This is a genomic window from bacterium, assembly GCA_026708055.1.
Taxonomy (GTDB): Bacteria; Actinomycetota; Acidimicrobiia; order Acidimicrobiales; family CATQHL01; genus VXNF01.
On sequence record JAPOVS010000059.1, the window covers coordinates 1 to 57,671 of the forward strand.

Consider the following 57,671-nt stretch of genomic DNA (forward strand, 5'->3'; position numbering starts at 1 on the left):
GGAGGGCGGCGTGCGCACGCCGCCGAATCCCGCCGCGCCGCCGTCCTCGACGACCTCGCCGCCGCTTCAATGGAGGGCGGCGTGCGCACGCCGCCGAATCGCGCGGCGGGGACCATCTGGGCGGCGTCGCGGGGGTCGCTTCAATGGAGGGCGGCGTGCGCACGCCGCCGAATCGCTCTGTCAGCATAGGGGGTTTGACCAGGGAATACGCGCTGCGATGCGAGCGGTCCCCGAACTTGGTGCCACTGGACGCTGTGTTCTCAAGGATCTGGCACTCAAAACCCCAGGTCGGTGCCTGTTTCGAGGGCTTGTCACGAGACTAGCAGCCACTGGACCTCTCGCATCGCTCAGACGATTACCGCCTCACCGCTGGGGAGCACAGGCTTGACTCCCATGAACGTGAAGCATTCTTCCCCCCGCGTCCGGGCGGGTCCGAGGTCAACGATCAGCACCCGATCCTCACCGTGATGGATTATATCAGCAAGATCCTGCTGCATATAAAGTCTCTCAACTCCGTCCAGATCACACACGAACACCGAGTACTGGAGCGGGTCTCCATAGCCGCACATGACCTTGTGGACATTGCGGAGACGTTTCGGTTCGCTGATGTCGTATCCGACCAAGTACCGCTGCCGCGCCATCACCCTCCCTTCTGCAATTTGCCTTCTATCGCGTTTCAAAAGGCTTGTATTCAGGTATCTCCCCCAACAATTTGGCAGCCAACAACCTGGCTTGGACCTCGATCACACGGCGATAGGTGATCCGGTATCCGAACTCGGGATGCCCCACCTCCACATCGAGTCGGCGCTCGTATGCCCTGAACACCTTCTTGCGGCCTTCGGCGGTCAGACTGACACCTCCAGCCCGCACAGTGAAGTGACTTGGTTTGATCTCTCCATTGTTGATCAACGTGAGCACTGTCGAATCCGCGACCAGCGGCCTGAACTCCTCCGCAAGGTCAAGCGCGAGTGCTGGACGACCGAATCTGGGTCTGTGGAAAAAGCCCAAGTACGGATCGAATCCAATTGCAAAGGTGGTCGCCGTCACCTCCTTGGTCAAGAGTGAGTAGAGAAACGAAAGCAAACAGTTCACCGCATCTCGCGGTGGCCTGCGATTTCTCCCTTGGAAGCTGAACTCTCGACCTGGCATTGCTTCCGGAGCGTTCAACATGCTCGGCAGATTCATGAAATAGTCTCTCGCGGCTGCACCCTCTATTCCTAGAAGTTCTGGTATCGACTGGGATTCCGCGGCCTTAGATGCCAGCGACTTGAGAGAATCCATGACTCTCTTGTCGACAGGCTGTTTCGCATTTCGACGCAATATGGTTCGGGAGTTGGCGATCTTCGCGCCAACGATCGCAGCAGCGATTCTCACGTTTCCCTGATACGCGTTCACCACCTGACGACGCCGCAACTCGACGTGTTTCGACGATAGGCCAGTGGCCATACCGATGAACATGCCCCCATAGTTGAACCAGCACACGGGAATGTCTCGCGACAGGAACTCTCGTACGGCCTGCGAGGAGATCTGGACGTTCCCGAATAGGCAGACCTGTGACACATCGATCAGGCGCAATGACTTAGCGATCTCGTCGCCTACCTTGATTTCGATACGACCTCCTTTCTTCTTGATCCAGGCACCCTGTTCGGCCACATAGAGCGGGCGAGACTGGAGATCACGCGGCACGAGCCGTCGAGGCGTGTGGCTCGAACGCCCGGACAGCAGATTCACCTCGTCAGGAAGGCATATGCCCACGAGCGAACACCTGGGACACTTCGGGCTGTCCACGAGAGGAGGTGGAGCCTCGCTCCTCGCGGCCACCTCTCGCAGTTCCTCTAGAGCAGCGAGTGTGTCAGAGATCAACTCTTCGTCGAATTCAACATAGATCCGTCGACGGCTCTTGGCATAGTAGATGATCCCTTCGTCGCAGTCGTAACCCTCCTCCCGCAGCAACAGTCCGGCGACACACAGTTGAGCGCGATCGGTGTCCCATGCCTGGAAGGCGATATCAGGCACGCTCCCGCGCTTGTAGTCCAACGGACGAACCTTGCCGTCGTCCCCCTCGATTAAGTCGATGACGGCGGTAAGGCCCAGTCGTTCCGACGACACTGCCACCGATCGAGCCTCAACGAGCACATCCTCCTCTGGACCGGGTGCTGCGCCGCCTCCCTGATCCACGACGCGATGAGTGAAGCGTCCCGCAGCCGTATCTGGATTGTCGGCCCAGAGAACGCTCACCCACTCTAGATAGAACAGACGCGGACAATAGACGAACTCGTTGAGCATCCGGGCCGGGATCAACTCCGGCACTTCCAAGGACTCGGCCGGTTCGCTTCGCCCATCCTTCTCGGCCGCGAGCAAGGCGCCATCTGCGACATCGGCCTCGACAATCGTTGGGATCACCCTCAGACTGTCGCGTACCTGACGCCCGGACTCAAATCCGCGGCACGAACCCGGCTGCGATCCAAGACGGGATTGGACCTGAGTTCAGCCCATCGGTGGTGGAGTTCGGCGCCTCATCCAGGATCTGCAGCGGACCAGATGATCCTGGGCGGCCCGAACGTGCCGTACCCGCCCTGGTCAGAGCGGCGGATCGTGGCTGTCATGATCTGGGTGATCCCCCACGACCCGTACCACTTGCGCTGGGTCTCGAACCTTCTCGTCCCGGCATCGGCGGTTGCGTGCGCTAGAAGCGAGTCGGTCGCCCCGCAGCCTGCCGGGCGTGACCAGAGAGGCCATGTGAAGCTGCCGCCTCGCCGCCACTCACCAGCACACCCGCGTGTCAAAGTACGGTCCCTGCCTGCAAATACGGGATACCTGCTCAGGCCCAAGATGGCTAGCGCTTCGGCGCCCGGGTTCGTGAGCTTTGGATTCAACGTATTGTTCGTTGGGTCGGCGGCGGTGAGCGCGTAGGTCCGATCATCCGCCACGTCCCACATGAGCGAACTCAGCTGGCTGGAGTACTGCCACGGGCCGACGAGACCATTGACGACATCGTCTCGCGCAACGCCCTCCAGGATGTCCCGGGCAATCGAGAGGAACCGCTGTTGACCGGCCGTGAAGTAGAGATCGGACGGCTTGGCCACCGCTCCCTTGCTGCTGTCGAGGCTCCCCTCGGCGACCAGCGCAGCCGGTAGGGAGCAGCCTGGGCCTCCCGATAGTGAGTAATCCAAGTATCGCCTGATGTCCTCGGGCTTGAACTTGGCGTCGCCCGCCGCCTTGTCACCGAAACCTGGTGACAAGGCGGGGCTGTTCGCCCACTTCGGGAAAGTGCGGAGAGCCTGCTCGACGATTCGATCTTCCGTGAATTCGATGTCCACGACAGCGCGGGGCATCACATCGTCGGTCCACCAGAGCCGCGGTTGCTCCGGCTCGTCGAGGAACAGAACCTGCACGCCGAGGGCTGCGAGGAAACCGAGGGGGTTCGCGCCTTCGAGGCCGGTGAGATGTGTTCCGTCCATCATCCCGCCTCCCGCTCGCTCTGCCGATGATCGGCGAGCCGGAAGGTCGCCTCGAGCCAGGCCAAGCCGTGAGACCCGTATCGGTCGGAGAGGCGCCAGAAGCGATCCGCCGCCTCGAGCGCCAAGGGCGTGTCCGCGAGGTCGGTAGAAGCGTGCATCTCGTGACCATCATGGGTGTACCGCAATCCCTGTGGATCGTCGTCAGGGATGATCGGCGGAAGCGGTCGCGCCCAACCGTGGTGGGTGGCGATCAGGTGCAGGACCAGGTCCGGATCGTGCGCCTCCTCGAGGATTGCGGGATTCGATTGCACAAGGGCGACACTCGCCATCTCGTGGCGCATTCCCTTGGGGTAACGCCGCACCCGCGGAGCATCCGGGAGGGACTTGGCGAGCGGCTCGTCGAGCATTGCCTCGCGGACCGGATCCCCGCCGACGAGTTGCAACTGAAACCGTGGGTCCACCTTGCCGAGATCGTGGAGCCGCCCCGCCAGCCGTAGGTCGTCGCGGAGGTCCGGAGCCAGGCCCAGCGCCTCGGCAAAGGAGGCGGCCATCTCGCCGAGACCGTTCATGTGGTCGCGCAGCGTCGTGCCGGTGCCGGTGCCGGAGACCGACTCGTCGGAACCGTCGAGAGTGGCTGCGTCGACGGCGGACCGCTCACCGCGCTCAACGAGAACCAGGTAGTCCTCTCCGCCGCCGTTGGCACCGACGAGGTGCATCCGGAAGCCGGAACTCAGTCTGCGAAGCACGCGGATCTGCCAACCGGGGAGATCGTCCTCCTGATCGAGTCGCCCCTCGATCCATGCACTGATCCGATCCCGCGGTATGTCGATCTCGGTCTCGCTGTCAGGAGTTGGGGCGTCATCCAGCAGTCGGGGGTCGAGGCGCAGCGTCGCCCTCTTCCCGTACTCGACCTGGGCGGCGTCTCCAAGGTCGGCGACCTCGTCAACGTCGCCAGGGTCCCAGTTGAGACCGCTCAATCCGCCCCAGGTCGGATCCACGACGAGCACGTCCCCAGGTCGAATCTCGTTGAGAGAGATGGATTCCGGACCGGTCCCGAACCCTCCCCACCGCACCCAGCCGTCTGCTTGCGTGACGACAGATCCGTCTTCTTCGAACTCCTCGAGGGTGCCGGCGTCGGCGACGGGAACCTCTTTCGGATGCCGCGCCAGCCATGCCTTGACGGCTCCGACCGGCACCTGAAGGAACTCCGCCGGCCGCGGCGGAACGAGTCGCAGCACCTCCGGCGAACGGTCCCAGCGCCAAACGACCGACACATCAGCGCTGACGGAAGCACCGAGCCCATGAAGGAAGGGCGCAACGTCGGACTGGACGATCGGCTCCGGGTTGGTCTGCGCCCAAGCCTCGATGTGTGTGTCCAAGAGCAAAGGAGCCCGTTCCGGGGACGCCGACGCTTCGTCGGGGAAGTCGTCGAGGTCAGCAGATCGGGGGCCGACGTCCAATGATGAGTTGAAGCCGACACGTCTCTTGAGTTCCTCCCAGGTCGCACGGACCGACTTCCCGTAGACCAGATCGACGTGCTTCGGCTCAAGAGTCGAGCGGACGCCGAGGATCCACGCCTGCGCGCGAGAACCGCTCCGCTCTTCAAATGTGCCCCGCCGGTCGAGGCGGCCGAAACGCTGCCTGAGACTGCCGATCGGCGCGCACTCGGTGATGAGCGCGTCGAAGCTGAAATCGGCGCCAACCTCGACGGCCTGGGTGGCGACGACGAACGTAGGGTCGTCCGACAAGTGGTGGGAATCAGGATTGACTAGCTGGCTGATGTCGGCAATGACCTCGGCGCGGTCCAGGGGCCGCATCCGTCCGGTGATCAGCCACGACTCGTAGCCGGCCTCGCGTAGGGCGCGGTGGACCTCGCGGGCGCTGCGAACCCGGTTCACGATGACACCGACACTGCTTGCCTCCGGGGGGATCGCCTTCTTCGCAAGCTTGGTGACCTCGACAGGCAGTGCTTCCTCCGCGGGCTGGCGAGCGCCGCCCACCGGCGACAGCACGGCGCTCTTCGAAGCCTCGACGCGTTTCCGAAGTGTCTCCGAGGCTGCAAGATCGGCCTCGATGAGGTTGAACCGGGTTGCCGTCGAGGCGGTGGGCGTGGCTGACATCTCCACGACTTGGAAGCGATGCGGCAACGACGACGCACTCCTGCGCCGGTTGACTGCGGAAACGGTCTCGGCGAAGGGGCGGCTGAGGTGCACCTCGTCGAGGATCACCAGGCAATCGTTACCGGCGAGACCGGCGTGGATCGGTCTCATTCCTGCACTGACCCCGTATCCGCGGAACAGCAGACGCGATCCATATTGATCGACCGTCGAGACCACCACCCACGGGAGGTCCGGGCGCAGCGCCCACGCGCCGTCGATGGGGATGCCGCCGCGCAGACACGCCACCCCGAGGAGTCCATCGACCGCGCCGCCAACAGCGCCACCGACGGAGGCCAGACGATCCTTCATCCACCGCAAGGCCGGCGTCCTCGCTTCGGCAAGTGCTCTCTGGATGGTCTCGGCCCGCTCGTATGTCTGATCCACGATGATGCGACGGTCCACGACGAACACGACGCGCCGGGGGAACCGCTGCGGATCGACCGCGAGCGAGAACACAGCAGTATCAAGAGCGGCGGTCTTGCCGACGCCCGTCGGCAGATCGATCACCTCCGGCCATGATCCGGTTTCGAGCACCTGGCGGGTGAGTCGGACCTGCCAGGGGAACGGCTCGACACCGTGGACCTCCCGGAACCAGGTCGAGAAGTCGAACTCACTCATCGCCGCCGTCCTCGATGTGTGAGGGTCGCATGAGCCCGAGACCGACGTACCGACCGCCGCCGAGTGCCAACGGACCTTCCAGCGGCCGATCGAAGGTGACCGCGACGTGAACGAGCCGTCGAGCGACCGGCTCACCATTGGAGCCACGCTGGTGGAACGCCGGGAACATGAATGCCGGCAGCGCGCCAGCAACGAACGGATCGAGCGAGACCACGACGTCAGCCGGCTCCGGAAGCCCGACGTGGCGGCAGGAATCGATCACCGCTTGCTCGGCGCGACGCCAAGCGGCCCCTCGAGCCGACGCCGTACCGCCGGTCAGCCGGCCGGGATGCGTGGGCAACGCGACCGGTATGACCGAGACCCAGCGTTGGGAAGGGCGACGCCAAGGCTGCGGTCGCAACGTGACAAGGGCGCTGGAACCGATCAGGCGTTCCATCTCAAGCACTCCGTTAGGCCCGAACGTGAGAGACAGGGGACACGCGGCCTGCTCCCAGACGCCCATCGCCCGCAGCAGCGCACGCTTCGACTCGCCGTCCACGCTGTCGGGCACGCCGATTGCCACCCCCATCAGACGTCCGTCCGCATGGGTGTGGCCCACCCACGGCAGGGCGAGGAAGCCAACGTGCGCTCTGGTCGACGGCCCACCGCCGGGTTGGTGTCCGCTCAAACCCTCCGGCAACGGATCCGCGGCATAGCGGAAGATCGCCTTGCGGAGGGTCGTCGCGATCTCCACCGCCCTCGTCGCCGGGAAGTTCCGAGAGCCGGGCCGGAACTCGAAGACCAGCCACTCGCCAGCGGTATCGGCGCGGAGACACTGCACGCCGTCCGTCGCGGCGGAGACGGCTCGATAGCGAACCGGAGCGAAGGGCAGCGCTCTGGGTTTGACGGCCTTGTGCTGCTCGTGGGCACGCTCGAGGGCGACCAGCTGGCCTCGCCGCACCGAGCGCATGACCTTCAGCCCGTCGCCAGGGACGTACGTCGGTGCCGGGGGATCCTCCGTCAGCCGGCACGACACGAGTGATGAGGAGTGCCCCAGCCGCGCCACTCGACTGAGCAGCCGGTCAAGTGCCGACGCGAGATCCTGAGTCGGATCCGCCGACCAGACGTAGGTGACACGAGGTTCAGCCGGGGTCACCGAGGGGAACCAACGCTCCTGCTTGCCGCGCCCTCCGGGCAGTAGCTCAAGAGCCGACTTCACATTCGTGCTGCCGGCACCAGCCACCAACGCCGAGACATCCCGCTGGCGGCGAATCTTCGTCTGGATTCCTCGGACCGCCCGGGTGATCTCGCCCTCGGACTCGAACAGAGCATCGGTCAGGGCGTCGCTGAGCTCCTCAATGCTCTCGGCGCGCTTCCGATATGAGGACGGGGCGACGACAGATGCGTCGTTGACCGGCACGAAGTAGCTCACGACTTTGCGATTCACAGCGTCGGAGGCAACGATCGCCGGCGGTGGTTGGGCCTCCAACCATTCGAGTGCTGCACGCTCGCCCGGATCGGGGGCGTCCGCGTCCGCCCATGTGGCAACGAGCGCCGAGAACACGCGCGCCGGATCGGGCGGCCATTCGTGCCGACGCCGGTCGTGGTGCGCGGTCGCCACGTACCGACGGGTCAGAAAGTTGACCTCAATGGCGAGCATAGCTCACGCCCCAGGCTGCTCAGCGTGGCTCACCTTGCGGCTCCTGCGGATCAACTCGACCAACTTCGGGGCTGGCTCGAGGCGGATCTCTTCGGTCTCCCAGCCGAGGCCCAAGCTCGCGGCTCGTTCCGCGGCCGTGCGGAGAATGAACGCGGCCGTGCTCCGATCGATGTCGATGACTTCGGGCGCCGAGCCGTCCCGGCCCACCAACTCGATCCGCGGAGGGTGCTCGGGAACCAGCAGGCAACGGGACCGTAGGTCGTAGTCCATCTCGTGTTGGAGGACGATCGCCGCCACGCCCAGTGCCGCGATGGCCGTACGCGCCGCTGCCTGCGCCTCGCGGCTGCGCCCAGCGAAACGCAGTCGCCGGAGAGCCGCCAGTGAGATCACCGTCGTCTGCACCGCTGCCGAGATGGTCACACCACCCGCCAGAGCATCGATGGTGGGAGTAACGTTCCCGTGGTTGATCTTCGAGGGAAGGCCCGCCGTACCCTCTCCGCTGCCACGATCCGCCAACTTCGGTTTCTCCTTCGAGTCTTTCTCGGCCTCGTCCGGGTCGAACGTCCACACCTGATCTGCGTCCGCGTGGTTGAACGCCCTGTCTGCCTCCTCGAGCCGCTCGATCTGCAGCGGATCGATTCTGCTCCCGACCTTCTTGCCGATCTGCGCATCGAGCCCGACGATCTCGGACACGTACGCCCGCTGGAACTTCGAACCCAGCCCACCCTTCGGCCCGGTGGAGTCCCACATGCCGAACAGGAGAGCCGACGGACAGTAGCGGAACAGTGCCTTGGCATCGCGGGGACTGGCGTCCGTGACGGCGCGCCCGAGGTCGGACAGGCGGAACAGGGTGCCCCCCAGCAGTGAGTCCCTGAAGATCGCATCGGCGAAGCGGTGAGGGGCCTCCAAGGCGGTCAGCCGGCCGACATCCGCTACGTCCTCAGCGGCGCTGAAGTCGACGTAGGGCACGGGAAAGCCCAGTTCGCCCGACTCCCACCCGTCGAGCAGCGCCAACTCGGCCCGGTTCGCCTGCGACGCCACCGAGTCGAGCAGCACCGTGGTAACGACTCGGTCGTCCAGCTGCCGTTCCTCGATCACGTACTTGTGCTCGGCGCGTCCCTCTACCGCATACGACGGAGGGAACACCTTGTCGCCCGGCCCCCCGGCAGGTTGCAGGCGCGTCACCGACCGCAGCGCTACAGAGCCCCCTGCCGTCGCATCTGCGAGTTTTTCCAAGGTCAAGTCAGCCATGTCTTCTCCTCCATCGAGTCCGTCGCTGACAGTGATCAACTCAGTGACCACGATCGAATCGACACTCTACGACGGGGGTGTGACAGTCTCGGTTCGGCGGGCGATTGCGAGTGGCCGTTCGCGCACGGTCCAGTGGGGCGGCCGTCCCGACTCGTCGTGCCGAACGCCGGGTCGAAGGCCTCGGCGATCACGCGCGGCGCCGGGCGGCTCCGGCTCGCTAGCTGTCGCCAGCGGTGGTACCATATGTGGTATGAACAAGACGACGGTGTACTTGCCCGACACCTTGAAGCAGGGCGTGGAGCGGTTGGCGCGGCAGCGGTCCTGCTCGGAGGCGGAAGTCATACGCCAGGCCATACAGGACGCGATCACGCGGCCCAAGCCCCGCAGCGGGATCATCCCCGGTGACAGCGCCTGGGCCGAGCGGGCGGATGACTACCTGGACGGATTCGGCGAGCGATGATCGTCGCCGACACCAGCGGGCTCATCGCCTTCTTCAGCGAGTCCGGTTCACAGCACGAGGCGGTGACGGCTTGGATCGGCGCCCACGAACCCGTGATGGTGGTCTCTCCCTACGTCCTGGCCGAGGTGGACTATCTGGTCGCGACCCGCAAGGGTGTGGAGGCCGAGTTGGCCGTGCTGGCGGAGCTGTCGGGGGGCGCCTACGAACTGGCGGGGATGGACGCGCCCGACGTGGTGGCGGCCCAACGGGTGATCGAGCGCTACCGGGACCTCGGCATTGGTCTCGCCGACGCCTCTATCGCCGTGCTCGCTCAGCGCTACCGGACTCGCACCGTCCTGACGCTGGATCGGAGGCACTTCGGTGTCATGCGCCCGCTGGACGGAGGCACCTTCACGATCGTCCCCTGATCAGACCTCGAGCATGAGGGTGACGGGGCCGTCGTTGGTGAGTTCCACCTTCATCTCGGCGCCGAAGGAGCCGGTCGCCACCGTTGCACCCAGGCGCCGCAACTCGGCGACCAGTTCGTCGATCAGCCGTGCCGCCTCGTCGGGGGCGGCGGCGTCGATGAACGACGGGCGGCGGCCCTTGCGCGTGTCGCCGTAGAGGGTGAACTGGCTGACCACCAGCACTTCACCGCCCACCTCGGCGACCGACCGGTTCATGTGACCGTTCTCGTCGGCGAGGATCCGCAGGTGCCAGAGCTTGGCGGCCAGCTTGACGGCGCTGTCGTGGTCGTCGCCGTGGGTCGCCCCCACCAGGCAGCACAGCCCCGGACCGATCTCGCCGACCACGCCGTCGTCCACACACACGCGAGCCTCCGTGACCCGCTGCACCAGCGCTCGCACAGGCCCAGCCTAGACGTGCGTTCCGGGGGGTTGCCCTCGATGGTGAAGGCTGAGGGCTCCAGCCGAGCGCGCCGCGCGCAGATCGCGCCCGCGTCGGGGGGATCGATGTTCCAGCCGGGCGCGCCGGGCGCGCCGTCGGAGGTCAGGTCATGGGCGGTTCGGGCAAGGGTTCCAGCCGGGTGCGCCGGGCGCGCCGTCTCAGGGATTCATCAGCTCCATGGAGGTAACCGCCCGCCGGTGGGCGCGAACCGGCTGACCACCAGTACCTCGCCCGTGTCGATTGGGGGTACCCTCACGACCCGGCGCGTTCGACGGACCGGTGCCAAGCGTTGTGCTCCTGTGTCGCATCAATGCTTACAACTCGCTTCTCGCGGTATGTGTTTTCTGATTTTGCGGCACATATATGCAATATTTTGCGGTAGATATCTATTGTTTTTTGGGGTATAGATGTGTTATCTTTTGCGGTATGTCTTTGACGCACCTCACGCCGACCGGATATCTGCCCCGCGTGGTCGATGCGCAGCTGGACCACATGCTCCGCACGGCACCCGCCGTCGTCGTGGAAGGCCCCCGGGCGTGCGGCAAGACGTGGACGGGCAGGCGCTTCGCCACCAGCGAGGTTCGCTTCGACGAACTCGAGACCACACGGTTGCGGCTGGAGATCGAACCGGCGTCGTTCCTTGCGGGCACGACGCCGCGGCTGCTCGACGAGTGGCACCTGGCCGGCGGACTGTGGAATGCAATGCGCCACGCCTGTGACGACAGGGCCCTCAACGGCCAATTCATCCTGACCGGCTCGGTGAGGCCCACCCGCAACCCTGTCGACCACAGCGGAGCGGGGCGCGTCGCCCGGCTCCGGATGCGCCCCATGTCGCTGTTCGAATCGGGCGATTCCACCGGCGCCATCTCGCTGGGCGGGCTGCTGGACGGCGACCCGTGCGCCGCCGACGCCGCCGACCATGGCATGGCGAACGTCGGTGGTGAGAGCCGCACCGGCGGGCGCGGGTCCGGCGTCGGCAGGATCGCCGAATTGGTGTGCCGCGGCGGACTGCCCGGATTCATCGCGTTGGATCCGCTCGATGCCCGGGACCGGGCGCACGACTACCTCCGCGACATCGCACGGATCGACCTCAGCACCAACGAACCGGCGACGCACGATCCCGCGAAGATGCTCGCGCTGATGACCTCGCTTGCCCGCAACGAGGCAACGTCGGCGTCGGCCAGGACGCTCGTCGCCGACACCGCCAACGCCGGAGGCCCCGCCGATCGGGACACGGTCGGCCGCTACATCGACCGGCTCGTCGAGGCGTTCATCATCGAGCCTCTTCCCGCCTGGTCAACGCACCTGCGCAGCAAGGCGAGCTTGCGGGTCAAGCCCAAGCGGTTCTATGTCGATCCCTCCATGCCCGCCGCCGCGATCAGGGCCACGCCCCGAGGCCTGCTGGACGATCCGGCGACGTTCGGCCTGCTCTTCGAATCGCTGGTGCTACGCGACCTGCGGGTGTACGCGCAATCCTTCGGCGCAGAGGTGCGGCACTACAAGGACAGCGCCAACCACGAGGTCGACGCGGTCATCACCCGCGGTCACCGCGACTGGGCCGCTGTCGAGGTCAAGCTCGGCGGTCCCGTCCTGATCGACAAGGGCGTCGGAACTCTGCGCAAGCTGCGCAAGAACGTCGACACCGCGCGGGCCGGCGAACCGCGCCGCCTCATGGTGATCACGGCCGGCGGCCGGGCATTCGAGACCAGAGACGGCATAGCCATCGTGCCCATAACCCACCTCCGGCCCTGAGATCGCCCCGACGCCGGACCGGAGGCGCTTCGGCGTCATGCGCCCGCTGGACGGAGGCACCTTCGCTATCGTCCCCTGAGCGGACGGGGCTGCGGGGATGGGTCCGTGGCCGTCGCCTCCTCGGAGTGGCTCAGCCAGTGCGCCCAGCGCCTGTGGGGATGTGGCGTACGATTGATGCCATGCCGCTCGCTGCGTTTCCTGCTGCGCCGACCCTGGACGACGCCCGGCGGGCCGCGGAGGCTGTCGCCGGCGCGGGAGCGTCGCAGGTGCTGCTCGAAGATCTGTCGACGAGATGAAGCGACTCTTCGAACGTTACGAGTCGCTCCCGACCCGGTTCGCGCTGATGGCCGGCACTCCCCGGCGTGCCTGCCGACGTACGGCGAGCCCGGTGTCACACGGCAGCGTTACGGTGGGGTGATGTCAAGCTCACTCGATCTCAACGGCTTGAAGGCCGCGGCTGCCGAGTTCGCCGAGTCGCTTCTCGGCGCGCCGATCCCCGAGTTGTTCGGCATAACAGACGGCAAGGCGCTGGGCACTTGGGTCGAGACGAGCTTCAACGAGTTCCTCGCAGCGCAGTACGCGTATGGGCCTGGAAACCCAGCTCGCGGCATCGACTTCCCGGAACTGGAGGTTGATCTGAAGGCGACATTCGTCAAGCAACCGCAGTCATCGTGCCCGTTCCGTTACGCGTCGCAGAAGATCTTCGGGCTGGGTTACGACCTGCTCGTGTTCGTGTACGAGAAGACCGACACCCACGAGACCCAGTCTGCGGCGATCGATGTTCACCACGCGCTGTTCATCGACCGGTCAAGGACCGGCGACTACCAGACGACGAGGGGAATCCGCGAGATCCTCGACCGCGGCGGGAATATCGACGACCTCGTGGCCTTGATGGAGGACCGAAATCTGCCGCTGGACGAGGTCGGTCGCATGGCTTTGGCCGAGCGAGTTCTCAGCGACCCCCCGACACAGGGCTACGTCACGATCAGCAATGCCCTTCAGTGGCGACTTCAGTATGGCCACGCCATCACGAACGCAGGAGGGGTCGACGGTGTCCAAGACCTCGTCTCGTAAGGAGCTCGGCGACTTCCAGACGCCTCGGGAACTCGCGGTCGAGTGCGCTCAAGTCCTAGCGACGATCCAGCATGGAACGCGCCGGGTACTGGAACCGACATGCGGCGAGGGGAGCTTCATGCTCGCTGCGGCCTCGGTCCTCGATCCGTCCATCGAAATGCTAGGAGTTGAGATACAAGCCGCCCATGCCGACGTCGCGCGCCGTCTCCTCAACTGCTCGGCCACCGAAGACGTTACGTGGCGAGTTGAGGTGGGCGACATGTTCCGGCACGACTTGGGCAAGCTTCAGTGGGAGATGGATGGGCCACTGCTGGTCCTCGGGAATCCGCCATGGGTCACGCTGTCCGACCTCGGCGCGATGGACTCAATCCAGATCCCCGACCGCACGAACCTGCGTTCCGTGCGGGGGATCGATGCGCTTACGGGTGAGTCAAACTTTGACGTCGCTGAGTACGTCTGGATGCGGCTGCTCACCGAGTTGCGTCGAGAGGAGCCGACGGTCGCGCTCCTTTGCAAGACTTCCGTCGCACGCCGCGTTCTCACGCTGGCAGCCCACCTGGATCTACATGTGGCTGATTCGTTCCTGTGGCGCATCGACGCGAAGAGGTCGTTCGGGGTCGCAGTCGACGCCTGCCTCTTCGCCGTGCGGCTCGATGGGGCGAGCCACAACTACCGATGCCAGGTCTTTGAGTCACTCGATGCACGCTGTCCGACGAGCACGATGGGATTGGTGGAGGGTGCTCTTGTTGCCGATGTGGACGCTCACGCGGCGTCGCGGCAATATGACGGGTCGTCGCCAGTCGAGTGGCGGCAAGGCGTCAAGCACGACTTGGCATCTGTCATGGAGCTTCGAACTGACGAGGGCGGCAAGCTCCACAACGCGCTCGGCGAGGCCGTCGAGGTCGAACACGACTGGGTGTATCCACTCCTCAAGGGCTCAGATGTGAACGCGGGTCGGGCCCCGGAACGCTACGTGATCGTGTCTCAGCGGGCGCTGGCAGATGAGACGAGGAGCCTCCGACACACATCGCCCAGGCTCTGGAGCTACTTGCAGACCCACGCGGAACGGTTCGCTGCCCGCAAGTCGTCGATCTACCGAAACCGAGGGACCTTCTCAATGTTCGGCATCGGGCCCTACACATTCACACCATGGAAGGTCGCAGTGTCGGGCCTGCACAAGGCCCCGAGGTTCCAGCTCGTAGGTCCAAGCGAGGGCCGGCCCGTCCTATTCGACGACACGTCGTACTTCCTGCCGTGCGAATCAGCGGCCGAGGCAGCCATCCTTCTCAGCGCGCTGACGAGTGAAGCCGCAACCCTCCTCCTCGAGTCGTTGCTGTTCACTGACGCCAAGCGACCCGTGACGAAGAAGCTGTTGCAGCGCATCGACCTCGCTGTCATTCTTCGCCACGACCGTGGCGGAGTCGAGAAGGAGGCGCAGGCCGCTCTCCAAAAGGTCGGTCTGCACCTGGATGCGACGGCGATCTCCCGAGTAGCCGACCGACTCTTGCAGCAGTGGGGCGGGGCTCAGGATGCGCCGTCGCTCTTCGATGCCGGTGACCTCGTGACGCACGAGCCCGCCGGCGTCCACTGACCACAGCCAGGGGCGTGCTCCGGCGCTCCCCGGTGGCCCACCGGTCTCGGCGGTGACTTCGGCCTGACGGTCGGGCAGTACGATTGGCGCCGTGCCGCTCGCGACGTCTCCTGCTGCGCCGACCCTGGACGACGCCCGGCGGGCTGCGGAGGCTGTCGCCGGCGCGGGAGCGTCGCAGGTGCTGCTCTTCGGGTCATTGGCGCGGGGCCGGCAAGCGCCGGAAAGCGACATAGACCTCGTGGCCATCTTCGACGACCTCGACTACCCGACCCGGTGGGCGAGGAAGTCCGAACTGCAACGACTCGCCGGCGAGGCCGCCGGGTGCGACGTGGACGTGCGCGTGACCGACTGGCCCGAATGGGCAGTCCGCAGCGAGGTCGTGACGACGTCGTTCGAGAGTCGAATCGCCCGGGATGCCGTCGTCCTGTGGTCCGGCGAGCCGCGGGGAGTCAACTGGAACAAGGAGATCGGCTTGCCGACAACGAACGAGGAAGAAGCGGCGGCGTCGCTCACGAACGCCTGCGAGGCGCTGGCCATCATCAGCGGCCAACTGCATCCACATCCAGACGAACAGTCTGCGCTCGACGAACGGGACCCCGAGGAGTACGTCGCCCTGCTCGCCACGCGGATGCGGAGCGTGTGCAGCCACGCCCAGGCAGCGATGGAGAACTCGCTCAAGGCGATGATCCATCGACGCGGCGCCGAGCCTCCCCCGCGCACTCACCAGCTGGCGATCCTCATCGACGGGCTGTCACCCGGAGACCGCGCCGCCGCAGAGGCCTGCCTCGGGGATCTCGCGCTGCCGGACGTTTCGCTCTGGCGGCAGCAGGGCACCTATCCCGGCGACTTCCCGGAGACGCCCGTCGAGGGTCTCGTCCCCCTCGCCTACCGGATGGCCACCGCAGGCGCCCGCCTCGGCCAGCACACCGCCGACAGCATCGCCCCCGCCGGCGAACCGGCCACCTCCGACGGATCTCCCGCGGCCGGAGGCATCGCTCGCTCACCGACCGCCGCAGCCGCGGCGGACCGGGCGAGGCGGTACGCCGGGAGGATCCTCGACATTCTGGATCGCTGGGATCCGGCCGCGCCGACCCCGACCGCCATCATGGGCCGACCGCCTCCCCCCGAACCCCCCGCATCGCCCCCAGGGCTACCCTGACCCCTCAACCCCTTCCGCCCAGGGACGACCTCCCCGGTCGTCACGGCTGGACGGTGCCGCCCGGCGTCGGCTCCGGGGATGGCGCGTCGAGGGCGGCCAGGAACTCGGCGAACTGCCCGAGCGGTACGACGTGGCCGGCTGTGCGGTGCTGGCGCTCGGCGCCGCCGTACACGACGGCCTGCGCGGTGACCTCCGGCAGGGTGCCCGCGAGCCGGGCGGGAGCGGCGAACCAGTCCGAGGCGACGGTGCGCCCGGACTTGATCTCGATGGCGGCCAGACCGTCGCCGGCGGGGTAGAGCAGGTCGATCTCGAACCCCTTGTGGTCACGGTAGAAGGCGAAGTCCGGAAGGTACGCGGTGGGGCCCCTGTTGCAGCGATGCTTGACGGCCTCGACGACAGCGGCGTTCTCGAACAGGGCGCCTCGTAGGGGGTGGCGGACGAGCTGGTCCGCAGCGCTGATCCCCAGCAGGTAGGCGGCCAGGCCGACGTCGTGGAAGTAGAGCTTCGGCGAGCGCGTCAGACGTTTGCGGATGTTGGTGTGGAGAGGCCGGAGCCGGAAGACGATGTCGCTGGCCTCGAGGACGGCGATCCATTCGGCCGCCGTCGGGTGCGACACGCCGGCATCGGCACCGAGACTCGTCAGATTCAGCAACTGGCCGACGCGGCCCGCGCACAGCCCGGCGAAATCCCGGAACCCGCTGAGGTTGCGGATCCGCCCGATGCGGCGCGCGTCGCGCTCCACGTAGGTCTCCCAGTAGGCGCCGAGGGCCTCGGTGGGGTTGAGGCCCTGATCGTGGATGCGCGGGTAGCAGCCGGCGTAGAGGATCTCCTCAATCCCTTCAGAGGTGCCGGCCCGCCGGCACTCGGCCAGCGAGAACGGCAACAGCCGCAGCAGCGCCGTGCGGCCCGCCAGCGACTGGCTCACCGCCCCGGTGAGGCCGAACTGCTCGCTGCCGGTCAGCACGAACAGGCCCGGCCGGGCGGCCTCGTCGCCCAGCACCATCAGGTACGACAGCAGGTCGGGCACACGGTGGACCTCATCGAGGACCGCGCCGTCGGGGAACTCCGCCAAGAACCCCCGCGGGTCACGCTCCGCATAGGCGCGCACCTGGGGATCCTCGAGGTTCGCGTAGGCCAACTGGCCGAACGCCGACCGGCACAGCGTGGTCTTGCCGGACTGGCGCGGTCCGGTCACCGTCACGAACGGGTACTGGCCGAACAGTCGCACCAAATGCGGCGCGATCTCGCGCTCGATCATCGCCTCAGCCTACCCTGTTGGGCGCAATCTGTAAGTACTACTTACGATTTGCACCCGTCGAAGGTGCTGAGGGGTGGTCACTGAGCGGGCCCCGATCGGGCCCCGCGGCGTTCGAGACTGTCTGAAATACTATATTATTTTACGTCTTTAGTTGTTATTCTAATTAGTTTTCAGTATAGTGAGTCCGCCCGGTCGAGGCCAGGCGGTGAGGGTCTGGTAGTGTCCGGCGTATGCGTGGAGGAGTGCACCAATGAGCGCGGTGACCGCCGGGCGTCTCGGGTTGGACGTGGACTATCCGGAAGGGGAACTGGTGCCCGAGGGGGACCTGCAGCTGCGCCGGCGCATCGAGGTGGTCGTGGCGCTGCGCCACTGGCTCGCCGAACAGCGCCCCGACGCCGCCGGGTGGGTACTCAGCGACATCAACGTGTACTACCGCGAGGGCGAACCGAAGGCGGTCGTGGCTCCTGATGTGGCGGTCGCCTTCGGCGTGAACACCGAGGCCGTCGCCGGGGCGTCCACCTACAAGGTCTGGGAGGCGGGCGCCGCGCCGTGTTTCGTGCTGGAGATCGCCTCGCCGGGCACCTACCGGACCGACGAGCGGGACAAGCCCGCCACCTACGCGGCGCTCGGGGTACAGGAGTACTGGCGCCTGGACCCCACCGGCGGGGAAATGCTCACGCCGCCGCTGCTGGGCAAGCGTCGTGCCGCGGGGCGCTGGGAACCGATCCCCACCAGCATCGCGGCGGGAGGCGCAATCCGCGGAACGAGCGACGTTCTGGGACTCGAACTGCGCTGGCAACACCCCAAACTGCGCCTCCTGGACGCCGCCACCGGGCAGTGGCTCCTCGACCCCGACGACCTCGCCGCGGCCCACCGCGCCACCCGGACTCGCGCTCAACGCGAAGCCGACCGCGCTCAACGCGAAACCACGCGAGCCGACCGGGAAGCAGCCCGAGCCGACCGGGAAGCAGCCGCGCGGCGGAGCGCGGAGGCCGAACTGGCCGCCCTGCGGCAGCGCCTCCAACCGCCCGACGCGACACCCCACGGGACCGGCCGGTAGCAGGGGCGGCCGAAGACCTCAACCGGGTCACCGTCGGCTGCGGAGCCGTGGAGGCACCGGAGCCGGAACCCGGACTCGAACCCGGACCGATGCCCGCACCCGTCGCGATGAATGCGCCATCGGGGGACGTTGGACCCATTCACGGCGGTCGCGGGCGCACGATCCACTCCGCACGCTGTGTGCACCGTGCCCTCGCCCAGTGGGCGCGCTCGGACTCACTCCCCCTCGCACGGCCGGTACCGTGAATCGATGGCCGTTCGCCAGTTGCTGACCGACGTCGTGATCGTGAACGGCGACGGGGTGACCGAGCCCTACGAGGGCGACGCGCTGATCGACGGCGACCGCATCCTGCAGTTGGGCGATGTGGCACCGAGCGCGGCCGGCGGGGCGGAGCGGACCATCGACGGAAAGGGCCGGGTGCTGGCGCCCGGGTTCGTGGACACGCACAACCACGGGGCCCTCGGCGGCACCCGCATCGGCGAGCACGGCATCCCGATCACCTGCGAGATGGCCCTGCGGGGCGGCGCCACCAAGCGGATCTGCGGATCCGACGGGCTGTCACCGGCACCGATACCGTCGGCCCAGCGCGACGAGTACGCCGCCCAGCTCGTCCCCCTCGACGGGTCGATCGGCGAACCGTGGTCCTGGTCGACGGTGGCCGAATTCCTGGCCTGGCACCGCGGGCGCTCGGTCACCGACATGGGCATTCACCTCGGTCACAGCGCCGTGCGCCGCGTGGTCATGGGGAACCTCGACCGCGTGGCCGACGACCAGCAACTGCGGGACATGTGCGAGGTCGTGCGCCGCGAGGCCCCGCTCACGCTGGGGCTGTCCACCGGGCTGGTCTACAACCCGGCCGTGTATTGCGACCGCCGCGAGTTGACGCTGCTCGTCTCGGCCTTCAACGACGTCAAGCCGGGGGCCCTGTTCCCGCACCTGCGCTCGGAGAGCGACGAGATCGTGGCCGCCCTGAACGAGGTGCTGATCCCCGCATTCGAGGGCGGCGGCGGCTACTGCAACGAGCACAGCAAGATCGCCGGCCGCCGCAACTGGGACAAGTACAACAACCTCATCGACCTGATCGAAGAGGCCGCCGACTTCATCCCGACGATGGAGAACATGTACCCGTACCCCGCCGGCAGCACCACCGGTGACGCCATCTTCCCCCCGGAAGTGCGCGCCGGGCTCCGGGAGGAGTTCCTGGCCCGCCTCGGCGACCCGGCGGCGCGCCGCAGCGCCTACGAGCGCATCCGGGGCGACACCACCACCTGGGACAACTTCGTGGACTTCTGCGGGGGCCTCGACGGCGTGCAGATCGCCGGCGTCCGCGCCGGGGTCGGCGACGAGTTCCTCGGGCAGCGGCTCGGCGATGTGGCGAGGGCGGCGGGCCGGCTCGACCTCGACTCCTTCGCCGCGCACGAGGCGGTCATCGACTTCTTCGTGGCCAACCGGGGCGAGATCACGATCATCACCCACTACGGCAACGACGCCACCGTCGAGCGGTTCTTCCGCCGGCCCAGCATGGCCATCTGCACCGACGGCCTGATGCCCGGGCCGGGCCAGAAGCCACATCCCCGCTCCGTCGGATCCTTCCCGAAGGCGCTGCGCATGGCCCGGGAGATGGGGATCCCGCTGCAGGAGATCGTCCACCGGATGAGCACGCTGCCCTGCCGGTTCCTGGGGCTGGACGACCCGGTGCTCCGACCCGGCGCCGACGCCTCGATGGTGCTCTTCGACTGGGAGAACGTGCGGGAGCGCAACAGCTTCGAGGAGCCGATGATCCCGCCCGAGGGAATCGACGCCGTGTGGCTACACGGCGAACTCGTCTACGCCGACGGCCGCTTCCATCCTCCGAGCCCGTTCGGCGGCCGGATCCTGACCTCGCCGGGCCACCCGTCCTGAGCGGATCGACCCGACGCCACCCCGGCTCGGGTGAACGGGCCGAACAACCCGCCGTGGGCGGAGACCGGACCGCCCGCCGGTGGGTTCCGCCCCTTGCCCGACCGGCGGGGATTCGCAGAATCGCTCGGCAGTCCCCTACCGGCGTGCGGTGAGCAACGACCTCCAGCGGGACCAGTCGAGCGGCTGGAGCCGCCCGGCGAGCCGGTACGCCACGGCGGCCGCGCCGAGCAGGATGATGCAGATCAGCCACACCCACCGGTAGGAGACGCCGATGTCGAGCAGGGCGCCGAAGGCCACCGGCGACAACATGGTTCCGAGGTAGTAGCCGCCCATGGCCAGTGCGGAGCCGCGGGCCGCCGCCGCTCCCGCCCGCTCCACGACGGCCGCGTTCATGGCACCGAGGCGGGCGGACTGCAGAGACATCGTCCCGACCATCCCCACGATGGCGGCCACCACCCCGAAGGATCCTCCCGCCAGGATCAGCGCGATGAAGCCGCCCATGGCCAGGCACAGCACCATCACCAGGCGGAGCCGGTAGAGCACCAGGCCGAAGATCGCCCACATGACCCGCGACCGCGCGGAGAGGATCACGACGAGCCGGGCCCGGAACTCCGGCGACACCCGGCCCGAGAGCAACACGATGAGGAGTGTGACCGCCACGCCGATCGCCGCGCTCACCCCCACCAGTACGCCGGAGACCGCCGACGCGAACCCCAGCGACTCGTCGAGGTACGGCACCGACAGCAGGTAGACCGGCACGGTGGCGAAGACCATGAGCGCGGCCGCCACGGGGAACCAGCCGAAGTAGCGCGGCAGGTCGCGGGAGGCGGTGCTGCGGCCGGCGGGACGGTCGTCGGGCAGCATGCGCCACACGGCCAGCGCCGCCAGAGCCCCTCCCACCGCCAGAGCTCCGTAGAGCCAGCGCCAGTGCCAGCGATCGGCGACCCACGGCCCGAAGGCGGCCAGCAGCGCCAGGAACCCGGGGACGGCGGCGGACTTGGCGACCATCGCCGCGGTGCGCCATTGCGCCTCGATCGAACGCTTCACGACGATGTTCGTGCCCACATTGGTCAGCGCGTACCCCAGACCATTGAGCACGCCGGCCACCAGCAGGACCGCATACGAACCGGCCGCGGCCGCGATGGCAGCGGCGACCGCCACGAGCGCCATGTCTGCCAACACGACCCGGCGGGCACCCCAGCGATCGGTCAGCCGCGCCGCAGGACCCATCGCCAGCCAGGTGCAGCCGTAGTTCACGCTGGACAGCAGGCCGACCTGCCAGTAGTCGAGGCCCAGATCGGCCCGCAGGGCGACGATGATGAAACCCGGCAGGAAGCCCACCGCCGAGCCCAGTGCCATCGCCACGACGCTGCCCGACGCCGCCGCCAGCGGCCGCCGGTGGTTCTGCTCGCTCACCGGAGCGCACCGTAACCAGTCGTGGGCACTGCGGTCCACCGTCCTCGCCTACGTGTTCGTCGCGGACACGGCGGCCGGCCTGCTCACCGATCCGGCCCTGTGAGCACCCAGCGGATCCCAACAGGCCGAACCCCAGCCGCTAAGACCACTAGCGGATAGGCTCTGACCAGGCGCTTTGCAGTCGACTGCAGCGGCGCGAATCGCGTCGCCGGAGCCTGGATTCCGGCCCCGGATCGAGTCCGGGGCAGGCTCTTCGCCGGAATGACGGGAGTTCGCGGATTGGAATCCTCAGTCGGTGATGGCCGCCTATCCGCTAACGCGCTAAACCAGCACGCCCAGAGGGACGGCGGCGATCCGGTCGCCGACGCGGAAGGCGGTGGTGCCGGGATGGACCACCAGCCCGGCTCGGAAGGCGTCGCCGAGCCTGTCCCGCAGAGCCGACAACTGCCGGGTGTCAGCACCGTCCACGGACTCAGCCAGTTTGGCCTCGAAAGCGAGGACGCCGCCGTCGGGGAGGTCGGCGACCAGATCGATCTCGTGGTCGCCGCCGGCCGAGCGCAGGTGACCGAAGCGCCACGACAGGCCGAGCGCCTCGGCCGCGGCCCTGATCTGGCCCACCACGACGCTCTCGAACAGTTCCCCGAGGCGGGCCCGGCGGCCGCGCAGGACCTCCGCCGTCTCGTGGTGGTCGGCGGCCGCCAGCGCCGGATCAACCAGGTGCCGCTTGGGCCGCCTCGTGAGCCGCTTGAGCCGGTTGTGGGACCATCCCGGGAGTTCCTCGATCAGTCCGAGGCGGCTCAGCAGGTCGTGGTAGGCCTCGCCGGTGGCCTTGGCCACTCCCGCGGCGTGGTGGATGGTGGCGTGGTCCGCGGTCGTGCCGACCACGGCGCCGTAGGCCCGCAGGTAGTTGCGAAGCTTGCCGGTGTTGCGCACAGTCGAGGTGATCTCGGACAGGTCCCGGGCCACCGCCAAGTCCAAGTAGGCCCTGAGCGCCTCGTGGTGATCGGACCGGCCCATTCCGAGGTAGCCGGGCAGCCCCGACTCCACCGTCGGGGCAACCTGCTCGGCCGGCGACAGCGGCGACCGGGCGCCGCGCGCCGCCTCGATGCCGTGCTCGGCGAGACTCGCCAGCGCCACCGCAGGAACCTCGCCCCGCCTCTCCGACAGCGTCATCGGCCGCAGCCGCAGCGGAAATATCCGGCCCGCGCCGGTATGGATCTCGGCGGTGACGGCGGCACGGGACGAACCGCTGAGGATGAACCGCCCCGGCGACCGGTCGTCGTCGATCATCCGCCGCACTGCGTCCCACACCTCCCGAACCCGTTGCCACTCGTCGATGAGCACCGGGCTCGGCAGCGACGCGCACACCGCCTCGGGATCGTTGGCCATCTGATCGGCCGTGGGCGGATGATCCAGCCGCAGCGTCGCCGCGGCGAGCCGCTGGGCGGTGCTGGTCTTGCCTGCACCGCGCACGCCCTCGACCAGGCAGGCCGGATGGACCTCGAGCAGGCGGGCCAAGTGCCCGTCGATGTGGCGTCGTAGATAGTCCATGCATAAAAGGCTAGTAGACAATCCATAATATGGGTAGAGCGTTCCTCCGACACTCATAGCCGCCGATCAGGGGGCTCGGGCGACGGCCGGGCCGGTCCGCGAAGTCGGCCTGCATGGCACCGATGCAGGCGAGCTGCCTGTGGTGCGGGGAGGGATGGAGGTTACCGGGCGCCGGGGAAGCGGATGGCGGCGGACGGGACGGGCGGGGACGTTCTCGGTGTGGGGGTTCCCGGACTCCGGGAAGCGGCTCAGCTGCCGTCGTCCAGGTAGCCGATGACCTCCCCGACCGGGATCATGTCCTCGCCGGCCGGATGCACGATCTCGGTCAGCGTGCCGGCGGCGAGCGCCTCCATCTCGATGACGATCTTGTCGGTCTCGATCTCGGCGAGGGGCTCGCCGCGCCGCACCGCACCGCCCACCTCCACCAGCCAGGACTCGATCCGCCCCTCGACCATGTCGTAGCCCAGCTTGGGCATGTGAACCGGAACGCGCATCAGGCGCGGACCGAGCGGACCGCGTCGGCGATCCTCGCCGCGCTGGGAATCATGGCGTCCTCCAGCGGCGGGCTGTGCGAGATGAGGATCTCGGGCATGCTGACCGCCACCGGCGGCGCCGCCAGGTCCGAACCGTCCGTGGCGAGACGGGAGATGATGGCGGATCCCCAGCCGCCGTCGTGGTATTGCTCTTCCGCCACGACGAGGCGTCCCGTGCGCGCCACGCTCTCGGCAACGGTTGCCATGTCGAGAGGGCGCAACCAGGAGATGTCGATCACCTCGACGTCGATGCCCTCGGTGGCCAGGGCCTCGGCCGCCTCGAGGGATCGATGCACCATCAGCAACGACGCGACGACCGTGACGTCGCTGCCGGGGCGTACCACGACCGCCTTGCCGACCTCGGCCAGTCGGTCGTCGCCGCGCACCAGCGGGCCCTTCCGCAGGTGCATGGCCTTGTGGTCGAACACGACGACGGGGTTGTTGTGGGCGATGGCGGCGCGCAGCAGTCCGTAGGCGCCCTGCGGGGAGCCGGCCACGGCGATCTTCAGGCCGTAGAACTGCAGGAACCAGGACTCGCCGGTGCTGGAGGTCTGGGCGCCGAACCGGCCTCCCCCGCCGCCGCTGGCGCGCACGGTGACCGGTGCCGAGGTCTGCCCGCCGGACATGAACCGCCAGCGCGGCAACTCCATGGCGATGGCGTCGTAGGCCGTGGGCAGGAAGTCGCTGAACATGATCTCGACCACCGGCCGCAGTCCGGTGAGCGCCATGCCCAGGGCGATGCCGCAGAAGCCGTTCTCGGCGATGGGCGTGTCGAAGACCCGATCGGCGCCGTACTTCTCGTAGAGCCCGACGGTGGTCTTGAACGGCCCGCCGGCCTTGGCGATGTCCTCGCCCAGCAGCAGGACCGTCTCGTCGGCCGCCATGGCGTCGTCGAGCGCCAACCGGATGGCCTCCCGGTACGTGACCACCTCGGCGCCGCCGGGCGCCGCCGCGGCCTGCACGCCGGCAGACGGGGCGTCAACAGCCGGGGCGTCAGCAGGCGGGGACACGGCTATCGGCCCGTGGGAAGGCCCGGGGCCTCGAGCGCCCGCAGGGCCGGGGAGTCAGTCGGCGAAGACATAGCTCACGGCCTGATCGAGCGTCGGCCACGGTCCCTCCGCGGCGCGGTCGGCCGCCTCGTCCACCTCGCGCTGGAGCCGCGCGAGGATCTCGTCGACCTCGCCGGAGGCGCCGATGCGCTCGGCCAGGATGGCGATGGGGTCGCGTTCCTTCCAGGCGTCCAGTTCGCCCGGCGGCCGGTAGGCGCCGGGATCGGTGCGCGAGTGGCCGCGGTACCGGTAGGTCTGCGCCTCGATGAGCGTCGGCCCGTCGCCGGCGACCGCCTGCGCCCGGGCCTGCGCCACCACATCGTGGACGGCGATCGCGTCCTGGCCGTCCACGACCGTGTGCGCCATGCCGTACGCCGTGGCCCGGTGGGCGATGGGGGCCGCCGGCGGCAGCGCGGTGGAATCCCGGAAGGGCGTGTACTCGCCGTACTGGTTGTTCTCGATGCAGAACACCACCTGGGAACGCCAGAGCTGCGCCATGTTGAGGGCCTCGTGGAAGGCGCCGATGTTGCACGCCCCGTCTCCGAAGAAGCACATGGCGATGCGATCCTCGTTGCGCAGGCGGGCGGTCATGCCCGCGCCGGTCGCCACCGGGATGCCGGCGCCGATGATGGCCGGCGAGCCGATCATCCCGAGGGAGGCGTCGATCACGTAGCTGGAGCCGCCCATGCCCCGGCAGGCACCCGAGTCCCGCCCCATGATCTCCGCGAAGAACGCCTCGAGATCCATGCCGCGGGCCAGGGCGTGGTGATGGCCGCGGTAGGTGCACAGCAGCCAGTCGTCGGCCGTGAGCGCGCCGATGGCGCCCACGGAGGCGGCCTCCTGACCCTGGCAGAGGTGCACGGTCCCCGGCACGAGGCCCTGCATGTAGATCTCCATGACCTTGTCCTCGGCCAGGCGGATGAGGACCATCTGCTCCAGCCAGGAGCGCAGGACCGCCCGGGACGGCGCTGTCACGTCACGCCGCCTCGGCGACGGTGCCGGCCGACGGCGGGCTAGTGCTCGTACTCCTCCATGAGCTCGACGTAGTTGCCGTCGGGGTCCGTGCAGAAGCAGACGCTGACCGAGCCCTCGGTCAACTCGAAGTTGACCGGCCCGGAGATGAACGGCACACCCTTCGCCTTCAGCTCCTCCACCGCGCCCGGCAGGTCGTCCACGACGAGGGCGAAGTGGCAGGACCCCACCGAGCCCATGGGGGTGATGTGCGTCCGCCCCTCGGGCTCGTAGTACTCCAGCAGATCGATCAGGACATCGGGGCTCTCCGGCGCCAGCAGCCGGGTGGACTGCGCACGGGCGCCCTTCAGCCCGTTGGCCTCGTCCACCTTGTCGCCCTCGAGCTGGTGGTTCTCCGCCAGGCGCAGTCCCAGCTTGCCCACGTAGAACTCCAGCGCCCGCTCGGTGTCGCTGACCGTCACCGCCATGTGGTCGAACGTCTTGACCTTCATGCGCACACACTCCTTGTGATCGTGCCGGCGGCAACGTCGCGCCCGGCGGCCCGAGGCGCTGCCCCCCTCCCTGGCGCGAGCATAATGCCCGCATCCGAGGGGCTGCTGAACGATCGGCGGCACAAGCCGCTGGTTCCGTCGGCCCTGGATTCCGGCCTGCGCCGGAATGACACTCGGCGGCAGCGGCGCGGTGGCCTACATCGCCGTGAGACCGCCGTCCACGAGGAACACGGAACCAGTAGTGAACGAGGACTCGTCGGCGGCGAGGCGCAGCACCGCCCCGGCGACCTCCGCCGGAATGACACTCGGCGGCAGCGGCGCGGTGGCCTACATCGCCGTGAGACCGCCGTCCACGAGGAACACACTGCCGGTGGTGAACGAAGACTCGTCGGCGGCGAGGTGCAACACCGCCCCGGCGACCTCCGCCGGGTCGCCGATGCGGCCCAGCGGGTGCATCGCCTCCAGGTCCGCCAACTGCTCGGCGCTGAGGGCGTCCAGCATGGGTGTGCGCATCGTGCCGGGACAGACGGCGTTCACGCGGATTCCCTCGGCGGCATGGTCGAGCGCCATGCAGCGCACCAGACCGATCACGGCGTGCTTGGAGACGTTGTAGGCCACCTGTCCCTGCTGGCCGATGACGCCCGAGGCCGAGGCGACGCAGACGATGGATCCGCCTCCCGAGCGGGCCATGGCGGCCACGGCGTAGCGCGAGCACAGGTACGTGCCCTTGAGGTTGACCGCCATGACCCTGTCCCACTCCTCCTCGGTCACCTCGCAGACGGTGCCGGCGCTGGCAATCCCGGCGTTGTTCACGAGCACGTCCAGGCCGCCGAACCGCTCCACGGCGGCCTCCGTCAGGCGCTCGGCGTCAGGGGCGGAGGTGACGTCGGCCTGCAGCCCCAGCCCCTCGCCGCCCGCCTCGACGATGCGCCGCGCCGTTGCGTCGGCGGATGCGCCGTCCACGTCGGACGCGACCACCCGGGCGCCTTGGCGGGCGAACAGTGCGGCGATCTCGGCCCCGAAGCCCCGGCCTGCGCCGGTCACGATGGCTCGCTTGCCCTCCAGTCGTCTCAACGTGGCCTCCCCTCCCGGCGACGCGACCGGGCGTCGGCCAGGTAGTCGTCGAGCGGGTAGCTGCAGCAGATCGGCGAGTAGTCGCCGAGCATCGTGCCGAGGGCCGGCTCGGCCTGCGGCCAGTCGTAGCGATGCGCGTCGAGAGCCCGCAGACGGTGGGGGCAGACGACGACCGGGGGAAGGCTCATCGAGCCCGATCCGGGCGGGACATGAAGCGCTCGGCACCCTCGGCGAGTTGGCGGGCCGAGGGCTGCATGGCGTGCACCCCGCCGTCGACCATCAGCACGGTTCCCGTGATGAACGACGCCTCGTCGCTCGCCAGGAAGAGGACCGCGCTCGCCACCTCCTCGGTGGTGGCCAGGCGGGCGAAGGCGGTCTGCGCCGCGTAGGGGGCCACGTTCGCCGGCGGGGTGTGGGCCATCATGTCGGTGCCGCTCATCCCCGTGGGAGCGACCACGTTCGACCGGACACCCCAGTCCCGGCAGTCCTGGGCGATGCAGCGGGCCAGGCCGATCACCCCGTGCTTGGAGGCGTTGTAGTCGGCCTGATTCTCGTTGGCCACCACGCCCGAGAGCGACGACACGAACACGATGCTCCCGCCGCCGGTCTGCTCCCGCATCCGCCGGATCGCCGCCTGCGAGCACAGCAGGGGACCCTTCAGGTTCACGCTCATGGTGCGGTCCCAGCCCTCGGGCGAGATGTCGAGCACGTGGCTGCCGGCGCCGAATACGGCGGCGTTGTTGACCAGGACGTCGAGCGAGCCGAAGGCAGCGACGGCCGCTCCCGCCATCGCCTCGGCGTCCGCGGCGACGGTGACGTCCATCTCGTGGGGGACGGCTCGGCCCCCGCCCGCCACGATCCCCGAGGCCACAGCCGCCGCGCCGGCGCCGTCGATGTCGGCGATGACGACCCCGGCCCCCTCGCCGGCGAGTCGCCGGGCGACAGTTGCACCGAGACCGCGGGCGGCTCCGGTGACCACGGCCGCTTTGCCCGCAAATCTCATGGGTCAACCTCCCGCTTCGGCGACGTGCGGCTCCCAGTCCCACGTCTCGATGTTCTGGCGGATGCGGCCGAGGAACAGGGCCGCGGTGGAGCCGTCGAATGCCCGGTGGTCCCACGAGAGCCCCAGATGGCCGATGTGGTGCACGGCCACGCTGTCGCCGCCGTCGGGGCCGGCGACGACCGTGGGGCGCTTCGCCACGCCGTCGGTGGCCAGGATCGCCACGTTGGGCAGGTTGATGATGGGCGCCGACATGAACGAGCCGAACGAGCCGGGGTTGGTGATGGTGAAGGTGGACCCCGTCACGTCCTCGGGGCGGAGACCCCCCGAGCGGGCCCTGCCGGCCGGCTCGTGGATCCGGCGCGCCAGTTCCACCAGCCGCAGGCTCCCGGCGTCGGGCACGACCACGACGATGAGACCGGCCCGGTCGAGATCCACGGCGATGCCGAGGTTCACCTGCTCGTGCAGCGTCTGGGTGCCCTCATCGAAATCCACCCGGCTGTTCACCTCTGCGAAGGCCGCCAGCGCGTCGATGGTCGCCAGCGCCACGAACGGCAGGTAGGTGAGCGAGAAGCCCTCCCGCTCCCGGAAGCCCGCCCGGTGCCGGCGGCGCACCTGCTCCAGCGCCTCGTAGTCCACCTCCACCGACGTCCAGACGTGCGCCGCGGTGCGGCGGGACTCGGTGACGTTCTGCGCGATGCGCCTGCGCAGCCGGCTCAGGCGAGCCGTCTTGGGGGCATCGGGCCCGTCGGGACCTCGCGACGCGCTCACGGGTCGGCCTCGAAGCCAGCAGCGGTGATGGGTCGGGGCGGCGCCGCGTCCGTGTCGCCGGGAGAAGGCGTGACCGGCCGGCGACTGGATTCCGGCCTACGCCGGAATGACGAGGAGGGACGCCGGAGTGACGAGGAGGGCAGTGGGAATTTCGCCGCCATTGTCATACCGCCAGGGGCAGGCGGGCCAGGCCCCGCTCGGTGGAGATGTGGAGCCGCTCCGGTTCGCCGGCCAGGCGGAAGTGGGGCACCCGCTCGAAGATCACCTCCAGAGCGACACGCCCCTCGAGGCGGGCCAGCGGCGCCCCCACGCAGCGGTGCACGCCGTCGCCGAAGCCCAGGTGGCGGCGGGGACGGCGGAACACGTCGAATCTGTCCGGATCGTCGAACACCCGCGGGTCGCGGTGCGCCGCGGCCAGCAGCATCATCACCCGGCTGCCCGCCGGCACGACGCGGCCGTGCATCTCGACGTCGCGGGTGGTGATGCGGGACGTCCACTGCACGGGCGACTCGTAGCGCAGCAGCTCCTCCACGGCGTCGGGGACGGCCTCGGGCACAACCGCCAGCCGGGCCTGCTGATCGGGGTGCTGCGCCAGCAGGTACAGGCCGTTGGACACGAGCGCGCTGGTCGTCGTATTGCCCGCCAGGTAGATGATCAGGCACATGGCGAACATCTCCTCGGCGCCGATGGGCTCGCCGTCGATCTCGCCGGTGGCGAGGCTCGAGATCACGTCGTCGCGCGGCGAGCGCCGGCGGTCGGCCACGAGCTCACCCATGTAGCGCCGCAGTTCGTCGGCCGCGGCAGTGGAGACGTCGTTGAACTCCTCTGTGCCCGAGAGCGCCAGGAGCATGTCGTGGGCCAGTTGCCGCACCGTCGCCTCGTCGGACAGCGGGATGCCCATGAGTTGGCAGATCACCAACACCGGCAGGCGTTGGGAGAAGTCGCCGGCGAAGTCGCCGCCGCCGTCGGCGCACAGCCCGTCGATCAGTTCGTGCGCGAACGCCCGCACCAGCGGCTCGTAGGCGCCGACGGCAGTGTTGGAGAAGTGGTGGCTCACGAGCCGTCGCAGCTGGTCGTGGCGGGGCGGGTCCATGTTCAGGATCTCCGGGCCGATGGTCTCGGAGAACCCTGGCTCGATGTTGACGCCCGCGGCGCTGGAGAACGTCGGCCAGTCCTTCAGCGCCGGCCGCAGATCGCCGTAGCGGCACAGGGCCCAGACGTCCCGCGCCGGGCTGTAGTAGAGAGGATGGTCGGCCAGCAGTTGGCGGTAGTAGGGGTACGGATCCTCCTGCACATGCGGCGCCAGCGGGTCATAGCCAACGGGATCGGGCGCCAGCGGGTCACAGCCAACAGGGCCGGGCGCCGGCGGGTCACAGCCGACAGGGCCGGGCACCGGCGGGTCACAGCCAACAGGGCCGGGCGCCAGCGGGTCACAGCCAACAGGGCCGGGCACCGGCGGGTCACAGCCAACAGGGCCGGGCACCGGCGGGTCACAGCCAACAGGGCCGGGCACCGGCGGGTCACAGCCAACAGGGCCGGGCACCGGCGGGTCACAGCCAACAGGGCCGGGCACCGGCGGGTCACAGCCAACAGGGCCGGGCACCGGCGGCGGCCGATTGACAACCATGGGGCGCAAATTAGACTGCGCAGCCGCGGGCAGCACAACGATGCCCAGGGGGAGATCCGTTATTCCGCACTGCGGGTCGGCGCGCTGTCGGCGTCCACACCACTTGGCGACACTACGGCATCACCGGATGACCGTTCGGAGCCATCAACAGGAGGGGAGCGACCTGATGGGTCACACAACCAGACGTACTTCGCGGTTCGGGAGGGGATTCAGTCTCCTGGCCGCCCTGATCGCCGTACTGGCGCTGCTCGCAGTGTCGTGCGGCGACGGCGACGACGGCGATGCCGCACCGGCTGCGCCGCCCGAGCCCGCACCCGCCGCACCCGAGGCGGCACCGGCGGCACCGGAAGCCGCAGACGAGGCGCCCGCGGCGGCGCCCGAGCCTGCACCCGCCGCCGCCGATGAGCCCGAGGAGGAGGTCGCCCTCACGCAGGCCGACGGCGACGCCATCGAGATCTGGGTCGTGGGATCGGTGCTGAACAACCCGTTCTGGGACCTCATCCAGAACGGCTCGCTGGCCGCCGGGGAAGCCCTCGCCGACGCCAACGTCACCTACATCGCTCCGGAGGACTTCAGCCTGGCCAACGTCAACGAGTTCATCGTGACCGCGGTCGCGGCGGAGCCGGACGCCATCCTGGTGGACTACCGCACCGCCGAGTACGAGGAAGCGGTCATCGACGCCCTCGACAAGGGCATCGAGGTGCAGTTCTACAACAACTACGTGGGCAAGGACTCCGACGATCCTCGCGTCCGGCGGCTCTCCGGCACGCCCGTCGGGCTCGACAAGGCCGCCGCGGCCCGCCGCAGCGCCGAGCTGTACCTCGAGCACGTGAGCCCCGGCGACCAGCTCGCGTTGTTCAACTCGCTGCCGGACTCGCCGGAGCACCTCGAGATCCAGAACGCCTACGTGCAGGTCTTCACCGACGCCGGCTGGAGCGAGGGCGACCTCGACATCGTGGCGCTGCCGGGCCTGGATCCGGCCCCGAACTTCGAGGTCATCAAGACCTACCTGGCCGCCAACCCCGGCACCCAGGGCATCGTCACGTGGGACACCACCTCGGGCACGCCCGCCGCGCAGGCCAAGGCCGACGCCGGCTCGGACGTGCCGCTGGTCATGTGGAACCTCGACCAGACGGTCATCGAGGGCGTCAAGGACGGCAACGTCCAGCTGAGCCTCACGCAGCAGCCGTTCCTGCAGACGTTCTACGGCGTGATCTCGGCCTACATCAAGGTGAAGTTCGGCTTCATCGACCCGCCGGTCATCGACCCGGGCACGCTGATGGTCACCGCGGACAACGTCGACGAGGTCGAGGCGCTGTTCGAGGCCGGCTACGCCGGCTAGGACGGCCGCACGGTCCATCCTGTGGGGGTGCGCGCCCGGCGTGCGCCCCCACACGCCCTTTTCGCCACAGGCTCGTCGAGCACCCAGGAGACATCGGCGTGACGCTCCGCTCCCGCCATCGGTCATTCCGGCGAAGGCACGTCCCGGACCTCGATCCGGGCGCCTGCGCCGGACTCGATCCGGGGCCGGAATCGGTGGGTCGGTGGATCCGGCCGGGGCTCCGGCACACCGGCCGGCAGACTCATAGGCCGACGCCTTGAGCGGCTCCCGACCGTCCACGCTCCTGCGCGCCGGTCAGCGCGTTCTGGGCCGCCAGGAGTTCGCGCCGCTGCTGGCCGTCGTCATCCTGTTCTTGGTCTTCGAGTTCCGTTCGGGCGAGGTCGGCTTCTTCAGCAACCCCGACCTGATGAGCTCGGTGGCGGCGCTCACATCCTCGGTCGGGATGGTGTCCCTGGGGGTCACCGCGCTGATGATCTCCGGCGAGTTCGACCTGTCCGTCTCGGCCACGTTCGCCCTGGGGCCCGCCATCATGGGCTGGCTGATGCGGGAGTGGGGCTGGCACATCCTCGCCGGGCTCTTCGTGGGCCTCGCCATCGTGGCGTGCATCGGCCTCATCAACGGCCTCATCACCACCTACATCGGCGTCCCGTCCTTCATCGTCACGCTCGGCATGCTCTTCGCCGTGACGAGCTGGAACCGCATCATCCTGGGCGGCTTCCCGGTCGACCTCATCGAGGAGGAGGGAAACGTCAAGAAGATCCTGGGCGCCGACATTCCCGGCTCGCCCATCGCCGCGCCCTTCGCCTGGATGGTGGGCGTCGGGATCATCCTGGCCGTCGTCATGTGGCGCACCCAGTACGGCAACTGGACGTACGCGGCCGGGAAGTACGGCGGGGGCGTCGCCCGGGCCATGGGCGTTCCGGTGATCCGGGTGAAGCTCACCAACTTCGTGCTGGCCGCGCTGCTGGCCGGGTTGGCGGGCATCCTGCAGTTCGCCGACTTCGGGTCCTCCAGCGTCGCCTCGGGAATCGACATCAACCTGCTGGCCATCGTGGCCGTGGTCGTCGGCGGCACGTCGCTGTTCGGCGCCAAGGGAACCGTCATCGGCTCGATGCTGGGGGCGATCATCCTCGGCTCGCTGAAGGTGGGGCTGATCGTGATCAAGGTGCCGTCGGAGTACTACCTCGGCCTCGTGGGCGTGCTGCTGGTGGTCTCGGCGGGCCTGAACGCCCGCGTCGAGGCGCTGCGGCGCGGCGGCACGCGGAGCACCCTGTTCGGATGAGCACCGCAACCGCCACCCCCGTCGTCGAGTTGGTGAACGTCACCCGCCGCTACGGCAAGAACTACGCCGTGCGCGACGCCAGCCTGGCCATCCATCCCGGCGAGGTCGTGGGGCTGGTGGGCGACAACGGCGCCGGCAAGTCCACGATCGTCAAGATGATCAGCGGCTACATCGAGCCGACCGCAGGCACCATCAAGGTCCGGGGCGCCCCGGTGCGGTTCGGGTCGCCGCGCCAGGCCCGGGCGGCGGGGATCGAGACCGTCTACCAGGACCTCGCCATCGTGGACGAGATGGCGCTCTGGCGGAACTTCTTCCTGGGCCAGGAACTCCACCGCAGGATCCTGGGCGTCCGCTACCTGCGGGTCGCCGAGATGGCGCGGATCTGCGACGAGCACCTGGCCGACGTCGGGCTCACCTCCGTGGAGTCCTCGCACCAGACGGCGGCGACCCTCTCCGGCGGCGAGCGCCAGTCGCTGGCCATCAGCCGGGCGATCCACTTCGACTCACAGCTCCTGGTGCTGGACGAGCCGGTGGCGGCGCTGTCGGTGCGCGAGACCCGGCGCGTCCTGGACGCCATCGGCGCGGCCAAGGAGAACAACCTCGGCGTCCTCTACATCGACCACAACATGGACCACGTGCTCCCCGCCGCCGACCGCATCGCCATCATGCACCGCGGCACGATCAGCCGGGTGGTCAACAGGGGCGACCTCACCGTCGACGAGCTGGCCGACGCAGTGGCCGAGTCCGGCACGGCGGACGCCGAGTCCGGCGACTGACCGGCCGCCGGGGGCGTCTCCACGGGCGGGCGCGTTCATCGCCGTCCCCACCACGCAGGCCGGCCGTACGACGACGCCAGAGCCCGAGCAAGCTCGGCCATTCCCGAAACATAAGGCCATCTTTCGGGATAATGGCGGAATATCAGTCGATTGAGGAAAGATTGCATTATCGCGGTGCCGCTGCCCCATGAGCCGCACCGGCCGACACGGCGTGGGGCTCTCGGCACGTCCGCCGCAACCCCATTCGCCCCGACAAAGATAATCATATCTTTACCGAAAATGAGCTTGGTGGCCGTTATTCGGAAAAGATAGTGTTATCTTTGACGCATGGTCAGAGGAACCCGAGGCCACGAGATCCCTGACGAGATCCCTGAGGAGTCGACCGCGAGCGAGTTCTGGGGCCGGTTCGGCCGACTCGAGCACTCCGGCCTGGACTTCAAACGCGGAGTCTCCGCGGGAATGCTCGACGCGATCCCCGCAATGGCCATGACCTCCGGCGGGCTGATCATCCACGGCGTAAGCGATGACCGCACGATCGTCGGATGCCCACTCAGTCAGAACACTCTCGACCGGATCTCGCAATATGCGCACCAGTGCGACGTACCGGTGGATGTGCGTCCCATCCTCGTCGACGGCGTGGAACTCACCATCACCGTTGTCCCCGAAGTGCCCGGACGGATCGTAACCACACCGGGCGGCCGGCTCCTGCGGCGCGTCGGGGGCGACTCGCAGCCCATACGAGGCGACGCGCTCGGACGTTTCGTGCGAGCGCGGCTGGAGCACTCCGGCGAGGACGAGGTCCTCCGAGGAATCGCCACGGAGGACTTCGACCTGGAAGCGGTCAACCGAGCGCTGGCGGCTGACGGTCGCCACCGTGTTCGCCTGTCCGAGTTGACGAGAGCCTTCGCCGATCTCAAGGTCGCTCTCCCCACCGAGCAGACGGCGGGCACTCAGGTGCTGGCGGCGGCGGCGGTCCTGTTCTCTGTCGACCCCAGGACACACATCTCCCGGGCAGCGGTGCAGCTCGCCCGCCGGACCGGCGTCGGTCCGGGGCCGGGCCCGACCCGAGCACGCGCCGAAGTTGCCGGGCCGCTCGACACCGTCGCCGAACAGTGCCTTGCTTTCATCGCCGAACACACTGGGCAACACGAGGTCGTCACCGGCCTGAGGCGGGAATCCATCCCGGAGTACCCCGAGGAGGTACTGCGCGAGGCCGTCGTCAACGCGCTCGCCCACCGCGACTACGGCCTCGTCGGGAGCACCATCGACATCACCATCTGGGACGACCGCCTCGAGGTCATCAGCCCGGGGCCGCTTCCCGGCCACATCACCGTGGACAACATGCGAGCCGAGCACTACAGCCGCAATCCCCGGATCATGCGGGTACTCAAGACACTCGGGCTGGTCGAGGAGTACGGCGACGGGGTGGATCGAATGTTCCGCGAGATGGAGTCCCGGTTGCTGGAACCGCCGTCGTTCAGCGCGACCGCCGACTCGGTGACTGTCACGCTGCGGAATCGGATGCTCGTCAACGTCGACGATCAGGTTTGGCTCCAGTCGCTGTCGGGTATCCAGATGACGACCGAGGAGCGCCGCGCCCTGGTTGCCGCAAACCGCGACGGCTCGGTCACACCCCGACGCCTGCGAGAACTGATACCGGACGCTGACGTCGGCGCGGTTCTTGCGGCGGCGACCGCGAAGGGCCTGCTCGTCAGAACTGGGGCTCGCGGCGGTTCTCGCTACGTACTGTCCGACGAGGTCGTCAGACGCGTCGGGAGCACCTCGATCGCAGCACGAGACCGGCAGCAACAGTCGCTGCTCGACAGGATTCGCCAACGCGGCAGCATCTCCGTGGTCGAAGGGGCGCAGCTACTCGATGCGAGAATGCAGGTCGTCCGGGACCTCCTCAACGGACTCGTCCAAGCCGGCGTCCTCCGCGCAGAAGGGCGGACTCGGGCAAGGCGCTATTACGCAGCCGATGACGCTATTGTTCCGAAAGATAAGGTTATCTTTCGGGATAAAGGCGGAATATCAGTCGATTGAGGAAAGATTGCATTATCGCGGTGCCGTCACCCCATGAGCCACGCCTGAACGCAGTGACTCACGGGGTCTCGCCGCGCGGGTGGTCGGACTGTGGACTCCGGTCCACAATGGTACGATGCGGAGGCGGCATCGACGGACGCTCGAACGAATGCGGTCGACACCCACGCCAGCAGACCTCAAATGGCAGGAGATCGAGTCACTGTTGACCGCCATGGGAGTCAGGCTGGTCGAGAGAGCGGGTTCCAGGGTGCAGTTGGTGAAGGGAACCGACTCGATCGTCGTGCACCGGCCCCATCCGCGGCCCGAGACGCGGCGAGATACGGTCCGCGACATCGCCAGGTTCATCGAACGCGTCGGAGAAGGCTGATGCTGGAGTACAAGGGTTACGTCGGCGAGGTGGTCTACGACGATGAGGCCGAGGTGCTGCATGCGAGAGTGATCAACAGCGGCCCCTATCCCGTCGCGAACGCCGAAGCGGCCGACGTGGAGGGCATCAAGCGAGAATTCCGGAGATCGATCGACGTCTATCTCGAGGGATGCTCCGAACTCGGCATCGATCCCGTGCGGCCGTCGGCGGTACCACTGCAGACCCGCGCGAGTTGACGGCTTGCAGAGACCGTCGCAGAACACGGCAGGCGGCACCGTCGAGCCCGTACACACCCACGACCGCTATCGAGTGTCCGATCGAGAAATCGCGGTTGGCGCGTGTGAACGGGCGGGGTGCCACATCCCTCTTCCGCGTGAACGCCTGCACGCATCCTCGTGCGAGCGTCGTCCTAGGACTGGGAGCGGGCGAAGTCCAGTGCCTCTTCCCAGGTGGCGCCTCTGGCGATGAGGCGGCGGTACTGCATGACGTGGCGGGGGCGGTTGAAGCCGAGGACGGCGACGATGCGCCCGGCGCGGCCGTAGACGGCGGCGAAGCGGCGCTCGTCGGGCGAGCCGGCGACGACGACCACCTCGTCGTCGGGGCCGGAGCGGCCGGCGAGTTGGATCTTGCGGTCGTACTGGTCGCTCCAGAACCACGGCACCGGGGCGAACGGCGCCGCGGCGTCGCCGGCCAGCAGGCGGCGGGCGGCCGCCGCGCCCTGCTCGACGGCGTTGTCCCAGTGCTCGACGCGCATCGACTGCCCGAACAGCCGGTTGGGCCAGCGGGCCACGTCGCCGGCGGCCACCACGCCCGGCGCCGCCAGGCAGGTCTCGTCGCACACCACGCCGTCGTCGATCGCCAGCCCCGAGCCCGCCAGCCACTCGGTGTTGGGCGTCACGCCGACGCCGACCACCACCACGTCGGCGTCGAGGCGGGCGCCGTCGCTGAGGACCACCTGCTCCACCCGGCCGGCGCCGGTGATCGACGCGACGCCGACCCCGGTCCGCAGGTCGACGCCGTGATCGGCGTGCACATCGGCGCAGACCCGGCCCATCCCGGCCCCCAGCACCCGCTCCAGCGGCGTCCCGGCCGTCTCGACCATCGTCACGTCCAGGCCCCGGCCGCGTGCGGTGGCCGCCACCTCCGCGCCGATGAAGCCAGCGCCCACGACGACGACCCGACCCGGGGCGGCGTCGAACTCCGACCGGACGGCGAGGCTGTCGGCGAGGGTGCGCAGCGTGTACACGCCGGCGAGGTTCTCGGCGCCTCCCAGGGTGCGCGGGCGCGCCCCGGTGGCGATCACCACGCCGTCGGCCGCCAGGCGCTCGCCGCCGGCGAGGGTCACGGTGCGGGAGGCGGCCTCGAAGTCCACCGCCCGGGCGCCGAGCCGCCACGTCAACCGCAGGTCCCCCAGCGCCCCGGCGTCGTAGAGGGCCACCCGCTCGGGCGCCCACTCCCCCGCCAGCACCTGCTTGGACAGCGGCGGCCGGTCGTAGGGGGCACCGGTCTCGTCGCCGACGAGGGTGATCTCGCCGTCGAAGCCCTCCCGGCGCAGCGCCTCGGCGGCCCGCATCCCCGCCAGCGAGGCGCCGACGACCGTCACCGACTTCACGTCTTCGTCACAGGATGCCAGCGTAATCCTCGCCGGCGCCGGCCGGGCCATCGCTGTGGCGAGCGGACGCGGCGGGTGCGCGGGCGGGGAGGGAGCCGTGACACCGATGCCGTCCGCGGGCCCCCACCCCTTTTCAGCACCCTGCTCGAGCCATCACACTTGTGTACTTTCAATCATGGCATTACATTGTCTCAATCAAAATCGCGCTGTAGTATGCACTCACGCGCTAGTTCGTTGTCGTCGACTGAGGAACCCACCATGAACCTGTCAGCACGGAGACTCCGCGCTCGCAGCGCTCGGCGGTCGTCGCCTAGAACGCCGCCCCCCCATGTGGTCGAGGAGTTCGAGCGGGCACAGGAGATGATCAGCCAACAGATCGCGGATGGCACACTTGGCGACGACGCGCTGGATAGGGAAGAACTCGCCGAGAAGTTCAACACGTCGTTGGGGTACGACAAGTTCACCGCGTGACCCGATGGGGTATTGGCGGTGGACGAACACGGGCGTTCTTGATGGGTGGGCAAACCGCAAGAGCCTGAGAGAATGCGACGTCCTCTACGACGCGATGTGGAACGCTCAGGACACGCCGAAGACGATGCGCCAGGCGAACCTGTGTCTTTGGATTGGCCAGGGAATCATCGCGTGATCAGCACGCCGGTCGCTGATATTTACTTCACGATCATTGAGGGCGAAGAGACTCCAGGGCGCGGGTTCTTGTTTCTCGTGGCTATTGACGACCTTGACTGACGGTACCGACGATGATCGGGCATTGAGCGTGATGGTTGTGGCGGCCAAAACTCCAAATCTCAGCATCCTGCTAGTGTCCTGAGCCGGAAGTTCGCCGGAGGTGTCCGGCGAGGTCAGCAAGCCTCTCAACAGCGGTTTCGCGCCAAGGCGAACGGTTGACGCCACACCATATCCTCATGAACTTGGAACTCAGGACACTAGACGATGCCTCCACGATCTCGGGGGGACCCTAGCCAGCACGACGCGGCGGCGCGGGGCGGCGTGAGTGCAGGTTCGACGTGGAGGTGAAGACGCGGCGGTGGGCGCGGGGGCGCGGGGCTACCGGTTGGAGGTGCGCGACCCGACCCGGATCTCGTGCACCTCGATACCGATCGGCGGGGAGTGGGAGTCGGCGCGCACGGTTCGCCGCACGCCGCAATTGGCGATGCGCAGATCGGTGGCCGGGCACCTGTACTGCTGGCCCGCATCCTTGGTGTACAGCCACTCGTCGTCACGGTCGGTATACGCCTGGGTCCAGATGTACGGATTGTTCTGTCCTTGTTGCAGGCCCAGATCCGCCCAATCCAGCCCTTTCTTCTGCAACTCGGCCACGTTGTCGGGATCGGGCGACTGGAGATACGTGAGCAATTCTCCACCGAGCGTATCCGGAACAACCCCAACCGGCGGCGGCCATGCCCTGAAGAAGGACATCTCCGCCATCCTCCAAGTCCCGTCGGCTACCGCCGCGAAATAGCCGGGCCGCGGCGGCTCCCAACGGCACCAGTAGATGTCCTCGCTGTGACAGTCGACTTCCTCGCTCAGAGCGGCGGAGGGGCTCACCGACTCGTAGTGCTGCTGCTCGGCGGGAGACAGGTCGGCCCACCACTCGTCCCACCGGTCCGCCGGCCCGTCTCCGAACAGATTCCGCATCGTCGTGCGGTCCGCAGCCACGTCGGCTCGCAGCTCCCGGATCGTCAGCTTGAACCGAGGCCGCCCCTCGATCAGGCACTCCCTCCCACGGGCCGACTCCACGAATTCGCTCACACTGCCGTATTCGCTGTTGAGATCCATCTCGGGCCAGACCCGGATGAACAAGTCGTCGCCGTGCGGGTCGTCGTCGGGGTCGTCGTCGCCGTCGCCGTACCTCAGGTACTGCTTCGTCTCTATCTCGACCCTGTATATGACGTACCGGCGGCCGTAAATGTCGGGCTTCTTACGGACTATTGCACGGTGCCGTGGGGCGAGCTGGCTCGGCACGTCCTCGACCCGCAGCACCACCGGGGCGCCGACGATGGCCAGCCCGGACTCGTGGCCGGACGTCCAAGTCAGCCTGCCCGTCGGGGTGCCGGCGCTGCAGTCCCCCAGCCGCGGCAGGTTGTCGAACAAATGATCCGTGCTCGTGTCGGGCTCGTCGTGGAAACCGAGGCACTCCGACGAGCCCGACCCCGACGCGAACGGCAGGACCACGCATTCAGCCACCGGCTCGCATCCCTCCTCCCGGGCCTTGTCGGCTTTCTTCTTTTGGTCAGTTCTGGCCGCCTTTTTGGCCGCATCGGCGGCCGCGGGGTCTTTCTCGACGCGGTCGGCGCGGTCGCGCGCGCGGGCGTAGTCGGCCTGGAGTTTCTCGCAGCGGATCGTCGCCGCGACGGTGTGGCAGCCGCCCGCCGCGGTGGCCCGCTTGAGGCATCGGGCCACCGTCGGGGCGCATTCGCCGGGCGGAGGGTTGCCGGGGCCCTGGCAGACCGCCTTGAGGTGGCTGAGGCGGAACTCGCACCAGTAGGCGGCGGACGGCCCGGAGAGCGTGTTGTCTTTCAGTCCCGTCTTGCTTTGTTTCCCGGTCTTGTATTTGTCGCACGGCTGCTGCGCCGGGTCGAGGGCGTAGTCGTCGCCCACGTACTCCTCGCAGTCGGCGGCGACGAGGTCGGGCGCGCCGGGCCCGCAGGCGGGGTGCGACGCGCCTGCGGGGCGCGTCGGCGGCGGCTGGTAGCACCGGTTGAACTCGTTGCGCGGCAGGTACCCCGTGGGGCACGTCCAGGTGCGGCGCGTCACCACCTTGCAGCTCGCCGAGTCGACCCGGTTCAGCCCAGCCGGGCAGCGCGGCGTGGTGAGCAGCCGGCACATCTGCCAGTAGACGGAGGGGCCGTTGTGAATGACGGCGTCGCCGTTGCCGTCGAGGACGGGGTTGCCGTCGCCGTCGAGGACGGGATCGCCGCCGCCGTAGCGCAGCTCCATGTCGTGTTCCATCACCACGTAGCCGGTTTGCGCGGCACAATCGTCGTACGCGGTCGCGGTCGGGGGCGACTCCTCGAGGATCCGCTCCTCGCAGAAATGCGGATACCTGCGAATCGGGGCGCCGTGGTGGTCCTGCTGCAGTAAGGGATATTGCTGTGGGGAATATCCGGTGACCGACGCCACCATGAAGTCTCCGGTCACCGGGCTCCGCGGACAGGCATCGACCACCTGTTGGCACTCGCGATCCTTGTCGTCGGTGTCGTCGTCGCCGTCGGAGTCGTGCACCGTATAGCCCGAGGGGCACGGGTCGAGGTGGCCGGAGGTGATCGTGGCGCCCTGCGCCAGCACGGCGGCGTCGCCCGGGCCGCCCAGGGACTCCGGCCCGACGCCCACCGGGGCCAGCACGCCGGCGAGAACCAGGGCCGCGCCGGCGAGCGCCCGCGCCGTACCCCGGGCGCCCCGCCCGGCTCGCCCCGGCGACAGGGCGCGGCTCGGCGCGGCTCGGCGCGTTCGGGCGGCGGTCACGAGCGCCAGTCCCGCAGGCACACGTCGGAGCCGCCGGACGGCGGCCACGAGCGCCAGTCCCGCAGGCACACGTCGGAGCCGCCGGGCGGCGGTCACGAGCGCCAGTCCCGGGGGCACTCGTCGGGGCCGCCGGGCGGCGGGTCGTCGCACAGTTCGGCGGCGGTGACGGTGCGATCGACGGGGCTCCACAGCAGGCCCTCCGCCGCCCACTGCTGCGCCCGCCGGCGCCACCCGGCCGCCCAGGCGTCCAACTCGTCGCACGCCCCCGCGGACCGGTGCGCCACCTCGCCCACCCGGTAGGAGACGTCGGCGGCGGCGTCCTCGAGGCCGCGGGACAGTTCCAGGAGGTACGCCGCCAGCGTGACCGGGGCCGGCTCGCCGCCCGAGCGATCGTCGCCCGGGGCGTCGGGGGCGTCATCGGGGCCATCGGGGGCGCCAGCCCGGGCGTCGGGGGCGTCGGTCGGGCCGTCGGGGGTGCCAGAGCGGGCGTCGAGGGAACCACCGGGCGCGGCGCACGCCACGGCCACGACGGCGCCGGGGCTCGCCGCCACGACCCGCACCTCAGCGGGCACGGCGGCCGCCGGCGCGGCGCGGCCTCCGGTGCGCAGCAGGCCGGCCAGCGACTCCAGCGCGGCGCGGCGCCGAGGGTCGACGGTGGCGACGGCGACGCAGAGCTGCGCCGCCGGGGTGGGGGCGGCGAAGGCCCGCCCCAGCAGGTGCTCGTAGCGCATCACCGACAGGGCGGCCGCGGCGAGGGGATCGCCGAGGACCGCCGGGGCGGCGTCGGCGGCCGGGCTCGCCACGGCGTCGAGGGCCCAGTCGCTGCCGCAGACCTCCGGCGGGAAGGCCCAGTCGAGGTCCGGCGACCACACCGGCAGGTAGCGGGCGCGCAGCTCGCCCAGCGGCGTGGCGGGGTCGGCGTCCGGGTCCAACGGTGGCAGGGTCGCGACCGGCGCCTGCTCCACGACCGGGCCGGCCGGTGCCGCGGCGCGGGCCGCCACCGGCGCAGGCTCGACGGTCGCGGCCGGCGAACCGCCGCCGCACGCCCAGCCCAGCGCGGCCAGGACGGACACCGCGGCACCGAAGCGGACCACTGGGGCGCGGCGGCCCGGGCGGCCTAGGTGTGCGCTGCGCAATCAACGCCGAGCGCCGTCGGATCCGCCGCCCTTGGATTCCGGCCTACGCCGGAATGACGAGGGGGAAAGCCGGAACGACGAGGGGGAGAGCCGGAACGACGGATCGTGTGGCCCGCCGCCCCTGGATTCCGGCCTACGCCGGAATGACGAGGGGGAGAGCCGGAAGGACGGATCGTGTGGCCCGCCGCCGCTGCGGGGCGCCCAGGAGCCGCCGCCCCTGGATTCCGGCCTACGCCGGAACGACGAGGGGGAGAGCCGGAACGACGGATCGCGGGCCGGCGGCATCGCCCAGCAGTCCTAGCGGCCGTCGGCGCCGAAGCGGACCGCCGCGCCCATGGCGTCGAAGCGGCGCAGCACCTCGTCCTGCATGTCGCGCACGGCGGGGTCGCCGTGGCGGCGCGGGCGGGGCAGGCCGACGGGGATGTCGTCGTAGGCCACGCCGCCGGGCCGCAGCATGACGATGCGGTCGGCCAGCTCCACCGCCTCGGTCACGTCGTGGGTGACGAACAGGGCGGTCTTGCGGGCCTGCAGCCAGATGCGCGCCAGGTAGTCCCGCAGCGTCCGGCCGGTGAGGGCGTCGAGGTGGCTGAACGGCTCGTCCAGCAGCAGCACGTCGGGGTTCACGAGGAACGCCCGGGCGATGCCGACGCGCTGCTGCATGCCCCCCGAGAGCTGGCTGGGGTACAGGTCGGCCACGTCGCTGAGGCCCACCATCTGCAGGTAGAACTCGGCCTCGCGCCGCGAGCGGTCCGACTTGCGGTCCTGCACGTACAGCATGTTGTCCACGACGGTGCGCCACGGCAGCAGGCGGGGCTCCTGGAACACGTAGCCCACCCGGGCGGGCACACCCTCCTGCAGGGCGCGCACCGAGCCCGAGGTGGGCCGCTCGACGCCGGCGACGATGTTCAGCAGCGTGGTCTTGCCGCTGCCGGAGGGTCCGAGGACGGCCACGAAGACGTTGCCGCTGACCGACATGCTGAGCCCGCCGAGTGCCTGCACCTGCCTGGGGTTGTTGAGCGTCGGCGGGTAGACCTTGGTGAGGCCCTCTATGAGTACGGTCGCCATGTCATCCCTCCGGGGCTAGGGAACTGCTGAGTGATCCACCGGCAGCGCCGGTCGGGCGGCAAGTCCTGGATTCCGGCCTGCGCCGGAACGACGGGTCGGGGCGTCGAGGGAACTGCTGAGTGATCCACCGGCAGCGCCGGTCGGGCGGCAAGTCCTGGATTCCGGCCTGCGCCGGAACGACGGGTCGGGGCGTCTCGGTGGTCGAGGGGACTGGATTCCGGCCTTCGCCGGCATGACGGAGCGGCGGGCAGCCAGCCGGGCGGTCACTGCTCCTCCGCGAAGGTGAACGTGGGCTGCCGGTTCCACTGGAAGGCGCGCCGCTCCAGCGGAGCGGCGGCCGTGCGGGCGGTCACTGCTCCTCCGCGAAGGTGAGCGTGGGCTGCCGGTTCCACTGGAAGGCGCGCCGCTCCAGCGGGCTCAACGCCAGCCGGTCGAGCAGCGTGATGAGGATCACGAACAGGAAGATCCAGCCCACGAAGCCGGGATAGCGCAGCGCGTCGTACCAGAAGCGGGCGCGCCAGCCCACCCCGGAGGCAGCGCCGAACCATTCGGCGATCAGCAGGCTGTTCCACCCGGTCATGAAGGCGAGCCGGAGCCCGGTGAAGGCGCTCGGGAGGCTCCCGCCGAACAGCAGGTGGTGCAGCCGCCGCCCGAACGGCACGCCGAACGACCGGGACATCAGGACGAGGCCCGGGTCGACGTTGCGCACACCGGCGCTGACGCTCACCGCCATGAACGGCACGACGGTGAGGATCACCGCCAGGATGGGGCCCCACGCCGAGAACCCGAACCACAGCGCGGCCAGGAACGCCCAGACGACCGCCGGCAGGGCCAGCAGCACCAGCACTGTGTCGTTGAACAGCCCCCGGGCCCATCGGACCGAGCCTATGAGCAGCCCCAGCACCGTGCCGACGGGAACGCCGACGACGAGACCGACGGCGTAGCGCTGCAGGCTGTCCGCCAGGGGCACCCAGAACTCGCCGGCGAGCACGCCGCCGTGCGAACCGCCGGACATCTCGGTGATCATGAACCGCGCGATCTCGTCGATGCCGGGCACCCGCGCGTTGGCCCACGCGATCCACTGCCAGATCAGCAGCAGCGCGCCGAGGGCCAGCAGACCGATGAGCCAGGGCCGTCGCAGCAGGCCCCGCACCTTCAGCGGAACCTCGCCAGCGGGCCGGGCGTCGAGCCGCCCGAACGCGCCGAGACCCTGCGGGGCGCCCATGTCGCTCACAGCGCCGCCCCCATGCCCGGTGAGCGCCAGCGCGAGAGCCGGCGCTCGATCTGGCGGAAGAACACGCTCTCGATCAGCAGCATGATCACGATGAACAGCAACGCCCAGGCGAGCATGCCGCGGACGTCGTACCTCTCGAAGCTGCGCCGGATCTGGAGGCCGATGCCCTCGACGGAGGCGAAGATCTCCGTCAGGAGTGCCATGCGCCAGGCCACGGCGAACGCCAGGCGGACGCCGCCGAACACCGAGAGCAGCGACGAGGGGATGAGAACGCCGCCGATGATCTGGGCGCGGGTGCGGCCGAAGGACTCGCTCATCACGATCAGGCGACGGTCCACGCCGGTGAGCCCGTGGGCGAGGTTCATCGTGATGTACGGCGTCGCCACGATCATGGCGTTGACGACGGGGCCCATCGGTGAGATGCCGAGCACGATCAGCGACAGGATGGCGAAGCTCACGGTGGGCACGCCCACGACGAGCCGCAGGACGCTGCCGAGGAGCTGCCGCCACCACCGGCTGTAGGCGATCAGCAGGCCCAGGCCGACGCTCAGCAGCAACGCCAGCAGGAAGCCCGCCACGGCCCGCAGGATGCTGGCCCGGAAGTTGCCGCCGAACTCCTGCCGGGTGAGCACCTCCCACGCCTCGACGGCCACGACGTGGGGCTCCGGCAGCTGCCGGGGCGTCAGGACGTACCGGGACACGAGGTACCACACGCCGACGAACGCCGCCCATCCGACCACGACGCTGAGGCGGAAGCCCCAGCGAGCCAGGACGGCCCGCCGCAGTTCCCTGACCGAGTGATCGGAGACAGCCTCGGGTGTGAACGGCGCGGCGGCGGACACGGCTAACCCTCCGCCTCGTGCTCGTGCATCGACTCGTCCTCGTCCTCCTCGTGGTCGTCCGCCTCGTCCTCGTCCGCCTCGTGCTCGTCCGCCTCGTGCTCGTGCGCCTCGTGGTCGTGCTCGTCCGCCTCGTGGTCGTCCGCCTCGTGGTCGTGCATCGATCCGTCGGGGCCGTGGAAGTCGTGGAGGTGGGGACGGGCGGCGTCGGCGGGCAGGAGGCCGAGATCCTGCAGGCGGTCGAGCGCGTAGTAATGCATCTCGGCCTCCTGCGGTGTGATGTGGACGAACGGCACGATCCAGTCGTTCGTCGCGATGTAGTCGGCCAGCCAGGCGACCTCGGCCTCGGTCTCGGCGGCGAAGAGATGCGGGTAGTCGGCCACGATACGCGCACTGTCGCGCTTCCAGGCAGCCACACCCTCGTCCCAGAGGCCGAGGATGACCTCGACCGCCTGCAGGTTGGCGTCGTGCCACACGGCGTCCACCACGAAGGCGTCGGCGATGATCCCCATCTCCTGCTCGAATTGCTCGCCACCGAAGATAGTGCCCGTGTAGACCTCCGCGGCCGACCGGCCGTCGTAGAGCGCGCGCAACCGCCGGTCGGCGAGGAGCGGCGCAGCGGAGTCGGGCGTGCAGATGCAGGCATCGACATCGCCGCGCATCACGAGGTCGGCGAGGCCTGCAGGGTCGACGGTCACGAGATCGAAGTCGGCGCCGTCGAGGGCGAAGTCGAGGCCGTAGCGGACATCGGCGATGAGCCCCCACAGCAGCGTCGAGCTGAGCGAACTCTCCACGGCGATGCGCCGCTCCAGGAGATCCTCGAGGTTCTCGGCCCGCGAGGTGCGCCGCACGGCCAGGATCGTGCGGTCGGTGGTGTACTTGCCGATGACGACCGGCGCCCGCTCGGGCTGCTCCACGAACTTCGGCACGTCGAGGGCATTGATCAGCACCACGTCGGCGTGGCCGCCGGCGAAGGCGGCGAACTGGTCGAACGGATGGCTGACCTCGAAGCGCACGTTGTGGTCCCGCTCCCAGGCGGCGCGGGTGCCGGAGTCCTCCAGCCACTGCCAGATGGGGTCGGGCGACAGGGCCATGCGTATGACCGTCGGCGCCGCCCGTGCGGGCTCGTCGCCCACCCCGGCGACAGTGGCGCCGGCGGACAGGCTGGAGACGCCCCCTTCCCCGCTGCCGGCGCAGGCCGAGGCCGCACCCAGCACCGCCACGACGGCGAGCGCCACCCGCCGGCGCAGGTGTCCTCCGGCCTTCACACGGGGCTCCGATCAGCCCTCGCCGGCGGCCGTCGCCGGCTCGAACCAGCCAGTCAGGGGGCGCATGCATCCCCACTCGTTCAGCACGCAGTCCGGGTCGGCGCCGAGCACCCGGAAGCCGTCGGAGCCGTACGAGTCGCCGGCGCCGAACCGCACTCTCTGGCCGTGCGCGGCCCGGTAGTCGGTCCGGCGCAGCTCGGCCAGGAACGCCTCGCGGGTCAGCGGTCCGTCCACCCGCGAGGCGGCGCCGAAGATGACGTCGAGATAGTCGCAGCTGGCGGTCATCAGACTCCAGGCGTCGGTGTGGTACCGGTGGGAGAACGGCTCGGCGGCCGTGCCGGTGTTGCGCAGGCTGAGACATCCCCGGTCGAGACCTTCGATGGGGTCGTCGGCGGCCCGGCGCGAACTGACCTGCGCCAGGTTGAGTGCCTGCGCCGGCGGTGCGTCGCTGAGCACGACCAGCGAGATGTGCGAATCGTTGGTCACCCAGCGGGGGCGCCAGCCGATCGCCTCGGCGGCCCGCATGAGGTTCCGCACGGCATCCCAGGAGGCCGTCGCCACCACGGTGTCGACGCCGGCGGCGCGCATGGCCTCGGCGGTTCCGAGGAAGTGCGCCCGCAACCGTGCGAGCAGGTCACCCATGTCGGGGGGCAGAGCCAGGGCAGCGTCGGCGAACGCCGCGTCGTCGGGCCCGAAGAGTCGGCCGCCGAGGCTCCGGAAACGCTCCTCGATCACGACCACGGCGGTGCCGAAGAGGTCGGCCGGCACATCGGCGGAGGCGGTCACATCGAGAGCGAGATCCGCGGCCACCTGCGCGAAGGCCGCCTGCAGCGACGCCGCCGAAACGTCGTCGGAATAGAGCAGACCTACTCTGTCGCCCCTGTCGAGCACACCGGCGCCGGTGGCGGTGCGCAGCCCGTTCTCCAGCAGGAACTCCAGCGACCCGTGATCGACGAGCAGCAGCCCGTCCGCCTGGTCGAAGAGCGCCTCGGGGAACTGGCTGTACAGGCCGATCGTCGGGATCTGCGCGGCGATGGTCGTGCAGCCCGCAATGGCGTCGTTGAGCCCGAAACCGAACATCACGAGAGGCTGCTGCTGAGGCAGTTCGGCGCAGATGGCGCCGATCTCGGCGGCCGGATCGGTGAAGCCGTACTCGTAGAAATCAAGCTCGAAGCAAGTACCGCCGACGCCGCCGAAGCTGTTGACCCGGTTGATGTAGGCGTCGAAGGTGCGGTCGAAGGAGTCGAAGACGAGGGCGCCGAGCCCCACCTCGTCGAGCCGGTCGATATCGGGGGTCACCACGGCGATCTTGGCGGTCGCTCCTGTGCCCTGCCCGCCGCCTGCGGGACAAGGCCTGCTAGCCCGCAGAACGCCGCCCGCGGTGCTGATTCCCTCGCCGGGCCGCGAGGAGAGGGCCGCGGCATCCGCGACCTCGCCGGCGGCCGTCACGGCGGCGGCCACCGGCGTCGTCTCGGAGCCGTCACCGCCCGAGCAGGCGGCCGCGACGACGCTCACGACGCCGACGGCCGCCGCGGAGAGCAGGTGGCGCCGGTGACGCGTCGCCATGGACGCGCGCGTGACCGGCACTGTCCGGCTGTGTGGCGGCACTAGGGCCTCGGATTGGGGGACGGGGCTTCGGCGGCCTCGCTGAGGAGATGAGCAAGTTCGGGCCTCATTGCCTGGGTTGCGGTGATGTTGACGGCGATGGGGTGGACGACGGCCCGGTGACGCTCGTCTACCTGGATCCGCCAGGGCCAGCGGGCGGCCGGGGACGACGTGGCTCCGACGAGCACGAGCCGTGAGCCGGGACTGGTGGCGACCTGCCCGGCGCGCTGGAAGAGGATGTCGTTGCCCGGTCCGACGACGAGGACGTCGAGGGGGGCGTCGCCCCCGGCGGGCGCCGGGGTGAGCGCCGTGGCGAGCAGGTGCTCGAGTTGCGGCGAGTCGAAGCCGATGGCGTGGATGCGCTCCCAGCCCGGCCCGCCCGGGGCGCTGACGCCGACGGTGATGATGCGGACGTTCCCGGCCAGCGGCGACGAGCCGAGCATCTCGACGACCGAACCGAGGAGGCCGGCGGAGGCGTCGGCCGGTCCCGAGACCGCCAGACAGCCGATCTCCTCGAGGTTCAGCAGCAGCGGACCCTCGGCCGTGTCGCCCACGGGCACGAGGGCGGGGCACAGCGACGGGCCCGCGCCGGCGGCGTCGAGATGCTCGAGGGTGACGTCCCTGCGCAGCTCCAGCACGTAGCCGCCGGAAGCCGCCTGCCAACCCTCGGGCGCCTCGGCGGGCTGATCCAACAGGACCTCGAAGCCGTAGGCGCCCGTCCGCACGCACACGACGCGGGGCTTGGGCTTGAACTGGGCGACGGTGACGGCCCGGAGCTGGCGCATGGCCGCCTCGATGAGGCGCAGGGAGTCCATGCGGGCGGTCTGCTGGAGCGACACCTCCAAGGGGTGAGGCACCGACTCGGCGGTTCTGGGGCGACGGCGACGCAGCCTGCCGAGCTGCCACAGCAGCATGGCGTCACCGACGGCCGTGCCGGCGAACGCACGCCTCGTGGCGGTGGCCGCGGCGACCTGCTCGACGGGCAGTTCCGCGGACGCTGCGGCGCCCGTGAGCGACGGCATGAATTCGGGCGGCGCGCTGTCCGCCGCGGCTTCGAGCGATTCGGGGGGTCCGACCGGCCCGGGGTCGGGCGTTCCCGGCACCGGTCCGTAGCCCGGTGCGGGGGCACCGGGCGGCTGATAGGGCGCGCCGGGGACCTCGTAGGCGGGCGGCGGGGGCGGCGGCTCGAAGGCAGGCGGCGGGGGCTCGACGGGCGCGGGCGGGGGCTCAGGCGGAGGTGGGGGCTCGTAGGCAGGCGGGGGCGGCGCGGGCGGGGGCTCATAGGTCGGCGGCGGCTCGACTGGTGGCTCGACAGGCGCCGGGGGAGGCTCGAAGGCCGGCGGCGGCGCGTCGAAGGCAGGCGGCGACGGCTCGGGCGGCGGCTCGACCGGCGGCTCGACCGGTGGCACCGGCGGGGCTTCGTAGGCGGGCGGCGGAGGCTCGATCGGCGGCTCGACTGGTGGCACCGGCGGGGCTTCGTAGGCGGGCGGCGGAGGCTCGCCGGGCGCGGGCGGGGCCTCGTAGGCCGGCGGGGGCTCGACTGGTGGCTCGACAGGCGCCGGGGCCTCGAAAGCAGGCATCGGCGGCTCGGCCACCACGGGAGGGGCTCCGGCGTCCACCGGTGGCGCCCCTTCGGCAGTGTCGGCGGGCGGCGCCGCTGCTTCGGGCCCGGCGAGCGGCGGCTCCACCGGCGGCATCTCGGCAGCGGGCCCGGCGGACACCGGCTCCACCGGCGGCATCTCGGCAGCGGGCCCGGCGGACACCGGCTCCACCGGCGGCATCTCGGCAGCGGGCCCGGCGGACACCGGCTCCACCGGCGGCGCCCCGTCGGCAGTGTCGGCGGCTGCCACCGCGGGTTCGGGCTCGGCGGCCGGCACCGCCGCGGCGTCCACCGACGGCTCGGCAGCCGCAGCCGGGGCGGCAACAGGCGGGATCTCGACAGCAGGCCCGGCGAGCGGCGGCTCCACCGGCGGCATCTCGACAGCGGGCTCGGCGGGCGCCTCGACGGCAGGCCCGGCGGGCGGCTCGGGCGGGGGCCGCATGGCGGCAGGGATGGGCGGCTCGGCGGGGGCCGCGGCGGCTTCGCCGATCGCCGCGGGCGGCGACGGTCCCTCCTCGAGGTGGTGGGCGCCGCTGGTGAGGCCGCGCCAGAACGGCACGACCTCATCAGGCGACGGCTCCCGGCCCCAGGCGGCGAAGAGGAACTTCTCCGCCAGGGTCCAGAGGTAGACGGGGTCGGGCTTGCCCCACGGCAACGGATCGCCGGGAAGGGCGATCGAACTGCCGATGGGCAGCACGCTGTCCGGCCCGGAGTCGGCGATTCCCGGATACCCGGCGTTGAGCGAGCGGAGTTCCTGCCAGCGCGACGGCGTGTTGAGGAACTGCGCGGCGATGCTGCGCAGCGTGTCGTCGGCACGGGTCATGTAGTAGGCCCGGATCGGGATGATCATGGGCGGCTCGACGGCCGGCGCCGGCTCGGCGTCGTGCACGAACGGACGCTGCGCTGCCGCTTCGTCCGGCGGCGCGGGCGCCGGCCCGGTGTCGTCCGCCGCCGGCGGCGCGGCGTCCTCGTCGACCGCGTCCTCGGTTGCGGCGTCCTCGTCGACCCCCTCGGCCGCCAAGTCCTCCTCGGCCGGCACGGCGTCCTCGGCCGGCAGGTCCGCCTCGGGCTGAAGTTCGCCGGGGTGGGGCGGCGCAGCGACGCCGGCCGGCGGATCTCCGACCGCGGCCGGCAGATCATCCTCGGCCGGCACGGCGTCCTCGGGCTGAGCCTCGCCGGGGTAAGCAGGCGCCGCGACGGCGGCGTCCGGCTCGTGGTAGGTCACGGCGTCCGGCGCGGCGGCGGGCGGCGCCGTCAGCGGTGCCGCGCCCATGGCCGGGGCCGTCCCCGCCATCGGCGGCGGCGTCGCCGGGGGGATCGCCCCGTAGGTGCGCGCCTCGCCGGCGTAGGCCTCGTCGACGGGGGGCGTGCCGTCGGAGACGGGCTCCTCGAAGATCGGCGGCACCTGGTGGTACCAGGCTTCGGTCTCCGGTCGGGCGCGGCCTCGCCCCCGCCGGCGGCCTCGCCCCCGCCGGCGGCCCGCCGCCGGCTCACCCTGGTCACCGGTGACCGACGGCTCGGGGCTCTCGCTCCGCTTCCTCCGCCTCATGAGCGGACGATTGTACCAGCACGCGGGCGCACCTCATCCGCGCGACCGGGACTCAGAGGGGGCACGGACCGAGGTAGTCGATCGGGCTGCGCGACCCGTCGGCCAGGACGAGGTACGCCTCCGCGGCGCCGACCGCTTCGATGATTTGGCGATCCCGCGCCAGCCCCAGCACCGAGCGGTAGAGGTAGTTGCTGACGACGGTCACCTCGACCGCGTAGCCGCGGCATTTGATGGCGCCGACGGCGATGGGCTCTCCGTAGATCAGGGGCCGCCCCTCTTCGGCCCAGAAGGTCGCGTCGATGCGCCCCTGCGCGGCCTCGCGGGCGTCGTCGAACGTGCCGCCGGCGGCGATCGTCGCCGCGGCCACGCGGGCGGCCTCGTTGGCGGCGCGCGCCGCGTCGGCGCGGGCGGCGTTCAGCCGCGGGCCGTCGTAGGCGATCGCCCCCAGCAGCAGCAGCGCGGTGGCGATCACGGCGATGAACGGCGCGTACACGCCCCGCTCGTCGTCGCGCAGCCGGCGGCTCATCCTTACGAGCGCGGCCGGTAGGGTTCGATCACGGCGACCCCCTCGACGCTCCGGGATGGCGTGACCGGGAGTTCGAACCCTCCGAGTCGAGCATCATCCGGCGGCACCTGGCACGTGAGGTGGATGTGGACGGTGCCACCGAGCGGGACCGCCGTTTTGTCAAATTCGCTATAGGGGACGGGTTTGCCATCGCGGTCGGAGACGGCGATGGCGTGACCGCTGAGGGCGAAGCTGAGGGCGAAGACGAGATCGCCCTCGAGGTTCAGGAAGACGACCCGGCTGTCGCCGATGAAGTCGTTGTTGCAGCGGACGCGATTCGCCGCGGCGGCGTCCTCGGCCGCCGCGAGCGCGGCGCGCGCCACCTCGCCGGCGCCGTTGGGGCCCCCGACGTAGCGGCAGCACAGCGCGGCGGTGCGGGCGGCGCGGTCGGCGGTGCTCTGCAGCGTCTGATCGATCAGACCCGAACCCGAGAGCATGGAGATCGAGATGATCACGAGGATCAGCAGGGGGAACATCATCGCCATGCCGATCGCGGCGCCCGACCCGGTGTCGTCGGCCCGGGCGCGACGGCGGGCGCCCCTCGCCGCACCGGCGGCGGTCGCCGTGCCCCGGCGGCCCCGGCGTCTCAGCATCGCCGGACCGCCCTCCAGCCGGCCCGGAGGGCGCGGCCGAACCGGCGGCGCCGGCGGGCGCGTCTCAGCATCGCCAGGCGTCGCCGGCGGTCAGCTGCGAGGCCGGCACGTCGTCCAGCGGTCCGCAGGCCTGTGCGGTCAGCTCCACCCCGCCGAGCAGAGGCGTGAGGGTGCCCCCGAACACCAGCACCGTCACCGTGCCGCGAGCCTCCTCGACGACCACCGCCGGCGGGCGGGTCTCGATGATGGAGCTCTTCGCCGCCGCCATGGCGATCCGCGCCCCCAGCCTGCCCTCGCACACCCGCGGGGTCCGCTTCTCGCCGTCGCACTCCGGCCAATCATCACGATCACCAGGATCGGGCCCGGCGGCCTGCGCCGCGCTCAGCGCCGAGTCGGCCGCCGCCTGCACGGCGGTGCGGGCCATGGCGATCACCACGACGTGCACGCCGATCAGGATCATGAACAGCACGCCCAGGAACAGGATCGCCGCAGGCAGGGCTTCGCCGCGCTCGTCGCCCACCCGCCGGCGACGGGCGGAGGCCGGCCCGCCGCCGGCGGCGGCGGCGGCCGCTGCCCGCGGCGCCCTCACGACTCGTGCGACAGCGGGGAGTCCGTCCTGCGGAGCGGTCTCCGGTTGTCCACCGTCCGGGCCTCGTCGACGCGGGACTTGTCGGCGCGGTCCAGCATCGTGCGCAACGACTCGCGGGTGGCCGGGTAGCTCGCGTAGATCACCGGCGACCTCTCGCTGTCGGCGCCGAAGTGGTTGTCGCGGATCCGGTCCGGGAGCACGGCCCTGTTGCCCATGGAGGGAAGCGGCAGGGCGAGTATCCCGTTCCTCGACCGGACCGGGGTCTCGTGGAGGGACGCCGCCAGCTCCCAGTCCACGAACCTCTGATGCCAGGTCTCCCTGCCCAGGAGCAGGAGCGTGACCGTCGAGTCGCCGAGGATCTCCTCGCGGACCCTGCTCATGATGTAGTGGTCGTCGAGGCTGCCGACGAAGCCGTCCTTCTCGCTCACGCCGATGCAGCGGGGCACGAACTCGGTCCCGTACTGGCGGATGAACGACTCGACGTCGCTGAAGTCGGCGTCGTGGTAGCAGACGAAGCACGTCAGCCTCGTCGGATCGACCCTGCTGGTGGAGATCAGATCCGCCAGACGCTGCATGAGGAACGCGAGGTTCTTCGCTTTGGCCACTCCGCTGTCTCCCTTCCTGGCTGGGTCTACTGCTGTCCCGCCTACTGCGGTCCCTCGTAGGCGCGGGCGTCACGCGGCAGCACGTCGGTGGGGTACGCGCCGATGCCGTGCTCGGTGAGGTCGAGGCCCAGCGCCTCCTCCTGCGCGGTCACCCGCAGCAACCGGAAGCGGCGCAGCAGGGCGAACAGGATACCTGTCGTCACCAGGGTCCACGCCGCCACGATAGCCACCAGGATGACCTGGACGATCAGCTGGTAGCCGTCCCCGCTGTAGAACAGCCCGGCGCCGTCGCGGCCGAGGTAGCCGTCGTCGTAGCGGGCGAAGAGGCCGACGGCCAGCGTGCCCCACAGGCCGCACGCACCGTGCACCGACACGGCGCCCACCGGGTCGTCGATGCCCTGGCTCTCGATGAACGTCATCGAGTAGACGACCAGGACGCCGGCGACCGCACCGGTCACGAGCGCGCCGAGGGTGTTCATCGAGGCGCAGCCCGCGGTGACAGCCACGAGCCCGCCGAGGGTGCCGTTGGCGACGATGGACATGTCCGGCAGCCCCTGCCGGCGCCACACGACCGCGCCGGCGACCACCGTGCCCACCGAGCCCGCCACGACGGTGTTGAGGATCACACGGCTGACCGGGCTGCCGGCCGTGGCGGCGAGCTGCGACCCGGCGTTGAACCCGAACCAGCCCAGCCACAGGATGAACACGCCCAGTATGACCATCGGCACCGCATGGCCCGCGATCGGCCGCGGCGTTCCGTCCGGCGTGTACTTCCCCAGGCGCGGGCCGAGGAGGATCGCGCCCATGAGCCCCGCGCTGCCCCCGGTGACGTGCACCACCGTCGAGCCGGCGAAGTCGCTGAAGACGGCGCCGCCGATGGAGATGTCCGCGATCAGGCCGCCGCCCCAGGTCCAGTGCACGACCGTCGGATAGATGACGGCGCACATCGCCACGCTGAACAGCAGGTACGACCTGAAGCGGGCCCGCTCGGCCATCGCCCCCGAGGCGATGGTGACCGCGGCGGCGGCGAAGACCGCCTGGAACACGAAGAACGTGGCCGTGCTGAGATTCCCGGCGCCGCTGGAGCCCGCCCCCACGAGATCGCGCCCCGCCAGGAAGAACCCTTCGGCCCCCCACAGGGGGTTGCCCGCGCCGAAGGCGATGGCGTACCCGGTGGCCAGGAAGGCCAGGACGCCGACACACATGTCGGAGAGGTTCTTGGCGAGGATGTTGGTGGTGTTCTTCACCCTCGTCAGGCCGGTCTCGAGGAGGGCGAAGCCGGCCTGCATGCAGAACACCAGCACGGCGGCCAGCAGGACCCAGGCGTTGTCGAGCGCCGCCTGCACCGCCGCCGAGGCGTCGTCGGCCTGCGCCGCGGCCGGCGTCGTCATCAGGGCTGTCACCGCGCCCGCCGCGCCGAGAACGATCAACGTGCCGCGCTTCATGCCACTCTCCCTGTGCGCCCGCTCGAACGGGCCACAATGATAGGGCGAACAAACGATGTTCCATCGGGGTTTCTATCGCGGTTCCATCGCGGTTCCATCGCGGTTTCTATCGCGGTTTCTATCGTGCCCGGCGGCGGAGCCGCCCCCCGCCACGCGCCCGGCGTCGGGCCAAGTGTGCGAGTTGGCGGGCGAGGGTGAGCGAGGTGCGCAGGTTCATGTGCGAGGCGCCGCCGGTGCGGGGATGGAACGTGACGGCGGCGTGGGCGACCCGATCCGGCGGCGTGGCGGCGAGCAGGGCCACCAGGAGCTTGTAGCCGCCGGGCGGGCAGCCGGCGGGATCGGCGCCGAGGGCTCGCAGGTCGGCGGTGCGGCAGGCGAACATGCCCGTCAGCGGGTCGGGGGCGGCGACGCCGGTGGCCGCACGCGCCAGCCCGGCGAAGGCCGCCGACCCGACCCGCCGCCACAGACCCCCCAGCGCCCCGCCGAAGCCCGAGCGGAGGCTCGCCGGCGAGCGGGCGCCGCAGACCAGGTCCGCCCGGCCCTCCAGCAGCGGCCCCAGCAGCCGTCCGGCGTCCGCGGGGTCGTGCTGGCCGTCGCCGTCGAGCACCACCGCGATCGGCCCGGCCGCCGCCGCGGCGGCCTCCAGCACCGCGCCGGTGAGCCCCCGGCCCTGCTGGAGGAGGGTCCTGGCCCCCGCTTCGGCGGCCGCTTCGGCCGAACGGTCGGCGGTGCGCGCATCGACGCAAACCACGCACTCGGCGCCGAGGGCTGCCGCCGCGCAGGCCGCGAGGGCGCCGCGGACCACCCGCCCGATCGCCTGCTCCTCGTCCCAAACGGGGATCAGCACGCTCACGTCCGTCACGCTCACCTCCGCCGCCCCGGCGCCCCGGCGGCGGCGAGCCTACCTGCATCACAGCCACGGCCGCCTCCTGCTCCTGACCGCTCCTGATCGAGGTGTCGAGCCGGCGGGGGACCCTCCCGACGGCGGAGGCGGTTGTTCTCCTGTTCTCCGGCCGAGCGCGCGCGGGCTCGGCGCTGATCGTCGCAGTGGCGGACTTGCCGGTTGGGGATAGCCTGACCGCCGCCGCATCGCCGGACCGTTCCGCCGGGGGCCGAGGAGCGCCCGCCGACGTGCCCTGCGAGAACGGCGCCTCCGCCCCGAAGGCCGGCGATCAAGGAGACAAGTGACCCTTCGCTGCAGGATTCTCGCCGTCGGACTGGTCGTGGCCGCCGTCGCCGGCGGGTGCTCGACCGGGCGTTCCGCGTCCCCCCCGATCTCGCCGCTGGCGCCGGCGGCTGCCCCTGGAGAGCCCGACGCGGCGGAGGAGGCGACGGAGGAGACCGACGAGTCGTTGTTCTTCGAAGCGCCGGGGAGCGACGCCGAGGGCCCCCTCGAACTCCTGACGGGGGGGCTGGACGTGGATCTCCTGACCGAGGGACTGGACGTGGCCGCCGGGCTCCAGACCGGCGACGAGGATCCGTTGGATCTGTTCGGTTCGCCCGACGACGGCGCCGCGGCCGCAGACGGGGCCGAACCGCCGCCGGTCGCCCCGGAGCCCCCCGCCGAGGAGCCCGAGTTCGTTCCGGCGGAACTCGAGGCGATCCTGGAGGAACCCGGGGTGCTCCTCGAGCTGCCCGAGGCGGCGCCGGTGGCGTCCGCTGTGGTCTCCGAGGCGCCCGAGGCGGCAGCGGTCGACAGCGTGCCGCGCCGGATCGAGCGCGCCGGCGACCCGCTGGCCGCGGCGGAGGAGTTGGAAGAACTGGCCGGCGACGACGCCGCCGAGGTGCGGCGCGCCGTGGCCCGCAACCCGGCGACGCCGCCGGCGCTCCTGGCGGACCTCCTCGAGGACAGCGACCCCGGCGTGCGCTGGGGGACGGCGGCCAACCCTTCGCTCTGGCCCGAATTCCGCGACCTTCCCG

At 69.9% G+C, this 57,671-nt stretch carries 52 protein-coding genes (1 of these 52 running past the window's edge); 16 read left to right on the top strand and 36 right to left on the bottom strand.

The features are described from left to right. Window positions 1–347: 347 nt before the first annotated feature. The 6 genes from cas2 to cas7u form a co-directional block, all read right to left on the bottom strand. Entirely contained in the window at window positions 348–641 is a 294-nt protein-coding gene (gene cas2, locus OXG55_13140; GenBank protein MCY4104182.1) for a CRISPR-associated endonuclease Cas2, read from the bottom strand. Window positions 642–666: 25 nt separating this feature from the next. Next, window positions 667–2,403, bottom strand: coding sequence for a CRISPR-associated endonuclease Cas1 (cas1, locus tag OXG55_13145; protein MCY4104183.1), 1,737 nt, complete (start codon window positions 2,401–2,403; stop codon window positions 667–669). A 113-nt stretch (window positions 2,404–2,516) separates the two neighbouring features. Continuing rightward, window positions 2,517–3,464 carry a hypothetical protein gene (locus OXG55_13150; GenBank protein ID MCY4104184.1) on the bottom strand — a complete coding sequence of 316 codons (948 nt, stop codon included), beginning with the start codon at window positions 3,462–3,464 and terminating at the stop codon, window positions 2,517–2,519. Beyond that, window positions 3,461–6,238 (bottom strand): type I-U CRISPR-associated helicase/endonuclease Cas3, encoded by a 2,778-nt coding sequence (gene cas3u / locus OXG55_13155; protein MCY4104185.1) that lies wholly within the window; start codon window positions 6,236–6,238, stop codon window positions 3,461–3,463. The genes OXG55_13150 and cas3u overlap by 4 nt, the downstream gene beginning before the upstream one ends. After that, window positions 6,231–7,877 carry a type I-U CRISPR-associated protein Csb2 gene (csb2, locus tag OXG55_13160; GenBank protein MCY4104186.1) on the bottom strand — a complete coding sequence of 549 codons (1,647 nt, stop codon included), beginning with the start codon at window positions 7,875–7,877 and terminating at the stop codon, window positions 6,231–6,233. The genes cas3u and csb2 overlap by 8 nt, the downstream gene beginning before the upstream one ends. Window positions 7,878–7,880: 3 nt before the next feature. Next, window positions 7,881–9,128: a type I-U CRISPR-associated RAMP protein Csb1/Cas7u gene (gene cas7u / locus OXG55_13165; protein MCY4104187.1), complete on the bottom strand. Its 1,248-nt coding sequence runs from the start codon at window positions 9,126–9,128 to the stop codon at window positions 7,881–7,883. A 250-nt stretch (window positions 9,129–9,378) separates the two neighbouring features. Here cas7u and OXG55_13170 point away from each other — a divergent pair, with 250 nt between their 5' ends. Both OXG55_13170 and OXG55_13175 read left to right on the top strand, forming a co-directional pair. Further along, the gene (locus OXG55_13170; protein MCY4104188.1) at window positions 9,379–9,588 is read left to right on the top strand and encodes a ribbon-helix-helix domain-containing protein; all 210 of its coding nucleotides are present in this window, start codon (window positions 9,379–9,381) and stop codon (window positions 9,586–9,588) included. Further along, window positions 9,585–9,995: a PIN domain-containing protein gene (locus OXG55_13175; protein ID MCY4104189.1), complete on the top strand. Its 411-nt coding sequence runs from the start codon at window positions 9,585–9,587 to the stop codon at window positions 9,993–9,995. The genes OXG55_13170 and OXG55_13175 overlap by 4 nt, the downstream gene beginning before the upstream one ends. On the opposite strand, the gene dtd is transcribed toward OXG55_13175, so the two are convergent. Beyond that, window positions 9,996–10,433, bottom strand: a complete 438-nt coding sequence (dtd, locus tag OXG55_13180) for a D-aminoacyl-tRNA deacylase (protein ID MCY4104190.1) — start codon at window positions 10,431–10,433, stop codon at window positions 9,996–9,998. Between the two features lie 466 nt (window positions 10,434–10,899). Here dtd and OXG55_13185 point away from each other — a divergent pair, with 466 nt between their 5' ends. The 4 genes from OXG55_13185 (at window position 10,900) to OXG55_13200 (ending at window position 16,049) form a co-directional block, all read left to right on the top strand. Beyond that, the gene (locus OXG55_13185; protein ID MCY4104191.1) at window positions 10,900–12,225 is read left to right on the top strand and encodes a DUF4143 domain-containing protein; all 1,326 of its coding nucleotides are present in this window, start codon (window positions 10,900–10,902) and stop codon (window positions 12,223–12,225) included. Between the two features lie 444 nt (window positions 12,226–12,669). Then, the gene (locus OXG55_13190) at window positions 12,670–13,299 is read left to right on the top strand and encodes a restriction endonuclease (protein ID MCY4104192.1); all 630 of its coding nucleotides are present in this window, start codon (window positions 12,670–12,672) and stop codon (window positions 13,297–13,299) included. Beyond that, a complete protein-coding gene (locus OXG55_13195; GenBank protein MCY4104193.1) occupies window positions 13,277–14,890 on the top strand; it encodes an N-6 DNA methylase in 1,614 nt (537 codons plus the stop codon). The genes OXG55_13190 and OXG55_13195 overlap by 23 nt, the downstream gene beginning before the upstream one ends. Before the next feature lie 91 nt (window positions 14,891–14,981). Next, window positions 14,982–16,049, top strand: coding sequence for a HEPN domain-containing protein (locus tag OXG55_13200; GenBank protein ID MCY4104194.1), 1,068 nt, complete (start codon window positions 14,982–14,984; stop codon window positions 16,047–16,049). Window positions 16,050–16,089: 40 nt separating this feature from the next. Here the strand turns inward: OXG55_13200 and OXG55_13205 are convergent, their stop codons facing one another. Continuing rightward, window positions 16,090–17,307: an ATP-binding protein gene (locus OXG55_13205; GenBank protein MCY4104195.1), complete on the bottom strand. Its 1,218-nt coding sequence runs from the start codon at window positions 17,305–17,307 to the stop codon at window positions 16,090–16,092. A gap of 250 nt (window positions 17,308–17,557) precedes the next feature. Here OXG55_13205 and OXG55_13210 point away from each other — a divergent pair, with 250 nt between their 5' ends. Both OXG55_13210 and OXG55_13215 read left to right on the top strand, forming a co-directional pair. After that, complete coding sequence (locus tag OXG55_13210) at window positions 17,558–18,367, top strand: Uma2 family endonuclease (protein ID MCY4104196.1); 810 nt, start codon at window positions 17,558–17,560, stop codon at window positions 18,365–18,367. Between the two features lie 249 nt (window positions 18,368–18,616). Beyond that, window positions 18,617–20,269 carry a hypothetical protein gene (locus OXG55_13215; protein MCY4104197.1) on the top strand — a complete coding sequence of 551 codons (1,653 nt, stop codon included), beginning with the start codon at window positions 18,617–18,619 and terminating at the stop codon, window positions 20,267–20,269. Between the two features lie 135 nt (window positions 20,270–20,404). On the opposite strand, the gene OXG55_13220 is transcribed toward OXG55_13215, so the two are convergent. The 12 genes from OXG55_13220 to OXG55_13275 all read right to left on the bottom strand — a co-directional run bounded on the left by OXG55_13220 (window position 20,405) and on the right by OXG55_13275 (window position 30,519). Further along, window positions 20,405–21,685 carry an MFS transporter gene (locus OXG55_13220; protein MCY4104198.1) on the bottom strand — a complete coding sequence of 427 codons (1,281 nt, stop codon included), beginning with the start codon at window positions 21,683–21,685 and terminating at the stop codon, window positions 20,405–20,407. Window positions 21,686–22,006: 321 nt separating this feature from the next. After that, the gene (locus OXG55_13225; GenBank protein ID MCY4104199.1) at window positions 22,007–23,236 is read right to left on the bottom strand and encodes a DUF4143 domain-containing protein; all 1,230 of its coding nucleotides are present in this window, start codon (window positions 23,234–23,236) and stop codon (window positions 22,007–22,009) included. Between the two features lie 248 nt (window positions 23,237–23,484). After that, window positions 23,485–23,730 carry a lipoyl domain-containing protein gene (locus OXG55_13230; protein MCY4104200.1) on the bottom strand — a complete coding sequence of 82 codons (246 nt, stop codon included), beginning with the start codon at window positions 23,728–23,730 and terminating at the stop codon, window positions 23,485–23,487. Then, window positions 23,730–24,779: an alpha-ketoacid dehydrogenase subunit beta gene (locus OXG55_13235; GenBank protein ID MCY4104201.1), complete on the bottom strand. Its 1,050-nt coding sequence runs from the start codon at window positions 24,777–24,779 to the stop codon at window positions 23,730–23,732. Before OXG55_13235 ends, OXG55_13230 begins: the two co-directional genes overlap by 1 nt. A gap of 54 nt (window positions 24,780–24,833) precedes the next feature. Beyond that, window positions 24,834–25,793, bottom strand: coding sequence for a thiamine pyrophosphate-dependent dehydrogenase E1 component subunit alpha (locus tag OXG55_13240; protein ID MCY4104202.1), 960 nt, complete (start codon window positions 25,791–25,793; stop codon window positions 24,834–24,836). A 38-nt stretch (window positions 25,794–25,831) separates the two neighbouring features. Further along, window positions 25,832–26,281 carry a VOC family protein gene (locus OXG55_13245; GenBank protein MCY4104203.1) on the bottom strand — a complete coding sequence of 150 codons (450 nt, stop codon included), beginning with the start codon at window positions 26,279–26,281 and terminating at the stop codon, window positions 25,832–25,834. A gap of 195 nt (window positions 26,282–26,476) precedes the next feature. Continuing rightward, window positions 26,477–26,596: an SDR family oxidoreductase gene (locus tag OXG55_13250; GenBank protein MCY4104204.1), complete on the bottom strand. Its 120-nt coding sequence runs from the start codon at window positions 26,594–26,596 to the stop codon at window positions 26,477–26,479. A gap of 12 nt (window positions 26,597–26,608) precedes the next feature. Next, a complete protein-coding gene (locus OXG55_13255; GenBank protein ID MCY4104205.1) occupies window positions 26,609–27,355 on the bottom strand; it encodes an SDR family NAD(P)-dependent oxidoreductase in 747 nt (248 codons plus the stop codon). Next, window positions 27,352–27,543, bottom strand: coding sequence for a hypothetical protein (locus OXG55_13260; GenBank protein ID MCY4104206.1), 192 nt, complete (start codon window positions 27,541–27,543; stop codon window positions 27,352–27,354). The genes OXG55_13255 and OXG55_13260 overlap by 4 nt, the downstream gene beginning before the upstream one ends. Next, window positions 27,540–28,358, bottom strand: coding sequence for an SDR family NAD(P)-dependent oxidoreductase (locus OXG55_13265; protein ID MCY4104207.1), 819 nt, complete (start codon window positions 28,356–28,358; stop codon window positions 27,540–27,542). Before OXG55_13265 ends, OXG55_13260 begins: the two co-directional genes overlap by 4 nt. Window positions 28,359–28,361: 3 nt before the next feature. After that, on the bottom strand, window positions 28,362–29,126 hold the full coding sequence (locus tag OXG55_13270; GenBank protein ID MCY4104208.1) for a 2-oxo acid dehydrogenase subunit E2: 765 nt from the start codon (window positions 29,124–29,126) through the stop codon (window positions 28,362–28,364). 163 nt (window positions 29,127–29,289) lie between these two features. Continuing rightward, a complete protein-coding gene (locus OXG55_13275) occupies window positions 29,290–30,519 on the bottom strand; it encodes a cytochrome P450 (protein MCY4104209.1) in 1,230 nt (409 codons plus the stop codon). Between the two features lie 400 nt (window positions 30,520–30,919). Here OXG55_13275 and OXG55_13280 point away from each other — a divergent pair, with 400 nt between their 5' ends. The 6 genes from OXG55_13280 (at window position 30,920) to OXG55_13305 (ending at window position 36,799) form a co-directional block, all read left to right on the top strand. Continuing rightward, window positions 30,920–32,095 (top strand): substrate-binding domain-containing protein, encoded by a 1,176-nt coding sequence (locus tag OXG55_13280; GenBank protein MCY4104210.1) that lies wholly within the window; start codon window positions 30,920–30,922, stop codon window positions 32,093–32,095. 256 nt (window positions 32,096–32,351) lie between these two features. Beyond that, entirely contained in the window at window positions 32,352–33,377 is a 1,026-nt protein-coding gene (locus OXG55_13285) for an ABC transporter permease (protein ID MCY4104211.1), read from the top strand. Then, the gene (locus OXG55_13290) at window positions 33,374–34,153 is read left to right on the top strand and encodes an ATP-binding cassette domain-containing protein (protein ID MCY4104212.1); all 780 of its coding nucleotides are present in this window, start codon (window positions 33,374–33,376) and stop codon (window positions 34,151–34,153) included. Before OXG55_13285 ends, OXG55_13290 begins: the two co-directional genes overlap by 4 nt. Before the next feature lie 327 nt (window positions 34,154–34,480). Beyond that, window positions 34,481–36,196 carry a hypothetical protein gene (locus OXG55_13295; GenBank protein MCY4104213.1) on the top strand — a complete coding sequence of 572 codons (1,716 nt, stop codon included), beginning with the start codon at window positions 34,481–34,483 and terminating at the stop codon, window positions 36,194–36,196. 148 nt (window positions 36,197–36,344) lie between these two features. Then, on the top strand, window positions 36,345–36,563 hold the full coding sequence (locus OXG55_13300; protein ID MCY4104214.1) for a type II toxin-antitoxin system HicA family toxin: 219 nt from the start codon (window positions 36,345–36,347) through the stop codon (window positions 36,561–36,563). Next, entirely contained in the window at window positions 36,563–36,799 is a 237-nt protein-coding gene (locus tag OXG55_13305; GenBank protein ID MCY4104215.1) for a toxin-antitoxin system HicB family antitoxin, read from the top strand. The genes OXG55_13300 and OXG55_13305 overlap by 1 nt, the downstream gene beginning before the upstream one ends. Window positions 36,800–36,972: 173 nt before the next feature. Here the strand turns inward: OXG55_13305 and OXG55_13310 are convergent, their stop codons facing one another. After that, on the bottom strand, window positions 36,973–38,175 hold the full coding sequence (locus OXG55_13310) for an FAD-dependent oxidoreductase (GenBank protein ID MCY4104216.1): 1,203 nt from the start codon (window positions 38,173–38,175) through the stop codon (window positions 36,973–36,975). Between the two features lie 258 nt (window positions 38,176–38,433). Between OXG55_13310 and OXG55_13315 the strand changes: the two genes are divergently transcribed. Then, on the top strand, window positions 38,434–38,646 hold the full coding sequence (locus tag OXG55_13315) for a hypothetical protein (protein MCY4104217.1): 213 nt from the start codon (window positions 38,434–38,436) through the stop codon (window positions 38,644–38,646). Between the two features lie 105 nt (window positions 38,647–38,751). On the opposite strand, the gene OXG55_13320 is transcribed toward OXG55_13315, so the two are convergent. The 15 genes from OXG55_13320 to OXG55_13390 form a co-directional block, all read right to left on the bottom strand. Next, window positions 38,752–39,087, bottom strand: coding sequence for a hypothetical protein (locus OXG55_13320; GenBank protein MCY4104218.1), 336 nt, complete (start codon window positions 39,085–39,087; stop codon window positions 38,752–38,754). Window positions 39,088–39,240: 153 nt separating this feature from the next. Continuing rightward, complete coding sequence (locus OXG55_13325; protein ID MCY4104219.1) at window positions 39,241–41,727, bottom strand: hypothetical protein; 2,487 nt, start codon at window positions 41,725–41,727, stop codon at window positions 39,241–39,243. Window positions 41,728–41,750: 23 nt separating this feature from the next. Next, a complete protein-coding gene (locus OXG55_13330; protein ID MCY4104220.1) occupies window positions 41,751–42,731 on the bottom strand; it encodes a hypothetical protein in 981 nt (326 codons plus the stop codon). Window positions 42,732–43,091: 360 nt separating this feature from the next. Continuing rightward, the gene (locus OXG55_13335; GenBank protein ID MCY4104221.1) at window positions 43,092–43,859 is read right to left on the bottom strand and encodes an ABC transporter ATP-binding protein; all 768 of its coding nucleotides are present in this window, start codon (window positions 43,857–43,859) and stop codon (window positions 43,092–43,094) included. A gap of 349 nt (window positions 43,860–44,208) precedes the next feature. After that, window positions 44,209–45,084 (bottom strand): ABC transporter permease subunit, encoded by an 876-nt coding sequence (locus OXG55_13340; protein MCY4104222.1) that lies wholly within the window; start codon window positions 45,082–45,084, stop codon window positions 44,209–44,211. A gap of 5 nt (window positions 45,085–45,089) precedes the next feature. After that, a complete protein-coding gene (locus OXG55_13345; GenBank protein ID MCY4104223.1) occupies window positions 45,090–45,935 on the bottom strand; it encodes an ABC transporter permease subunit in 846 nt (281 codons plus the stop codon). A 2-nt stretch (window positions 45,936–45,937) separates the two neighbouring features. Continuing rightward, a complete protein-coding gene (locus OXG55_13350) occupies window positions 45,938–47,200 on the bottom strand; it encodes a hypothetical protein (protein ID MCY4104224.1) in 1,263 nt (420 codons plus the stop codon). Between the two features lie 12 nt (window positions 47,201–47,212). Next, window positions 47,213–48,766 carry a hypothetical protein gene (locus OXG55_13355; GenBank protein MCY4104225.1) on the bottom strand — a complete coding sequence of 518 codons (1,554 nt, stop codon included), beginning with the start codon at window positions 48,764–48,766 and terminating at the stop codon, window positions 47,213–47,215. A 41-nt stretch (window positions 48,767–48,807) separates the two neighbouring features. Continuing rightward, entirely contained in the window at window positions 48,808–51,954 is a 3,147-nt protein-coding gene (locus OXG55_13360) for a hypothetical protein (GenBank protein ID MCY4104226.1), read from the bottom strand. Between the two features lie 52 nt (window positions 51,955–52,006). Next, on the bottom strand, window positions 52,007–52,480 hold the full coding sequence (locus tag OXG55_13365; protein MCY4104227.1) for a hypothetical protein: 474 nt from the start codon (window positions 52,478–52,480) through the stop codon (window positions 52,007–52,009). A 2-nt stretch (window positions 52,481–52,482) separates the two neighbouring features. Next, window positions 52,483–53,112: a hypothetical protein gene (locus OXG55_13370; protein MCY4104228.1), complete on the bottom strand. Its 630-nt coding sequence runs from the start codon at window positions 53,110–53,112 to the stop codon at window positions 52,483–52,485. Between the two features lie 64 nt (window positions 53,113–53,176). Beyond that, complete coding sequence (locus OXG55_13375) at window positions 53,177–53,701, bottom strand: hypothetical protein (protein ID MCY4104229.1); 525 nt, start codon at window positions 53,699–53,701, stop codon at window positions 53,177–53,179. After that, the gene (locus tag OXG55_13380; protein MCY4104230.1) at window positions 53,698–54,306 is read right to left on the bottom strand and encodes a TIR domain-containing protein; all 609 of its coding nucleotides are present in this window, start codon (window positions 54,304–54,306) and stop codon (window positions 53,698–53,700) included. The genes OXG55_13375 and OXG55_13380 overlap by 4 nt, the downstream gene beginning before the upstream one ends. 41 nt (window positions 54,307–54,347) lie before the next feature. After that, complete coding sequence (locus OXG55_13385) at window positions 54,348–55,751, bottom strand: ammonium transporter (protein MCY4104231.1); 1,404 nt, start codon at window positions 55,749–55,751, stop codon at window positions 54,348–54,350. A gap of 118 nt (window positions 55,752–55,869) precedes the next feature. Further along, window positions 55,870–56,613: a glycosyltransferase family 2 protein gene (locus tag OXG55_13390; GenBank protein ID MCY4104232.1), complete on the bottom strand. Its 744-nt coding sequence runs from the start codon at window positions 56,611–56,613 to the stop codon at window positions 55,870–55,872. 322 nt (window positions 56,614–56,935) lie between these two features. On the opposite strand from OXG55_13390, the gene OXG55_13395 reads away from it, so the two are divergent. Continuing rightward, window positions 56,936–57,671 carry the beginning of a hypothetical protein gene (locus tag OXG55_13395; GenBank protein ID MCY4104233.1) on the top strand. It continues 1,004 nt past the right edge of the window, so only the first 736 of its 1,740 coding nucleotides appear in the window; its start codon is at window positions 56,936–56,938; its stop codon lies beyond the right edge, outside the window.

Coding starts and splice junctions, on each gene's coding strand:
- cas2 (MCY4104182.1), bottom strand. CDS start 641: ATGGCGCGGCAGCGGTACTTGGTCGGATACGACATCAGCGAACCGAAA.
- OXG55_13150 (MCY4104184.1), bottom strand. CDS start 3,464: ATGATGGACGGAACACATCTCACCGGCCTCGAAGGCGCGAACCCCCTC.
- cas3u (MCY4104185.1), bottom strand. CDS start 6,238: ATGAGTGAGTTCGACTTCTCGACCTGGTTCCGGGAGGTCCACGGTGTC.
- csb2 (MCY4104186.1), bottom strand. CDS start 7,877: ATGCTCGCCATTGAGGTCAACTTTCTGACCCGTCGGTACGTGGCGACC.
- cas7u (MCY4104187.1), bottom strand. CDS start 9,128: ATGGCTGACTTGACCTTGGAAAAACTCGCAGATGCGACGGCAGGGGGC.
- OXG55_13170 (MCY4104188.1), top strand. CDS start 9,379: ATGAACAAGACGACGGTGTACTTGCCCGACACCTTGAAGCAGGGCGTG.
- OXG55_13175 (MCY4104189.1), top strand. CDS start 9,585: ATGATCGTCGCCGACACCAGCGGGCTCATCGCCTTCTTCAGCGAGTCC.
- OXG55_13185 (MCY4104191.1), top strand. CDS start 10,900: ATGTCTTTGACGCACCTCACGCCGACCGGATATCTGCCCCGCGTGGTC.
- OXG55_13205 (MCY4104195.1), bottom strand. CDS start 17,307: ATGATCGAGCGCGAGATCGCGCCGCATTTGGTGCGACTGTTCGGCCAG.
- OXG55_13210 (MCY4104196.1), top strand. CDS start 17,558: ATGAGCGCGGTGACCGCCGGGCGTCTCGGGTTGGACGTGGACTATCCG.
- OXG55_13215 (MCY4104197.1), top strand. CDS start 18,617: ATGGCCGTTCGCCAGTTGCTGACCGACGTCGTGATCGTGAACGGCGAC.
- OXG55_13225 (MCY4104199.1), bottom strand. CDS start 23,236: ATGGACTATCTACGACGCCACATCGACGGGCACTTGGCCCGCCTGCTC.
- OXG55_13230 (MCY4104200.1), bottom strand. CDS start 23,730: ATGCGCGTTCCGGTTCACATGCCCAAGCTGGGCTACGACATGGTCGAG.
- OXG55_13245 (MCY4104203.1), bottom strand. CDS start 26,281: ATGAAGGTCAAGACGTTCGACCACATGGCGGTGACGGTCAGCGACACC.
- OXG55_13260 (MCY4104206.1), bottom strand. CDS start 27,543: ATGAGCCTTCCCCCGGTCGTCGTCTGCCCCCACCGTCTGCGGGCTCTC.
- OXG55_13265 (MCY4104207.1), bottom strand. CDS start 28,358: ATGAGATTTGCGGGCAAAGCGGCCGTGGTCACCGGAGCCGCCCGCGGT.
- OXG55_13280 (MCY4104210.1), top strand. CDS start 30,920: ATGGGTCACACAACCAGACGTACTTCGCGGTTCGGGAGGGGATTCAGT.
- OXG55_13290 (MCY4104212.1), top strand. CDS start 33,374: ATGAGCACCGCAACCGCCACCCCCGTCGTCGAGTTGGTGAACGTCACC.
- OXG55_13295 (MCY4104213.1), top strand. CDS start 34,481: ATGGTCAGAGGAACCCGAGGCCACGAGATCCCTGACGAGATCCCTGAG.
- OXG55_13300 (MCY4104214.1), top strand. CDS start 36,345: ATGCGGTCGACACCCACGCCAGCAGACCTCAAATGGCAGGAGATCGAG.
- OXG55_13305 (MCY4104215.1), top strand. CDS start 36,563: ATGCTGGAGTACAAGGGTTACGTCGGCGAGGTGGTCTACGACGATGAG.
- OXG55_13315 (MCY4104217.1), top strand. CDS start 38,434: ATGAACCTGTCAGCACGGAGACTCCGCGCTCGCAGCGCTCGGCGGTCG.
- OXG55_13335 (MCY4104221.1), bottom strand. CDS start 43,859: ATGGCGACCGTACTCATAGAGGGCCTCACCAAGGTCTACCCGCCGACG.
- OXG55_13340 (MCY4104222.1), bottom strand. CDS start 45,084: ATGGGCGCCCCGCAGGGTCTCGGCGCGTTCGGGCGGCTCGACGCCCGG.
- OXG55_13355 (MCY4104225.1), bottom strand. CDS start 48,766: ATGGCGACGCGTCACCGGCGCCACCTGCTCTCCGCGGCGGCCGTCGGC.
- OXG55_13360 (MCY4104226.1), bottom strand. CDS start 51,954: ATGAGGCGGAGGAAGCGGAGCGAGAGCCCCGAGCCGTCGGTCACCGGT.
- OXG55_13365 (MCY4104227.1), bottom strand. CDS start 52,480: ATGAGCCGCCGGCTGCGCGACGACGAGCGGGGCGTGTACGCGCCGTTC.
- OXG55_13370 (MCY4104228.1), bottom strand. CDS start 53,112: ATGCTGAGACGCCGGGGCCGCCGGGGCACGGCGACCGCCGCCGGTGCG.
- OXG55_13385 (MCY4104231.1), bottom strand. CDS start 55,751: ATGAAGCGCGGCACGTTGATCGTTCTCGGCGCGGCGGGCGCGGTGACA.